We start from the raw sequence: 56,742 nt of genomic DNA on the forward strand, positions 1-56,742 counted from the left end.
TAAAAAACCTATATCTTTATGTAAAGGTATAGGTTTGTCAACAATCTGAAAGAGGTACATGATGTACCTCTTAATCATCAAGTATGAGCTTAATGATAAATCTTTTTATTTACTCATTGTATCTTTAATTCGTTGCATTGTCTCATCACTAATAACATGCTCAATGCGACATGCATCGTTAACAGCAGTTTCGTGACTTACACCTAAACTTTCAAAGAAAGCAGATAGAGTGTCATGACGATCATAAATACGAGATGCAACTTCAAGTCCTTTTTGAGTTAAGACAATGTATCCTTTACTATCGACATCAATATATTCATCTTTTTTTAAGATGCTCATGGCTCTTGAGACACTTGGCTTAGAATAGTTAAGTTCTCTTGCTATATCTATTGAACGAACATCTTTATTTCTATTTGCTAGAACGTAAATTGTTTCTAGATACATTTCTCCAGATTCTTGTAAATGCATGTTATCACCTCTTTTTATTATTGTATCATAAATAATTAATAAAAGACAACGGAGATACATTTTTATTGTATAGATAAGTTGAAAAGGTTTTCATTTTGTGTTTGTGTTTCATGTATGAAACAAAGTTAGTTAATGTTAACTTTTTTTATTGACAAAATATATCAAGAGGCATATATTATAGGTGAAGTTAGGAAGGACTAACTAATTTTTTTGGATATCAAGTTAGCCTTTACTAATCAAATTAGCATAGAGTAATCTTTGAGGAGGGAATAAAGATGCCTTTAACAATGTTAAACAATGGAGAAGTTGGAACAATTACGAGAATTGGCGGTAATGAAGAAACAAGAAGATTTTTAAATAATCTTGGTTTCATTGTTGGTGAACAAGTAACGGTTTTATCTACAATTGGTGGAAATGTTATTGTTAATGTCAAAGATTCTCGAATTGCGATTAATGAAGATATGGCAAAACATATCATGATTTAGCAAAGAGTGATAGAAAGGGGAATGGTTTGTGAAACTTAACGAAGTGGAAGTTGGGAGTACAGTCATTGTTACTAAAATCGAAGGTGACGGCGCTTATAAAAGACGTATCATGGATATGGGAATCACAAAGGGAGTTGAACTTTATATTAGAAAAGTAGCTCCATTAGGTGATCCAGTCGAACTTACTGTAAGAGGATATGAACTTACTGTAAGAAAAAATGATGCACAATGCGTTGAAGTGAAAGTAAAGTAATGAGGAGAGGATAGAACGATGAATATTAAATTCGCGCTAGCAGGTAATCCTAACTGCGGGAAAACAACAATGTTTAACGCTTTAACTGGTGCTAATCAATATGTTGGTAACTGGCCAGGGGTTACTGTAGAAAAGAAGGAAGGTAAAATTAAAGGGAATAAGGAAGATAACATTACTGTTGTTGACTTACCAGGTATTTATTCTCTTTCACCTTATACATTAGAAGAAGTTGTCAGTCGTGATTTTCTATTAAATGAAGATCCTGATGTTATCTTAGATATTGTTGATGCAACAAATATTGAAAGAAACTTATATTTAACTACACAATTAATTGAAACAGGAGTTCCTGTTGTTATTGCATTAAATATGGCTGATTTAATTGCTAAAAGAGGATTAAAGATTGATATTAAACGTTTATCTATGGTTCTTGGATGTCCAATTATTGAAACATCAGCATTAAAAGGTAAAGGTTTAAAAGAATTAATTAATGAAGCAGTTAAGGTTGCTAAAAAATCTGAACATGCTTTACCAGGTGCTGTTTTTGATGAAAAAATTGAAGCAGCTATTAATGAAGTAACACCTTTATTATCAAATAGAATTGCTGCTAATAAAAAAAGATGGTATGCAGTTAAAGTATTAGAAAATGACGAAAAAGTAATGAATCAAATTACTTTAGATAGTCAAGCTAATGAAAAAGTAGCAGCATTAAGAACATCATTAGAAAAAGAATTTGATGATGATATGGAAAGTGTTGTTACTGATGGACGTTATACTTACATTCAAAAGCTTATTTCAACAACAGTTGAAAAACCAAAAGAAAAATTAACTTTATCAGATAAAATTGATAAAATTGTTACAAATAGATTTTTAGGAATTCCTATTTTCTTAGTTATTATGTACGTTGTTTATCATATTTCAGTAACAACAGTTGGTACATTTGTTACTGATTGGACAAATGATGTCTTTGTTGTAGCTATTCAAGATGCAGTTGCTGGATTCTTATCATCTATTGGAGCAAGTGGTTTATTATCTGCTGTTATCGTAGATGGTATTATTGGTGGTGTTGGTGCTGTTATTGGATTTGCACCACAAATGGCAATCTTATTCTTATTCTTATCAATCTTAGAAGATTGTGGATATATGGTACGTATTGCATTCGTTATGGATAGAGTATTTAGATATTTTGGATTATCTGGAAAAAGCTTTATTCCATTATTAATTGGTTCTGGTTGTGGGGTTCCTGCTATTATGGCATCAAAAACAATCGAACAAGATAACGATCGTCGTTTAACTATTATGACAGCTACATTTATTCCTTGTGGAGCTAAATTACCTGTTATTGCTTTATTAGGTGGAGTTATGGCTGGTAAAGTTGCTGGATGGAAAGCTGGAGGATTTATTGCTCCTGCTATGTACTTCATGGGAATTGTTGCTGTATTAGTTGCTGCAATTATCTTAAAGAAAACAAAACCATTCTCAGGTAAACCTGCACCATTCGTTATGGAATTACCTCAATATCATATTCCTAGTGTTAAAACAGTATTATTACATGTATGGGAAAGATTAAAAGCATTCTTAATTAAAGCAGGTACAATTTTAGTTGTTGCTTGTATCGTTATTTGGTTCTTATCAACATTTGGATTTGAAAGTGGATCATTTGGTATTGTTAAAGATGCTGGAAACAGTTTAATCGCTGTTATTGGTGGATTTATTGCTCCAATCTTCGCTCCTCTTGGATTTGATAACTGGCAAGCAGTAGCTTCATCATTAACTGGATTCTCAGCAAAAGAAGCTATCGTTTCTACAATGGGTGTTTTAGCAAATGTTGCTGGAGATACTGAAGATGCAATTAATGTTGCTGGTGGTGTTGCTAAATGGTTCCCAACAGCTATGGCTGCATTATCATTCTTAATCTTCAACTTATTAGATTCACCATGTTTAGCAGCTATTTCAACAATGGCTAACGAATTAAATGATAGAAAATGGTTCTGGTTTGCTATCTTATTCCAAAATATATTTGCTTATGCTGTTTCATTAATGGTATATCAAATTGGATCATTAGTATTATACGGAACATTTGGATTCTGGACAGTTGTTGCCTTCGTTGTTCTTGCATTCATGTTGTATATGTTATTTAGACCTGATCCATATAAAGATCAAAAGGTTTACTCAAAGAGATCAGTAGAAGCATAATTCAATCCGGATATTAACCCGGATTTTTAACTAAAGGAGGAGAGTTTATGGTTAATGTCATTATTATATTATTAATCGGTGCCTATTGTGGATGGGTGATTTATACTCATTTCTTTAAAAAGAAAGATAGTCATAGTTGTAATGGAATATGTGCAGGATGTAGTCAATGTTCATCTCCTTTAGAAGATTATTATCGTGATCAAAAGAAGGAGAAACATCATGGGTGATTCGAGTGGATCAATGTTTTATATGTTTTTAGGTGTTATTGTTATTTATGTTATAGGTGTGATTATTTATAGTATTATTGAAAAAATAAGAAAAAAGAATAAATACAAATAACAAAAATAGAATCTGTTGTAACACTTATGTTGATAACCAATTCTATTTAGAATTGGTTTTTATCATTATTGGTTATTAAACCACTAGGAATTATTAAAAAAGTGGTATGATAATAAAAAATAGTCATGATTTTGACAAGATAAAAGGAGTGTATATTATGAAAGATTTATTAAAAAACAAAACATTATTATCATTTGTAGGAGGAGTTGTGGCTACAGTAGCAGGAACTCGCTTTGTTAAAAGTGATTGTGCTAGAAAAATGGCAGTTAAATCAATTGCTTCTGGTATGCAAGTAAAAGATAACGCTATGGCTACATATGATACAATCGTAGAAGATGCTAAAGATATCTACGAAGAAGCTAAAAATAAAAGAGCTGGTGAATAATCTATGCTAAAGTATCAGGTTGTTCATGATATTCCAGGGAGAATGAGAATTCGCTATGGAAGATACTTATTTTCACAAGATAAAGCTTTAGCTTTACGTTTTGCTTTATCTAAATGGGATGGAGTTAATAAAGTTGAAGTCAATGAACGAACTGGAAGTATATTATTTATTTATGATGTTAATCAAAAAGCAGCATTATTAGAAAATATTAAACAATTAGATATTAGAAGTTTTGATATTGAGCCTTATAAAAAAACAATATCTGATTATCATTATTTAGTTGTTCAAAGAAATGTGAATGATCAATACATTCAACAATTTGCTAAAATGCTAGCAACAAGATATGCATCTAAATTATTTTTACCTTTTCCAATTAGAAATGCTTTAACTTTATACCAAGCTATCCAATATCTTAAAGAAGGATTGAATTCTTTAAGACATAAAAGAGTAGATGTTCCTGTTTTAGATGCAACCAGTATTACAGTTTCATTGCTATCTAAACAATGGAATACAGCAAGAAACATTATGTTCTTGTTATCTATCTCTCAATTGTTGGAAGACTACACAAAAAAGAAAACAACATTACAATTAAAAGAAACTTTAGCTGTTAATGTTGATAAAGTTTGGGTCTTACAAGACGATGTAGAAAAACAAATTCCTACGGCTTCTTTACAAAAAGGAGATACTGTCATCGTCCAAATGGGTTCTATGGTTCCGGTAGATGGTGAAGTTGTTTTAGGTGAAGGAATGATCAATGAAGCAAGCTTTACAGGAGAACCATTAAGTAAAATGGTAAAGACTGGAAGTAGTGTTTTTGCTGGAACAGTGGTAGAAGAAGGAAAAATTTACGTTAAAGTTAGAAATTTACAATTTGAAAGTCGTATTAATAAAATTGTTGATTTAATTGATACGAATGAGTCATTAAAAGCAAGTATCCAATCTGATGCAGAGCATTTAGCTGATGCAATTGTGCCTTATAGCTTTATTGGGTTCTTTGGTTTATTGTTACTCACAAGAAATTTATCTCGTGCTACATCTATTTTATTGGTAGATTATTCCTGTGCGATTAAGCTATCTACTTCAATATCAGTGATCAGTGCCATGCAGGAAGCAAGCCGTCATTCTATTATGGTCAAAGGTGGAAAATACATGGAAATGATGGCACAAGCCGATACGATTGTTTTTGATAAAACAGGAACACTTACAAATGCTGAACCATTTGTTAAAAAAGTAACCCCTCTACAAAATTATAGTCGAGAAGAAATTTTAAAAATTGCAGCCTGTTTAGAAGAACATTTTCCTCATAGTGTAGCTAATGCTATTGTTAAACAAGCTGAAAGAGAAAATCTTCATCATGAAGAAGAACATGCTAAGGTAGAATATATTATTGCCCATGGTATTGCAACAATCTATCATGAACAAAGAGCAGTTATTGGTAGTGATCATTTTATTTTTGAAGATGAAGATATTGAAAAGACGCAAGAAATTGAACAATTGATTGATCAACTTCAAAGTGAGGGAGCAAGTTCTCTTATCTATCTTGCTATTGGTGGACAATTAGCGGGTATTATTAGTATTTATGATCCACTTAAAAAAGAAGCAAAACAAACAATACAAGACCTTAGAAAAAGTGGTTTTAGTCATATTGTGATGTTAACTGGTGATTGTGAAAACGCAGCCCGATTTATTGCTGATGAGCTAGATATAGATGAATATTTATCAGGAGTGCTTCCTGAAGATAAAGCTCAATTTGTTAAGAAACTAAAAGAAGAAGGGAGAACGGTAGTTATGGTCGGTGATGGTGTGAATGATACACCAGCATTATCATCAGCCGATGTTTCTATTTCGTTACAAGATAGTTCGGATATTGCAAGAGAACTTGCTGATGTGACGCTTACATCTTCTGATCTTGAACAAATTGTTGTCTTTAAACAAATATCAAAATTATTGATGAATCGTATTCATCGAAACTATACAAAAATAGTAGCGTTAAATAGTAGTTTGATTGTATTAGGGGCAATAGGTTTATTACCGGTGAGTACAACATCCTTTATTCATAATGCTTCGACATTTGTATTTTCGATTGGTTCATCTACATCTTTACTAAAAGATGAAGTATTGTCATGATAGGCAATACTTCTTTTTTTGTAATATTGACAAGAAATCATGTAGAGAGTAAAATAACATTAAGTTAGACGTCGCTAACCTATAATATTCCCTATACTATTTAAATGCTTGAAAAAGCATTTTCTTAAACACCTTCGGTTAGCGATTGATAACTATTGAGGAGGGGTAAGTATGTTTCTTAAGATACAAGACTTGAAAAAGAGTTTTGGACAAGGAGAAAATAGAACAGAAGTATTAAAAGGGATAGACTTTTCAATTGAAAAAGGTAACATTTGTGTATTATTAGGACCATCTGGTTCTGGAAAATCTACGTTACTTAATATTATTGGAGGAATAGATTCTCCTGATAGTGGTGTTGTCAGCATAGATGGTGATGCGATGAGTGATATGAAAGAAAAAGCATTAACATTATATAGAAGACAACATCTAGGATATGTATTTCAATCTTATAATTTAATTCCTAATTTAAATGTTAAAGAAAATATAGAAGTAGGGGCTTATTTAAGTAAAAGTCCTTTGGATATTGATGATTTAATGAAAACTTTGGGAATCTATGAACATCGTTATAAATTACCAAATCAATTATCTGGTGGGCAGCAACAAAGAACGGCAATTGGTAGAGCTATCGTTAAAAATCCTGATATTTTATTATGTGATGAACCAACGGGAGCGTTAGATTATCATACATCTAAAGAAATTTTAAAATTAATAGAAGATGTTAATTCAAAATATGGTAATACGATCATTATTGTTACTCATAATGACGCTATTAAATTAATGGCTGATCAAGTCATTTTATTTAAGGATGGACATATATTAAAAGAATATAAAAATGAAACTAAAGTGCCTGCTGCATCATTAGAATGGTAGGTGAAATCATGAAGAATCCTTTAAATAAAAGAATTTTGAGATTATTAAAAGAAGAATGGGGTAAATATTTAGCTATTTTTCTTTTTATGGTAGTAACCATTGGATTTGTTTCTGGCTTTTTAGTGGCTGATAACAGTATGCTAACAAGTTACAATCAAAGTTTTGAAAAATATAATATTGAAAATGGGCATTTTGAACTCTATCAACAAGCAAATCAACAGTTGCTTAATGAATTAAAAAAAGAAGATGTTAAAATATATCGTCATTATTTTGTAGAAGAAAAAACAAAAGAAGTCAAAAGCACTTTACGTATTTTTAAACAAAATAAAAAAATAAATAAAGTATGTGTTATGTCAGGAAAACTTCCGCAAAATGATCATCAAATCGCTATTGATAGAATGTATGCAACTAATAATCATCTTGAAATAGGTGATAATCTTACATTAAAAAATAAAAAATTTAAGATTACTGGATTAGTTGCTTTATCTGATTATAGTGCTTTATTTTCTAATAATGGAGATATGATGTTTGACGCTGTCAAGTTTGGGGTAGCTATTACCTCAAACAAGGCTTTTGATGATTTTGGTCAAAGTCATTTACATTATAGTTATGCTTGGCGTTATCAAAAGCAGCCTAAAAATGAAACGAAAGAAAAAAACTTATCAGATGACTTTTTAAAAGTATTAAATAGTAAAACAGTGATTAAAGAATATACACCACATTATTTAAATCAAGCCATCAAATTTACTGGTGATGATATGGGTAGTGATAAAGCGATGATTGTTGTTTTACTATACATTTTAATTGTCATTATGGCTTTTGTCTTTGCAGTAACAACAAACAATACTATTGTTAGTGAAGCATCAGTAATTGGAACACTAAGAGCTTCAGGTTATAGTCGTAAAGAATTGTTGAAATTTTATATTTGTTTGCCACTTATTGTAACCGTGATTGCTTGTATTGTTGGAAATATTTTAGGTTATACGTTGTTAAAAGATGTTTGTGCTGGTATGTACTATGGAAGTTACAGTTTACCTACCTTTAAAACTTTATTTAATAGTGAGGCATTTATCCTTACAACGATTATTCCTTTTATTTTGATGTTAGTGATTAATGTCATCATGATCAGTTATAAACTTCAACTTAGTCCATTAAAATTCTTAAGACACGATTTTAAAAGAAAACAAACCACAAAGACATTACCACTTAAAAGATTACGTTTTTTCCATCGCTTTAGATTACGTATTATTTTCCAAAATATACCAAGTTATTTAACTTTATTTGTTGGTATATTCTTTGCTAATGTGTTACTTATGTTTGGTATGATGATGACACCATTACTTAATCACTATCAAAGTGAAGTAGAAGATAATATGATTAGTCGTTATCAATATGTTTTAAAAGCACCAATGCCAACTGATACTCAAGGAGCAGAAGGTTATTATGCAACAACATTAAAGGCAATGCATAGTCAAAGTAATGATGAGATAAGTGTTTATGGTGTTAAAAAGAATAGTGATTATGTTGATATTAAATGGAAAAATAATGGAGTTATGATTAGTGATGGTTACAGTGATAAATATCAATTAAAGACAGGTGATACGATTACTTTAAAACAAAAATATGGAAGTAAAAAGTATAAATTTAAGGTTGCCGGTGTTTACCATTATCCAGCAGCATTATCAATCTGGATGAATGAAAAACAATATCAAGATACTTTTGATGTTTACGCTCCAAATGGTTATTTTTCAAATCATAAGATTAAAGATATTGATGATCGCTGTATCGCTACAACCATTACAAAAGATGATTTAACAAAATTATCAAGGCAATTAGATGTATCTATGGGACAAATGTTCTATTTAGTTGATGCTTTTGCTATTATCTTATTTGCTTTATTAATCTACTTGTTATCTAAGATTATTGTTGAAAAGAATAAAAATGCAATTTCAATGGTTAAAATTCTAGGTTATGAAAATAAAGAGATTAATCGTCTTTATTTAACAGCGACAACATGGGTTGTTGTCATTTCTACCCTTGCTTCATTATATTTGTCAAGAGTAGTGATAGATGCAATCTATCGAGCTATGTTAGCTGATTTTTCAGGCTGGTTAACATTCTATATGCCTTCTACTATTTATATTAAGATGTTTGTGATGACAATGATAACATACTTTGTGGTATCAATTACTCAAATGAGAAGAATTAAGAAGGTCCCTATGGATGAAGCCTTAAAGAATGTAAATGATTAAAAAAATCTGCTTACGTCAATTTTAAGTTTATGATATGATAAGACACGTAAAATTGAATATGAAATAAAATAACGACATTAAATATCGTATAGCTATTGTCTGGTGGCTATTTATTGATATTTGATGTCGTTTTTTTTAAGAACAAGGAGGAGACAGATGATGCCAAAAACAAAATTTCAAAGTTTCATTTTTACTATTTTTATGGTTTTTTTAATGGTGTTTTGTATGACAATTTATACGCTTTCGATTCAATTAGGAACGCTAAATAGCCAAGTCTTTTATATGGCAATAAAAGAGATGTGGCTAGAATATATCGTTGTTTTTTTATTAATCTTTTTTGTTATGACGAATAGATCAATAAAGACTGCAAGAAAGATGACAGATTTCAAAACAATATCACCTATTTTTATGACCTTATTAATACAATGTTTAACTGTATGCCAAATTGTCCCTGTGATAACTTTATTTGCGATATGATACATCATGGTATAGGGGCAGATTGTTTTTTTATATGGCTAAAACTGATGGTTGAATGCTTTCCTATGGCACTATGTTTACAATTATTTTTTGTATGACTTTTTGTAAGGACTGTTTTTAGAAAGATTTTTTAATTAAAAGAGGGGTTACTGTTAACAGTAACCCCTTTACATATGTTATTTCATTATCTTTATTTTTTTAATTGGTAAAAACCATCTAAACTACTATAAACGCTTTGTTTACCTAATTCATCTTCAATTCTAATTAATTGATTGTATTTAGCAATACGGTCTGTTCTAGAAGCAGAACCTGTTTTAATTTGTCCAGCATTTGTAGCAACGGCAATATCAGCAATCGTTGTATCTTCTGTTTCACCAGAACGATGTGAGATGACAGCAGTATAGTTTGCTTTTTGAGCCATTTGAATGGCTTCTAATGTTTCTGTTAATGTACCAATTTGATTAACTTTAATTAAGATAGAATTAGCGACACCACGTTCAATTCCTTTTTGTAGACGTTTTGTATTTGTAACAAAGAAATCATCACCAACTAATTGTACTTTTTTACCTAATTTTTCAGTTAAATAATCCCAACCTTCCCAATCATCTTGATCAAGACCATCTTCAATAGAAATAATTGGATATTTGTCACATAACTCTACATAGAAATCAACTAATTCTTTAGAAGTAAATGATTTATTGTTTTCACCAGGTAAAGTATAAACACCATCTTTATAGAATTCAGAAGAAGCAACATCCATAGCTAATTTAACATCTTCACCAGGTTTATATCCTGCTTTTTCAATCGCTTCTAAAATTGTTTTAATAGCGTCTTCGTTAGAAGCTAAATTTGGAGCAAACCCACCTTCATCACCAACAGCAGTATTTAATCCTTTTGCTTTTAATACGGCTTTTAATGAATGGAAAACTTCTGCTCCCATACGAATAGCTTCTTTAAACGATGGAGCATTAACTGGCATAATCATGAATTCTTGGAAATCAACGTTATTATCAGCATGAGCACCACCATTAATAATATTCATCATTGGTGTAGGAAGAACATGACTGTTTGTTCCACCAATATATTTATATAATGGAATATTTAAACTGTTAGCGGCACATTTAGCAACAGCTAAAGAAACACCTAAAATAGCGTTAGCTCCTAATTTTCCTTTATTTTCAGTTCCATCTAATTCAATCATGGCTTGATCAATAGCACGTTGATCAAAAACATCATATCCTACTAATGCAGGTGCAATGACATCGTTGACATTTTTAACAGCATTTAAAACACCTAAACCTAAATAACGATTTTTATCGTTATCTCTTAATTCTACGGCTTCATGAATTCCTGTTGAAGCACCACTAGGAACACTTGCACGTCCAAAAGCACCATTTTCTAATGTGACTTCAACTTCAACAGTTGGATTACCACGTGAATCTAAAATTTCACGAGCATAAATAGTTTTAATTTTACTCATTGTTTTCTCCTTTTCTTTTTAACAAATAATAAGTTGTTCAATCGTTTTACCTTGACTATATTCATCATTTATTTGTTTAATACACTGATCAAACTGACAAAATAGATGATAACTATCTTGAACATTCTTATATACTTTCCAATATCCACAGTATTGACATTTTTGATGGTGAATAAACCCTAAAACATCACATAATGGATAACCTAGAAAGAGACCAATTTCATGAGGGTACTCCTCATATTGGTTTAAACGGTACTCTAAGTGGTCTAAGGTATGATCAAGATGATCTAAAGGATAATCATACTGGCATAAAAAAGAATGAATTTGTGTGTGATTTAATAAAGAAGATAAATAGTCTTCTTGATATAGATAAATCGTTACTCTTTTTTTACCGGTATAAAATAAACGAATAGATAGATGAAAACGATGAAGTTTCTTATTATATAAATCAACTAATTCTTTGAGATTAGAAAACTTAAAGCAGGGAATATGAAACATATTCGCTACTTTTAAGTTTTGTAAGACACAAGCACAGTGTTTGACTAATAAAGTTTCAAACTCTTTTTGATGAGCTAACATTATTGAATTAATTTTTTAATTTCTTCAATATCGTCATCTGTTCCATCATTTTCTACTTTATATAAACATTCAACATGATATTCATCAGCAATCTTATCACCTGCTTGACAATATGCTTCCCCATATCCAGTATCTCCAGAAACAACAACACCTTTTAAGTGTTCACTATTTCCTTTTAAGAAATCTTCTACTTCCATAGGGACATCTCCATATCCATCAGTATAAGTAAAGATAATATAATCTTCATTGACTGTTTCACTACCATCTTGAATTTGTAAAGCGTCTACGCCTAAACGATCAACAATAGACTCAACGTTTCCAGTTCTTGATGCAAATACGACTTTCATTTTATTCCTCCTTTGGTTAGCAATGTCTAACTTCATATATAAGTTAGCACAAACTAACTTATAAAGTCAAGAATTATAACCAATCCTATTGACAATGAATACATATATGTATATATTTATATATGAAGATATGTTCATATGAGAAAGGGTGATTGAATGGCAGATAGTCAAAATGATTTTCTTGTAGCACATGAAGAACTTGTTAATCGTGTGTTAGAAAAACAACCTGATGACGAATATCTATACGATTTAGCTGAGTTATTTAAAGTATTTGGAGATTCTACACGTATTAAGATTCTTTATGCTTTATTTGAAAGTGAACTTTGTGTTGGGGATATCGCACAAATTCTAGGACTTTCTCAATCAGCAGTTAGTCATCAACTTAGAATCTTAAAAGATTCCAAATTAGTGAAGTTTAGAAGAGATGGAAAGATTATTTTCTATTCATTGGATGATGATCATGTCCGTAATATTATTTCCATGGGAATGGAACATGTTGAAGAATAAGGAGAAAATAAAAATGAAAAAAACATATAAAGTAGAAGTAGATTGTGCAAACTGTGCAGCAAAAATGGAAGAAGCAACAAAAAATACGAAAGGTGTTAAAGATGCTACTTTAAGTTTTATGACTTTAAAATTAAAAGTTGAATTTGAAGATGGTGTCGATGAAAAAGAAGTGATGAAAGAGGTTCTTAAAAACTGTAAAGTAGTTGAAGATGATTGTGAAATTTATTTATAAAGGGTGATTTTTAATGAATAAAAAACAAAAAAAGATATTACAAAGAATTATTATTTCAATTGTAATATTAATTGTAGTGACAATACTTTGCTATACAACAAAATTAAATCAATATGTAGAAATAGCATTGTATTTAGTGGCTTATTTTGTTATTGGGTATGATATTTTAAAGAAAGCCTTCAAGGGAATTTTAAATAAGCAAGTCTTTGATGAAAACTTTTTAATGGCTGTTGCAACAGTCGGAGCGATAGGCTTAGGTGATTTCAAAGAAGGCGTTGCGGTTATGCTTTTCTATCAAATTGGAGAATTATTCCAAAGTGTAGCCGTAGGTAAAAGTAGAAAGAATATTGCAGCATTAATGGATATTAGACCAGACTACGCTAATATGATGGTTGATGGTCAATTAGAAAAAGTAGATCCTGATGATGTTCAAATTGGAAGTGAAATCATTGTTCATCCCGGTGAAAAAGTACCTATTGATGGAATTGTAAAAGAAGGACATGCTTCTTTAAATACCAGTGCTTTAACAGGTGAAAGTGTACCACGTGATGTTAAAGTAGGTGATGAAGTGGTAAGTGGTTGTGTTAATATGACCGGTGTACTTACTATTAAAACAACTAAAGAGTTTGGTGAATCAACAGTATCTAAAATTCTTGATTTAGTTGAAAACTCAAGCATGAAAAAATCAAGATCAGAAAACTTTATTACTAAATTTGCTAAATACTATACCCCAGCTGTATGTTATAGTGCTTTGGCTTTAGCTATCATTCCACCTCTTGTATTACTGGTAATGAGTCAACCACCAAGAGTTCAAGATTGGATTATTCGTGCTTTAACATTCTTGGTTATTAGTTGTCCTTGCGCCCTTGTTATTTCTATTCCATTAAGTTTCTTTGGGGGAATAGGTTGTGCTTCAACAAATGGTATTCTTGTTAAAGGGTCAAATTATCTAGAAGCACTCGCAAGTACAAAATGTATTGTTTTTGATAAAACAGGAACACTTACTAAAGGTGTATTTGAAGTAACTGGAATTTATCCAAGTGCAGGATATGATCAAAATAGTTTATTATATTATGGAGCCTATGTAGAAAGTGGTTCTAATCATCCAATTAGTTTAAGTTTAAAGAAAGCATATGGACAAAAGATTGATAATGATTTAGTAAAAGATATTCAAGAAATTGCTGGTCATGGAGTACAAGCTACAGTTGATGGGCATGTTGTCTTTGGCGGTAACATGAAACTGATGAAACGTGAGAATATAGTAGTTGATCAAGTTCATGATGAAGGAACTGTGGTTTATATTGCTGTAAATCAAAAATATGCCGGATGTATTGTTATTTCTGATGTCATCAAAGAAACAACAAAAGAAGCTATTACAGGATTAAAACATCAAGGTATAAAGACTGTCATGTTGACAGGTGATAGTGAAAATGCAGCTCAACGTGTAGCTAATCAAGTTGGTTTGGATGAATATCATAGTGAATTATTACCTGGAGATAAGGTAGAACAAGTAGAACGATTACTTCAACAAAAAGGTGAAAAAGATAAATTAGCTTTTGTTGGAGATGGTATTAATGATGCACCCGTTTTATCAAGAGCAGACATTGGAATTGCCATGGGAGCCCTTGGTAGTGATGCGGCAATTGAAGCAGCGGATATTGTATTAATGGATGATGATCCAGCTAAAATCTCTCAAGCAATGAAAATATCTAGAAAAACATTAAAGATTGTAAAACAAAATATTGTTTTTGCATTAACTGTCAAAGCAGTATGTTTAGTGTTAGGGGCTTTAGGTATTGCTAATATGTGGATTGCGATATTTGCTGATGTAGGTGTCATGGTACTGGCTGTATTGAATGCCACAAGAGCTTTAAGAATTAAATAATAAATAACGCTTAGAATGATTTCTAAGCGTTATTCTTTTTTAAACCAATAAACAATCCCATTTTCATCATTTTCCCCAGTAAGAGGGTTAATAGCAATTTTGATAATATGTGAATTGGCTTTATACCAGGTTGGCTTCTTTTTGGTTGCGCTATGTTTCATCATATCAATAAAGATATTTTTAACAAGTTGTTTTTCTTGATCGTTAATGATTTTTTGATTATCGTCATAGCCAGACCATCCTGTAATTAAGATATCAGGAGTATAACCTACAATTAAGTTATCATAATCAGTGCTTCCGGTTTTACAGGCAACGGGAAAGTCAAGATGATATTGACCCATAGTGGCATTTAAATAAGTAGAAAACTGATTATTAAAAGTGCCAGTTAAAAGATGAGAGAGTAATAAACAGGTTGTTTGGTCTAGTTTTTGAATAGGTTTTTCTTTATTTTGATAGAGTATATGTCCTTGATGGTCTTTAATACATTTAATTGTATAGATAGGTTTATATTGACCACTATGAGCAATGGTATTATAAGCGTTAGATAAATCATAGATATTCGTTGATAATGTTCCTAGAGCTAAAGAAGCGTTGTTTTTAACAGGAAAATGAAAATCTTTGAGGAATTGATATAAAGTATTGGTTCCTAAAAATAAATGAGTCTTTAAGGCATAAATATTGTCGCTTACAGCAATGGCTTGGGCAAGAGTAATTTCTTTATAGGCATATTTATTATTAAAGTTAGCAGGTGCATAGGTTGTACCATCTTTTAATTTAAATGTTGTCGGTTCACACATAAATTTGGTTGTGGGATTAAACCCATTTTCTAAAGCAAGATAGTAAAGAAAGGGTTTCATGGTACTGCCAATTTGTCTTTTACATTTTAATACGCGATTATATTGGGAAAGATTGTAATCTTTACCACCAACTAATGCTTGGATTTGACTGGTTTTAGGTTGGGTAATAATAAAAGCTGTTTGAATGTTGGAAGTAATGTTTTGATCTTTAATACTTTGATTAAGGGCTTTTTGATAATCAGGATTAAGAGCGGTATAGATATTGAGTCCTTTATTTAAATACTTTTGATGATAGAAGCCAAGACTTTTAAGCTCTTGAATGACAGCATCTTTATAATAATAAGTAGACATATTTTCTTGAATCTGGTGACTTGAAGCAAGAGTAAGTTTACTTCCAGCAACTTGATGACTTTTCTTTTTAGAAATCATTTTTTGTTTAACCATGGCATTGAGTACTAATTTTTGTCTTTGTTTAGCGCTATTTGGATGTAATAAGGGTGAATAGTAACCTGGACCATTAATAACGCCAGCAAGGATGGTTGCTTCATTAAGGTTTAAATCTTTTGCTTTTTTGTTATAAAAATAATGGGCAGCATTTTCAATACCATAGATACCATGACCAAAATAGACATTATTAATATAACCCTCTAATATTTCATCTTTAGAAAGATGAGTTTCTAACTGCATAGTTAAAAAAGCTTCCTTGATCTTTCTTGTCCATGTCTTTTCATTTGTTAAATAGAGTAAACGAGCATACTGCTGAGAAATGGTACTGGCTCCTTGACTCTTTTTTTGATTCATAATGTTTGTTTTGATGGCTCTGGAGATCCCTTTGATATCAAAACCATGATGTTGATAAAATCTTTGATCTTCAATAGCGACAATACTTTTTTTAAAATAGGGGCTGACTTGATCTAATGATACGTATTGCCCACTATAATCATTAATATTTTGATAATAAAGTTTATTATTTTGATCATATAACTTTATATAACGATTCTTATTTAAATCAGGTTCCCCTTTTAAATAGGCAACACTATAAAGAATACCTAATGTCGCTACTATGCCAATACAACAATAAATAACAAATTTTCCTATTTTCCTCATTATGATCACCAATTTCATTCTTACCAATTTATGCTATAATATGCACGGTGATATAATGAAAAAACAAATAACAGTACAATACAAAAGTATTTTTAAGTATGAAGATCATCAAGAAACAATGAAATGTCAAGGAATAGGTGAAATAGAACAAACACCGCAACTGACAGTTATTTCGTTTCAAGATCAAGATCAAATTATACAAATTGAATTACATGAAGAACATGTTATTTTAAAACATGGTATGTCAAAATTAAAGTTAGTTAAAAATAAAAAAGTGATGAATCATTACGCTACAGATTATGGCATGATTGAACTGACATCTTTATTACATATGATTGATACAAAAAATGGTATTAAGATGAAGTATACAAACTATGATCATCAACATGTAATTAATGAAGCTTATGTTTTATTGACTTATAAGGAGTATCATGATGAAACAGAGTATGAAAATGAAACAGTCAAAGAAATTATTAACTAATAGACTTATTGTTTCTGCCTTTTTAATATTATTACAAGTCTGTTGGATTATTTTACTACTTGTATCAATGCGTAGAATATCGAGAATATTGACGTATTTGATGACTTTGCTTAGTTTTATTGCGGTACTTTATATTGTGAATAAAGATGATGAAAATGGCTATAAGATTGTCTGGATTATCTTGATTTTATCTTTTCCCGTATTTGGCGGTTCTTTATATTTATTATTTGGTAATAAAAAACCAGCGAAGAAAATGCGATTAGCGTTTGAAAAACAGTTATCTTATAGTAAACAATTTGTAGACAAAGAGTGTATAGGTGTCATTGAAGATCAAGATGTTAAAGGTCAAATGCGATATCTTGCAAGCCAAACTTTTCCAATGTATCAAAATAATGAAGTGACTTATTTTTCTTTAGGTGACCAAGCTTATCCCCAAATGTTAGAAGAATTAAAAAAAGCAAAACGTTTTATCTTTATGGAATACTTTATCGTTGATGAAGGAAAGATGTTTGATGGTATTTTAGAAATCTTAAAAGAAAAAGTAAAAGAAGGCGTAGAAGTAAGATTTATGTATGATGATGTGGGTTGTATTACGATGTTAGATCGTCATTATTATCAAAAATTAAGACAATATGGTATTAAAAGTGTTGCCTTTAATCCTTTTGTACCGCTTGTTTCTTTAGTAATGAATAATCGAGATCATCGTAAAATTACAGTTATTGATGGGAAAGTAGCTTTTTGTGGTGGTTATAATCTGGCTGATGAATATATTAATGTAAGAGATAAATATGGTCATTGGAAAGATAGTGGGATCATGATTAAAGGAAGTGCAGTTTGGCCATTATGTAAGATGTTTTTAGAAACATGGAATGTGGCTAATCATGGCCAAGAAGACTATACGGTATATAGAGTAGACAATCCGCTTCAATATCATCAAGATGGCTATATTATTCCTTATGGTGATTCACCATTAGATGAAGAACCGGTAGGAGAAATGGTTTATTTGAATATGATTAATCAGGCTCATGATTATCTTTATATTGATAGTCCTTATTTGATCTTAACGAATGCGTTACAAATGGCTTTAATCAATGCGGTAAAAAGAGGAGTCGATGTCCGTATTTGTACCCCAGGAATACCAGATAAAAAGATTGTCTTTAAGATGACAAGATCTTATTATCCAACATTAGTAAAAAATGGTATAAGAATTTATGAATATTCACCAGGATTTAATCACGCTAAAAACTTTGTATGTGATGATAAGGTGGCTACAGTAGGAACAATTAACTTAGATTATCGTAGTTTATATTTGCATTTTGAATGTGGTTTATATTTATATAAAAATCCTGTAATTATGAAAATGAAACAAGATTTTCTAGATTCTATTTCAAAAAGTCATGAAATTACTTTAAAAGAAGTGGAAACGGGGAGATTTAGAGGATTATTTGAAGTGATATTGAGAGTTTTTGCGCCATTAGTTTAAGTTAAAAAAGATTGACTTTATCAAGGGTTAATGGTAACGTAATAACGATTATAGCAAACTAAAGATAGGAGGGACACAATGGCAACAAATAAGATAGAAAATGCATTAAAAGAAGCATTTAAACAAGCAATTATTAAATGTGGTTTTGTTGAAGATTATGATTTATCAAAAATTGTAATTGAAATTCCAAAAGATAAAGCTCATGGTGATTATTCAACAAATATAGCAATGCAACTGACAAAGTTATTAAGAAAAAATCCAAGAGAAATTGCTTCAGCTATTATTGAAGCAGTGGATAAAGAAAGTGCAAACATTGAATCAATTGAAATTGCAGGTCCTGGATTTATTAATATGTTCATGAAAAAAGATGTCATGACAGCCATTATTAAAGAAGTATTAGATCAAAAAGATGATTATGGAAAAACGAATTATGGACAAGGAACAAAATATAATGTGGAATTTGTTTCAGCCAATCCAACTGGTGATTTACATTTAGGTCACGCTAAAGGAGCAGCCGTAGGAGATAGTATTTGTCGTATTATGGATGCAGCAGGATATGATGTAACAAGAGAATATTATATTAATGATGCTGGTAATCAAATTTATAATCTTGCTTTATCATTAAATGCACGTTATCGTGAAGCTTTTGGCTTAGAGTCTAATATGCCAAGTGATGGTTATCATGGTCAAGATATTAAAGATATTGCTTTAAAGATTAAAGAAAAATATGGTGATCAATATCTTCATACAAGTGAAGAAGAAACAATTGCTTTCTTTAGAAAAGAAGGAACTGAATTTGAATTACAAAAGATTAAAGATATTTTAAATGAATTTAGAGTATCTTTTGATGTTTGGTTTTCTGAAACAACTTTATATACTGAAAATAAAGTTGTCCCAACTATTGAAAAATTAAAAGCAGCTGGTTATACATACGAAAGTGAAGGGGCTTTATGGTTTAAATCAACTGAATTTGGTGATGATAAAGACCGTGTATTAATTAAAAGTGATGGAAGTTATACGTATTTAACACCTGATATTGCTTATCATTTAAATAAATTAGATAGAGGATATGAATATTTGGTTGATTTATTAGGAGCTGATCATCATGGATACATTAATCGTATGAAAGCAGCGATTCAAGCTTTAGGATATAATAGTGATCAACTAACAATTGATATTATTCAAATGGTAAGAATGGTTGAAAATGGTGAAGTTGTAAAGATGTCTAAACGTACAGGTAACGCTGTTACAATTAAAGACTTAATTGAAGACATTGGAGTAGATGCTACTCGTTATTTCTTTGTCGCAAAAGCAGCCAATACACCATATGATTTTGATATTGCTTTAGCTAAGTCTAAATCAAATGAAAACCCAGTTTATTATGCACAATATGCTCATGCAAGAATGTGTTCAATTTTAAGACAAGCAAAAGAAAATAACGTTCAAGTGACAGATCATTATGAATTATTAGTTAATGATAAAGAAATTGAACTTGTTAAGCATATTAATGAATTTAGAGATCAAATTATTGATAGTGCTAAATCTCGTAGTCCTCATAAGATTGCTAACTACATTCAAAAACTTGCACAATTATTCCATAGTTTCTATAATGATTGTTATGTTATTGATCAAGAAAACATGGAATTATCATCACAACGTTTATCTTTAGTACAAGCTACAAAAATAACTATGAAAAATGCACTTGAACTTATTGGTGTCAGTGCACCTGAAAAAATGTAAGGAGAAAGAAAATGGAAAAAAATATGTCTATGGTTGATGTTGCTTTTGAATTAATGTCTAAAAAGAAAAAAGCAATGAATTTCTATAAATTATGGCAAGAAGTAAGTGAAGTTAAAGGTTTTAGTGAAGAAGAAGCAGAAGAAAAAGAATCTTTATTTTATACAAATATTACTTTAGATGGTCGTTTCATTACAACTGGTGAAAATAACTGGGATTTAAGATCTCGTCATAAATTCAATGAAGTTCATATTGATATGAATGATATTTATAATGATGAAGAAGAATCTGAAGAAGTTGAAGATGATGACGATAGTACAATCGAAGATGATTACAATAACTAGGAACGATTTCGTTCCTTTTTTTTGTTATAATAAAGAAAAGAGTTGACTATAAAGTGACTCTATAGTCTATAACGGTGTTGAAGGGGGAAGTTAAAATGAAAACAAAAGAATTAGAACAAGTATTAGGCCTCAGTAAACACACTATTTTTTATTATGAAAAAGAAGGTTTTGTTCATCCTACAAGAGATGAAAATGGTTATCGTAATTATAGTGAACAGGATGTACAAACTTTACAGTTAGTTAAGTTTTTAAGAAACTTAAATATTTCTATTGATGACGTAAAAGGAATTATTGCGGGGACTGTTTCATTTGATGAATGTCTAAGAATTAATGAAATTCACTTAAATAAACAAATTGAAGGATTAAAAGAAATAGAAAAGCAGGTTAAAAAGTATAAAGATAAAAATTTACCAGTTTTACCAGCACTAGAAAACATTCATGAACAAAAGAAAACCTATCTAGGTTATCAAAAAACAACACCTACAGTATCTTTAGGAAGAAAACTTACGTCTTCATTAGCTTTAAGAGAATTACTTTATACTTTGCCAGGAATTATCATTGTTAGTTATATGACTCTTCAATGGTTTCCTATTGATAAAAAATATTTTTGGATAGTATTAGTTCTTGTTGTATTAGTATTTTTAATGCTTATTTTTGGTTTCAACTTTAAGCAAACTTCATCAATGATGCTTGATGAAGGACTAGATCAATCAGTAGAATTCTTACAAGACGGGATTACTTATTATCAAAGAAAAGGTTTTTATCAACATCTTTGTTATCACATTGCTGTTTTATTACATCATGAAGATAAATATGTTCATCACTGTGCTTATGAGAATATCAAAGAAGTTTCTATCATTGTTTCTAAAAGATATATGAAGATGGGAAGTCCATTAGCGTATGAAATCTATGTTCCCGATTTTAAGTTTATCTTTCATGATGGTAGTGAGTTCTATTTTTATTGGCCCATGATTTTAGATGATGATGAACGTTATATTGCAACAATCTTAGAAGAAAAGGTAAAAAACATTAAAGATCCTGATCATGTATTATATGCAATGAAACATGGTATTAATTTATATGATTATTTAAAAGCCCAATAAGGGCTTTTATTTATCAGTAATAATCATTGATATAATTTTTTATTATGATAAAATAACATAGAATCATTTATTATTATGATAAAAAAAGGAGGAGCCTATGTATAAATATTTGGAACCTTATGCTAAACTTGTAGATTTTTTAGGTAAAGCATTAGGAGATAACTGCGAAATTGCTTTACATGATTTAACAAGCAAGGAACAAGAAATTGTTGCTATTGCGAATAATCATATATCAGGTAGAGAAGTTGGCGCAAAACTTTCAAACTTGTCTTTGCATTATTTAGAAGAAAAACAATATTTAAATCATGAATATGTAATGAACTATAAAACAGTAGGGGCTGATGGAAAGTTAATGAGAGCAGCGACTTACTTTATTAAAGAAGGCAATAAAGAAATGCCAGTAGGAATGTTATGTATTAATGTTAATATTTCTGACTTAGAGTATTTAACATCAACAATTAAGAAAATCTTAGGAGTAAAAGAAGAAAAAGATATTGAATTTAAAATGGATAATCCAGTAGAAATCTTATCTTCTCCTTTAGATGAAATGATTGATATGTATATTAAAGAATGCTTAGAAAAGATGGGATTCCCAAGTTATTTCTTAGCAGAACGTTTAAATGTTGATGAAAAGATTAAAGTTGTTAAATATTTACAAGAAAAAGGAACATTTAAAGTTAAGGGAGCAATTGTGTTAGTTGCTGAAAAATTAGCTGTTTCTGAACCAACAGTATATCGTTATTTAAAGAAAATGGATAAATAAGGAGTAAAAAATGAGCGAATTAGTTTATGTAAGTGGACATCGTAACCCTGATACAGATAGTATCTGTTCAGCAATTGGTTATAGTTATTTATTAAATGCATTAAATCGTTATCAAGCTGTACCTGTTAGATTAGGTGATGTCAATCGTGAAACAGAATATGTATTAAAGTATTTTGGTATTGAAACACCTGCTTTATTAAAAACAGTAAAACAAAAAGTAGAAGATTTAAACTATGATAAAGTCACTGTTTTTTCAAAAGAATTAACATTAAAGACTGCTTGGTATTTATTAAAACAACAAAATTTAAAATCAGCACCAATCTTAGATGATCATGGTCAATTATTAGGTTTACTTTCAACAAGTAATATTATTGAAGGATATATGGATCGTTGGGATTCAAGTGTTTTAAAAGATGCTAAGACACCTATTGAAAATGTAATTGATACATTAGAAGCTAATGTAATCTACTTAAATGAAGATTTAAAAACAATTAATGGTAATATTCACATTGCTGCAATGCGTGGTGAAGAAGCTAAAAAACGTATTCAACAAGAAGATGTTGTTATTGTAGGTGGAGATCGTGATGAAGCAATTGAAAGTATTATTGATGCTCATCCTTCATTAATCATCCTTACAGGATCATTAACTGTAGAAAAGAAAATGTTAGAAGTCTTAAAAGAAAATAAAATTTCAGTTATTTCAACTGCTTTTAATACTTATCATACATCGCAACAAATTATTCAATCTATTCCAGTTGAATATGTTATGCAAAAAGGAGACATTAAATTATTCTCTACAGATGATACATTAGATTATGTAAAAGAAGTCATGTCAGAAACAAGATATCGTGCTTATCCTGTTGTTGACTTAAATAATCGTTGTGTAGGAAGTATTTCTCGTTTTGCTTTATTAAAAGGATTAAGAAAAAAAGTTGTTTTAGTTGATCATAACGAAAGAGGACAATCTATTCCAGGTATTGAAGAAGCAGATATTCTAGAAATCGTCGATCATCATCGTGTTGCTGATATTCAAACTGTAGGTCCTTTATTCTTTAGAGGAGAACCTTTAGGTTCAACAGCAACAATTGTTAATAAATGTTTTGAAGAAAATGATGTAGAAATGCCAAAAGAAATAGCTGGTATTTTACTTGGAGCTATTATCTCTGATACATTATTATTCAAATCACCTACATGTACTCCAGTTGATACAAAAACTGCTAAGAAACTTGCTAAAATTGCTGGTGTTGATATTGAAACATTTGCTATGGATATGTTTAAAGCAGGAACTTCTTTAGTAGGTAAGAGTGTTGAAGAAATCTTTAACTCTGATTTCAAGAAATTCAGTTTTGAAGATGCTACTGTAGGAGTAGGACAAGTGAACTCAATGGATATTGAAGGATTTATGCCTTATAAGGCTGATATGTTAGCTTATATGAATCAGTTTGCTAAGGATAATAACTTAGAATTTGCGTTATTATTATTAACAGATATTATTAATAGTAATAGTGAAATCTTTGTTGGAGGACCTCATCCAGAATTAGTAGAAAAAGCATTTAATGTGACTCTTAAAGATAGTCAAGGAACATTAAAAGGTGTCATTTCTCGTAAAAAACAAGTTGTGCCAGCAATTACTGCTGTTATGAGTGAATAAGATGAGATTAGATAAATTTTTAAAAGTCTCTAGAATTATTAAAAGACGTACTTTATCTAAAGAAATATCTCAAAGTGAACGTGTTAAAGTGAATGGTAAGATTGCTAAACCATCAACTAAATTGAAGGTGGGAGATCAAATTGAAATTGAATTTGGTCGTACACGTTTAACAGTACAAGTCAAATTACTGAAAGAACATGTTTTAAAAGATGAAAGTACGATGCTTTATGATATTATAAAAGAGGAAAGAATTGAACGAGAAACTGATTAGTTTCTCGTTTGTTGTCTTATATAAAATATAAATATTATCAAAATTAATAAGAGGATATCATGGCGAAATTACTTAAATTCATTACTTCAATTTTATTATTAGCTACCCTAAGTTTTATTTATTTATACCAAACTACACTAAATAAGATATTTCTAACATTAGCGATTACTTTTGGTACTTGTTTTTATCATTTTATCATGAGACTTATAGTAGGACTTATTTTTAGTGTGACTATGGAAAATAGAGTTGATTATCATAAACATTGGTTTCAAATACGTCAATTTGAAAAAAGAGTATATCGAAAGCTCAAAGTAAAGAAATGGAAAGATAGAATGCCTACTTATGATGTTGATCAATTTGATATGAAAAAGCATTCTTTAGATGAAATAGCACAAAGTATGACTCAAGCGGAATTGGTCCATGAAGTGATTGTTATTTTTAGTTTTGTGCCCATTATAGCGGGTTATTGGTTTGGGTCTTATCCTGTTTTTATCATCACTTCTATTATGGCAGCTTTGTTTGATTTAATATTTGTTATGATGCAAAGATATAATCGAGATCGAATAATTAAAATCATGATGCTAAGACATAAAAAGATGGTGTAGATACCATCTTTTTATATAAGCAGTTCATAAGGAGAAATATCTTTTGATTGATTGACAATATGAGCGACTTTTTCATGATAATGTCTACTTTCTTATTTTTTACATATAGTAGGATAGGAGGTAAAGTTATGGAAAATAGTATACATTTTGAACAAACACCTTTTCATCATATTTATTTAAAAGATCGAAAGACTTTAGAATTGACGGGTGTTAAGAATATTGAAAGTTTTGATTCGTTGGAGTTTTTAATTGAAACAACATTAGGATATTTAAATATTAAAGGATCTAATTTATCGTTGATTCGTTTAGATCAGGAAAAGTGTGAAGTGAGTATTAAAGGACAAATTGATTCACTTAATTATTTAGCTCAAAAAAAGGAAACAAAGAATAAAGAAAGTATGTTTGATAAGTTATTAAAATAATGGATTTGATTAGTCAAATCCAAGGATTGGGTTATTCTTTTGGATATGCTTTCGTTGCTTCTTTTATTTATCATTTTATTAATCGTGCTCTTATTAAAATTAAATTACGTGTGATAAGATGGGTATTTCAAATGATACTCGGTAGTAGTTTTGCCTTTTGTTATTACTATGGATTAGTTATGATTAATGAAGGTGTTATTAAACTGTATTTTATCGGTGTTTTAGTTTTTGGCTATCTTATTTATGAGCTTTATTTTAATCAGTATTTGATAGGTGTGATTGATAAAATGGTAAAGTTTGTTAAATATATTTTATTGCCGATACACTTTGTATTTAAGCGTTTTAATGCTATAATGAAAAATACAAAGAGGGTGATGAAATGGAAAAGAAAAGAAGAAAACCATTCTTAGGATTTATTTGTATATTTTTAAGTTTTGGCATGCTTTATGTTTTGCTTAATACCTCAATGCAAACTTTTTCCAAAAAAGAAGAAATTGCCCAATTAGAAAAAAGAAAAGCTGCAATTGAAAAAGAAAAAAAAGATTTAGAAAATGAAGTCGATTTACTTAATGATGATGGGTATGTGACACGTTATGCTAGAGAAAATTACATCTTTACTAAAGACGGAGAACAAGTAGCTATCTTACCTGATATTGACAAAAAATAAGCTCAATGCTTATTTTTTATTTTACAAATTAAGAAAAATAAACGATAGTATCATCACTTTATGATACTATACCAAATAAGGGGTGGTTTGATGTATAAAATCATGTATTCAGACTTAGATGAAACTTTACTTGTTAATCATCATGTTCCTGATTTTAATGTTGAAGCAATAAAAAAAGCACAAGAAAAAGGGTTGAAATTTGTTCCTTGTACTGGACGTGCTTATAATATGATTCCTGAGATTTTAAAAGAAATAGGAACATATGATCAAGAAAATGAATATGCTATTTGTTTTAATGGGGGATTGGTTGTTGAAAATAAGAATCAAAAGATTTTATATTTTAAAGGATTAGATTATGAAAATTGTTCAAAAATCTTTGATTATGGTAAAGAATTAGATGTGTGTGTTTTAGTTTTTACCATTGATTGTTGTTATATTTTCCATGCTGACAAACGAGAAGTAGAACGTAAGATTGAACAAAAAGCACCATTTAAAGTTATTGATACATATGATATGTCTTTTTTAAAGAATGAAAATATAGCAAAGATTTTATATGCTAAAAGAGACATGGATAGATTAAAAGACATTGTTGAAACAATGCCTGAAGTGATAAAAAAAGATGTTAATATTACTTATTCTAGCAATCGTTATATTGAGTTTAATACCAAAGGGGTTAATAAAGGTACTGGAATGAGGTTTTTAACTGATTACCTTGGCTTTAATATTAATCAAACAATTGGTATTGGTGATAATTATAATGACGTTGAAATGATTAAAATGGCAGGACTAGGATGTGTTGTAGCGTGTGCCAGTGATGATGTTAAAGCTTTAGCTCAATATGTTACAGTCCATGATTATGATCAGGGTGCTGTTAAAGAAGTAATAGAAAAATATATTTTGGAGGAAGAATAATGGGTTATAAATTAATCGCAAGTGATTTGGATGAAACTTTATTAAATGATGATCATGTTTGTCCACGAGCAAATATTGAATGGATTCAAAAGGCAAGAAAGGAATATGGGGTTAAATTTGTTCCAGCAACAGGAAGGGGTTATATGCAAATTCAACCTGAATTAAAAGCACTAGGATTATATGATCTACCAGAAGAATATACTTTATCTTTTAATGGGGGAGCTTTAACTGAAAATAAAGATAATCGCGTTATTGAATTTAATGGTTTGTCTTTTGAAAAAACAAAAGAAATTTTTGAATTCGGTTTAAAACAAGATGTATGTATTCATGTTTATACTCAAGATACTTTGTATGTTTATCGTTTATCTGAGTCTGAAAGACAAAGAATTGAACATCAAAAATTAGATGCTGTTTATCCTGAAGAAGATAGTATTGATTTTTTAAAGGATACCCCTATTTCAAAGATTCTATATCAAAATGTGGATGTTCCGTATTTAATGACTTTAGAACCACAGATGAAAGATATCACAGATGGATGTTGTGCAGTAAGTTATTCTAGTAATCGCTATATGGAATTTAATGCTTTAGGTGTTGATAAAGGGAAAGGACTTATTGATTTAGCTCATAAATTAGGTATTGATATTAAAGATACAATTGCGGTTGGTGATAACTATAATGATATGGCTATGTTAGAAGTAGCAGGTTTATCTGTAGCAGCAAATAATGCGGTTGATGATGTAAAAAAAGCATGTGATTATACAACAAAGGCTAACAACAATGAGGGTGTTGTGGCTGAATTAATTAGAAAGTTTATTTTTAATGAGGACATTTAATCAAATTGTTGAACATGAATTTCAACAAGATTATTATAAAAAGTTACATCAAGCAGTAGAACAAGCTTATCAAACCACAACCGTTTATCCACCTAAAGAAGAAATTTTTAGAGCTTTAAATCTTTGTCATTATGATGATGTTAAAGTTGTTATTTTAGGTCAAGACCCTTATCATGAACCTCATCAAGCTAATGGTTTAGCTTTTAGTGTGACTAAAGGAGTCAAAGTACCACCAAGTCTAGTAAATATTTATCAGGAGTTACACGATGATTTAGGTGTACCTATTCCTTATCATGGTGATTTAACATCTTGGGCTAAACAAGGTGTCTTACTTTTAAATAATGTATTGACAGTAGAACGTGGTAAAGCTAATTCTCATCGTCATTTAGGTTGGGAAACTTTTACTTTAAATGTTATCAAAGCTTTAAATGAAAGAGAAAAACCAATGGTTTTTATCCTATGGGGTAGAAATGCTATTGAAAAGAAAAAATGCATAGATGAAACAAAACATCTTGTATTAACGAGTCCCCATCCTTCACCATTATCAGCTTATCGTGGCTTTTTTGGTTCAAAACCATTTAGTAAAACAAATGAGTTTTTAATGAATCATGGAATGGAACCGATAGATTGGAGTATTAAAAATGTTTAATGATATAAAACAAGCGATATCCTATATAGAATCAAAACGTACGAAACGTACGTTTTTGATGTTTAAAGAAACAGTTGAAAAATATCATTTTAATATTCATCAAAAAAATATGATTCATATAGCCGGTACAAATGGTAAAGGGAGTACAACAACTTTTATTAGAGATTTATTAATGCAACATGGCTATCGAGTAGGAACTTTTACATCTCCTTATATTGTAAGTCATAATGAACGTATGTGTATTAATGGCAAAGCCATCAGTGATGAACGTTTATTAGAAATAATTAATGAATTTTATGAAATGATTGAAAAAGAACGTTTGTCTATGTTTGAAATTGATGTTTTAATCATGCTTAAATATTTTGATGAAGAAGATTTAGATTATCGTATTATTGAATGTGGTATAGGTGGTTTAAATGATAAGACAAATGTGATTGATAGTTGTGTGAGTGTTATTACGAACATTGGTTATGATCATCAATTTATGTTAGGTAATACTTTAAGTGAAATTGCTTTACAAAAAGCAGGAATTATTAAAGAGCATCAAATGTTTTATACTACTGAACAAAATCAGAATTTGCTTTCTATTTTTAAAGATCATTGTCATCAAAAAGAAACAAGTTTTCATGAAGTTAAGGTACCTGAAATCACTCATTTTCCTTACCAAATTCCTTTTTTGAATTATACTTATACTTTGAATCATGGAGGAAGTTATCAGGTAAAAAATGCTCTTTTGGCACTCTATGTGTGTCATGATTTAATTGAATTAGATACTGATAAAATTCAAACTGTTTTAAATCAATTTAACTGGCCTGGACGATTTGAAAGGTTTGGGAAATTTATTTTAGATGGTGCTCATAATCAAGATGGTATTCAAGCCTTGATTCAAACGATTCAAGATCAAAAATTAACAGATGTAGGTATTGTATTTAGTGCTTTAAATGATAAAGATATTGATCATATGTTAGCGATGTTAAAAGATTTTGATGTCATGATGGCTTCTTTTGATGATGATCGTAGTAATCATCAAGGAAGAGATTTTAAGGAGGCTCTTTCTTTGATGGCAGCTAAACATCAAACTGTAGTTGTTACAGGTTCCTTGCATTTTATTAGCACAGTAAGGAAATATGTAGAAAATCGTCCCTAAAGGACGGTTTTTTTATTGTGGTGTATTATATTGATGGTCTAATTCTTCATCAAATTCAGACCATACATAATAAATAAATGAAAGTAGATAACGTTTCTCGCTTTCAGGATCTTTGATAATAAAATAATCCATTCCGGCATCTTCTAAAATTCCAGTAAAGGTACGATCACGCCATTGGTTACTACTACTAAAGGTAAAATAGAAAGTACCTAATTTACCAATGTTTAATCTTAAAATATTTCCAAGATATATGTCTGGAATATTACCGGTATCAGAATTTTTAGCAGGCAAGGTTGTATCATCTTGTCTTACAAGGTAAGGGTTTAAATCATCAAAATATTCGATATTATCACGTCCTTTTAAAGTTCACAATTCAGGTTGCTTTGGGGGTTATAGAAACAATGGTTTTTATAACGACCAGATAAAGTACCGTAAAAAGTTGGTGGACAACTTACATTTGTACCCGGGTTTTTAAACCATAAGGCATTTTGGGCCGGTTGTTGTCTAAATGAGGTGATTGTACGTAATGCAAGTTCTTTTTCTTTATCATTGACCCCACTATTAAATAGCGGGGTACCAACACCAGCAAAGGCGTTTTTTTGATAAACGGCTTCAGTAATTGAAGTAACTTGCCTAAAAACATCACAAATGGCGACAACACGATTGATGACGACATTGCCAACCAATAACATTCCTAGATCACCCTCGCTTAAGGCTTCTGATTTAATGAGACGAGCTAATAAATCAACTTCTTTAGGGTTATAGGCAATACGTTGGGTCATTTATTCACCCCCCTATATGTATATATGTGTTTATGGTTAAAAAAATGTAAATAAAATTATTAATTACTAAATTAATTAAAATATAGATTAAATAGGTGTATGATAAATATAGAGAAAAGAAAAAATACGACATAAATTATTTGTTATATGTTTTATAATTGTCGTGAATTCTAACCCAATGTATGGTAGAATTAAAGTATAACAAAAGCGCTTACATTTTTTTATAGGAGGAGATAAAAATGGGAAAAGAGATTGTCGCAATGATATTAGCTGGAGGACGTGGAACACGTCTAAAAGAATTAACTGCTAAAGTGGCTAAGCCTGCAGTGCATTTCGGTGGGAAGTATCGTATTATTGATTTTCCACTTAGTAATTGCGCCAATTCGGGAATTGATGTTGTTGGGGTACTAACACAATATGAATCAGTTGTCTTAGGTACTTATGTTGGTGCAGGAACAAAATGGGGGTTAGATGGTGGTCAATCATTAGCTGCTATTTTACCAGCCCGTGAAAGAGATGAAGTTGGAGCAACATGGTATGAAGGTACAGCTGACGCTATATATCAAAATATTGGTTTCTTAGATCAATATGATCCTGAATATGTTTTAATTTTATCAGGAGATCATATCTATAAGATGGATTATGCTCAAATGCTAGAAGCTCATAAAGCAAGAGGAGCTGATGCTACGATTGCAGTTTTAAATGTTTCTTTAAAGGAAGCAAGTCGATTTGGTATTATGAATACAAATGAAGATGGAAGCATTTATGAATTCGAAGAAAAACCAGAAAAACCAAAATCTACTTTAGCTTCAATGGGAATTTATATTTTTACTTATAAACAATTACGTCGTTATTTAATTGCTGATGCGAAAAAGAAAGACAGTAAACATGATTTTGGTATGAATATTATTCCTGATATGTTGGCTGACAACAAAAAACTATATGCTTATGAATTTGATGGATATTGGAAAGATGTAGGAACAGTTGAAAGCTTATGGCAAGCAAATATGGATTTGATTCATGATAAAGAATTAGATTTATATAATATTAAAAAAGATTGGAAAATTTATACAGAAGATACTTTAGGTATTCCTCAAATTATCGGAGAAAAAGCTAATGTAAAGAATTCACTTATTACTCAAGGATGTCTTGTTAATGGTGAAGTAAGTGGCTCAGTATTATTCAATAATGTTAATGTTGGAGAAGGTGCAAAAGTCATTGATTCAGTATTAATGCCAGGAGTATTAGTAGAAGAAGGGGCTGAAATTTATAAAGCCATAATTGATGAAGGTGTTGTTGTCAAGGCAAAATCAATCATCAACAAAGAAGCAAAAGAAGTCGCATTAGTAAGCGATCATACTAGATAGGGAGGCAAACAAAGATGGCAAAAGTAATAGGTTTAGTTAATTTACATTCAGATGTCAATTTTACAGGTTTGACAGAAAGAAGACCGGTAGCGTCTGTAAGCTTCCTTGGTCGTTATGCAATTATTGATTTCGTATTATCAAATATGTCGAATTCATCAATTGATTCAGTTGGGGTTTTAATTCAACAAAAACCACGTTCTTTATTTAAACATTTAGGAAATGGTAATTCATGGAATTTTAACTCTAAAGCTGGGGGTGTTTCATTATTATATAATGAAAAATATGCTAATAACCCTAAATACAATCATGATATTAATAACTTAATTGAAAATATAGCATTTTTAGAAAATAATAAATCTGATTATGTAGTAATTGCACCAGCACATATTGTTACAACAATGGATTATCGTGATGTTGTTGCAGCACATGAAAAATCTGGTGCTGAAATTACCATGGTTTATCAAAAAATTAAAGATGCTGATAAAGCCTTTGTTGGAGGGGAATATTTAGATATTAAAGATGGCTATGTAGAAGGTGTAGGAGTGAATAAAGGATCACGTAAAACACGTGCTATTTCGCTTGAAACCTATGTTATTAATACTAAAGAATTATTAAGAATTATGAAGAAAGCATGTCGTGTAAGTTCATTTTTCTCTTTAAAAGATTCGCTTGCTTATTTATGTGATGAAAAACAAATTCATGCTTATGAATATAAAGGATATGCACGTTGTTTAGATTCTTTAGAAAGTTATTTTAAATATTCATTAGAGTTCTTAGATTTAGATGTTTCTTCTGCAGTATTTAAATCTAATTGGCCATTATATACGAACACAAATGATACACCACCTACAAAATATTTAGATCATGCTGATGTAAATAAATCGTTTATCGCAAATGGTGCCATTATTGATGGTACTGTTCAAAATAGTATTATTGGTCGTGAAGTGGTTATTGGTAAAGGTGCTAAGATCAAGAACTGTATTATTTTCTCAGGATCAAAGATTGCTCCAGGATCACAATTAGAAAATGTAATTATTGATAAACGAGCTCGTGTTGAAAAACAAACACATCTTGAAGGAAATGAAACAACACCTTTATATATTAAAGAAGGAGATGTTGTTTAATGAGAGTTCTTTTTGTTGCAAGTGAAGGGACACCTTTCATTAAATCAGGGGGTCTTGCAGATGTTATTGGCTCTTTGCCAAAAGAAATGGCAAAACAAGGGGTAGAAAGTATTGTTGTTTTACCTAAATATCAAGATATGAAATTTGCTGATAAGATTGAATATGTAACAAATTTTGATATCTTTATGGGATGGCGTAAATGCTATTGTGGTGTTTTTAAGTATGAATTAGATGGGGTAACTTATTATTTCATTGATAATGAACAATATTTTAAAAGACCGGGTTTATATGGCTATGATGATGATTATGAAAGATTTGCATTCTTTGATTTTGCAGTTCTTGAGCTAATTAGTCATTTAAATATTAGACCAGATGTCTTACACATGCATGATTGGCAAACAGCTATGATTGCTATGTTATATCGAGAAAGATATTGCTATTATGATTATTATCAAAATATTAAGTTAGTATTCACAATTCACAATATTGCTTTCCAAGGTAAAGCGGATCCACATTTATTAGAAGAATTCTTTGGTTTAGATAATTATTTGTACTATAACGGTAATTGTCGAAATGATGATTGTTTAAACATGATGAAAGCAGCTATTTTCTACAGTGATATTATTACTACAGTATCACCAACTTATGCCAAGGAGATATTAACTGATGAATATGGTGAAGGATTACAATCAATTTTACAAATGAGACAACATGACTTATATGGTATTTTAAATGGGGTTGATTATGATGTTATTAATCCTAATAAAGATCCTATGATTGTAAAAAAATATACACCAAGAACAGTGAAAAAAGGTAAATTAGAAAATAAACTTGCATTACAAAAAGAAGTAGGATTACCAGAAGATCCAGATGTAGCCTTAATTGGTATTGTTACAAGACTTACAAGACAAAAAGGTTTAGATTTGATTATTAATCAATTTGAGGCGCTTTGTGGACGTCGGGTACAGGTTGTTATTTTGGGTGCTGGAGATCGTGTTTATGAAGATGCTTTAAAAGGTGTAGCCTACTATCATCAAGATAAAGTGTCAATGCAATGTAAATATGACTTTGGATTATCGTGTCGTATTTATGCAGGATGTGATATGTTCTTAATGCCTTCGTTATTTGAACCATGTGGATTATCACAAATGATGTCTTTAAAATATGGAACTATTCCTATTGTTCGTGAAACAGGTGGTTTAAAAGATAGTGTTATTCCATACAATGAATTTGAACAAACAGGAACAGGATTTAGTTTTACAAACTATAACGCTCATGAAATGATGGATACAATAGATTATGCATTGCATACTTTCTATGATTATCCTGAAAATTGGGATCGTTTAGTCCAAAGAGCAATGAAAGAAAAATTAGACTGGGAAGTAAGCGCAAGCCGTTATATTGAATTATTCTCTTCCTTGTTGTAAGGTATGAAAGGTACTGAATTCAGTACCTTTCATACTATAAAGGAGATTATTATGATAAAAGCTATATTTTTTGATATCGATGGAACGTTGATATCATCCTCACGTCCTTATATAAGTGAAGCAGTCATATCAGGGTTAAATGAATTAAAAAATAAAGGGATAAAACTTTTTATTGCTTCAGGTAGACATTCTTTAGAATTAGAAGAATTAAAATTAAATAAACAATTTGAATTTGATGGTTATTTGTTATTGAATGGTGGTTATTGTACAGTTGGTGACAAAGTTATTTATGAAAATAAAATTAACCAAGATGATATTTGTTTGATGTATGAAAAGATTAAAGAAAAGGGTTATCCGACTTTATTTATTGAAAAAGATAAAATGTATATTAATCGTGTGGATCAAAGAGTGCGTGATGCTCAAGCTTCCATTTCTACTATGATTCCACCTATTAGCCAAGAGGTCAATGTTAATCAAATATATCAAGTTGACCCTTTTGTAAATCAACAAGAATTACAAGATATTGTAGATGGAACAAAGCATATTAAAGTTACAAAGTGGCATGACTATGCCTATGATATTGTTCCTATAGATGGAGGTAAAGGTGCTGCTATCGAGGCTATTATGCATTATTATGGCTTTAAAAAAGAAGAATTGATGGCTTTTGGTGATGGTCATAATGATATTGAGATGATGGAAAAAGTGGGTTACCCTGTGGTGATGGAAAATGGTGATAAAATACTCAAACAGTTAGCGACATATATCTGCAAAGATAGTGATCATGATGGTATTATTGATGGATTACGACATTTTGAATTAGTATCAAAATAGTAAGAAGTTACCTGAGGTTGTCAAATGTAATGAAGTTGTGTAAAATAGATAAGAGGTGGTTTGATGAAAACGATAGGGCACATTCTTGTTTGTGTAGTTCTTGTTTTTTCATTATTTGCGTGTGGAAAAAAAGTTGAGAAGGTTTCTGTGGATAAAGAAGGAAATGAATATAAAGTGGATGATGATGTTTCTTTTTATTATCCTAAAGAGTTTAAATTAGAGATGAATACGACAAACGATGAACAAGACCCAAGCACATTGCGTTTCATTCATCAAGAACAAGTTTTTTATTATACAGTTGAAAGAAGTAATTATGATAATGAACCTCAAGATATGAAAGAATTGTATTATGGTGAATTAGAACAAATGAATGCCTCATCTATTAAAGTAAAACAACCGGTTTTAGATAGTGGATTATCTTGTTATGAATTTAGTGGACAGTTTAAAGATACAGGAATTAAATTTACAAATTTAGTCTATTTTGAAAATCAGACAACTTATATATATGGTTATCAGGCAAAAACTGATGTATATAATAAAGAAATAAAGAAGATGCTTATCTTCTTAGAATCATTTTATAAATCTTCAGGTAAATTGAATGATTGAAAAATATCATAAATATGTTAGAATGTTACATATTATAAATTATAAATAAGAATAGTAAGTCAAGGGAATTTGATAGAGAGAACTTGGTGGTGGAAAGAGTTTAAAGGAAATTGACTGAATGCACTTATTTGAGTCTTTTGCAAAGAAAGAACGTTGATTGCGTTAAGATCATTTAAAAGCATCCTCTATTTGGTGGATAAACACATTTTGTGTCCAAATAGTGCATGCTTTTTTTAATAGGAGGAGCTATGAAATTATTTAATACACTAACAAACAAAAAAGAAGAATTTAAACCAATTAAAGAAGGGAAGGTCAGTATTTATGTATGTGGACCTACTGTTTATAATTATGTCCACATTGGTAATACAAGACCTATGATTGTATTTGATTTATTAAGAAGAACGTTTGAATACATGGGTTATAAAGTTACTTTTGTTTCTAACTTTACTGATGTTGATGATAAAATCATCAAAGCAGCTAAACAAGAAGGAATTACAGAAAAAGAATTAACAGATAAATATATTAAGGCCTATGAAGATATTCGTAGAGGATTAAATTTAGAGTTTCCAACTTATGCACCAAGAGTAACAGAAACAATGAGTCAAATTATTGATTTTATTAAACGTTTGATAGATTTAGATTATGCATATGTTGTTGATGGAGATGTTTATTTTAGAGTTTCTAAGGATAAAGACTATGGAGAATTATCAGGTATTAGAATTGAAGATTTAGTTGCTGGTGCGAGTGAAAGAGTTGAAGACAAAGGGGTAAAAGAAGAATCAACAGATTTTGCTTTATGGAAGAAAACAGACGAAGGTATTCAATTTGATAGCCCTTGGTCAAAAGGAAGACCAGGATGGCATACGGAATGTGTTGTGATGATTAATGATATTTTTGAAAATGGGGAAATTGATATTCATGGTGGCGGACAAGATTTAAAATTCCCTCATCATGAAAATGAAATTGCCCAATCACGTGCATGTAATGGACATCCTATTGCGCATACTTGGATGCATAATCAAATGATTAATATTAATAATGAAAAAATGTCTAAATCATTAGGAAATGTCATTTGGGCTAAAGATTTATTGGCGCAACTTGGATGTAATGTTTATAAATGGTTTATGCTTTCTTCTCATTATCGTAATCCATTAAATATGACTGATGAAATTGTTAATAATGTAAAAAAAGAAGTAGCTAAAGTTGAAAATGTTATTAAATCTGCATCATTGTATTTACAAGTTGAAGGTGTTAATGATGATATTTATGATAAAGAAAAAGTAGATCATATGGTAGAAGCGTTACAAGATGATTTAAATACTTCATTAGCGCTTACAGCTATCTTAAGTCAAGTTAAAGTTTTAAATCAATTAATGAGAACTAAAGATAAAGATAGTCAACTTATTTCTAAAGAATACCAGACTTTATTAAAAATGACATCCGTTATGGGATTTGTATTTGAACCAAAAAAATTAGATGAAGCTGATTTGAATTTATATAAAGAATGGTTAAATGCAAAAGCAGTGAAAGATTTTGAAAAAGCAGATGCCTATCGAGGACAATTAATTGAAAAGGGGATTATTTAATGAATCCAGACTTTGTTAATCCGATGGTTCTTGCTTATTTAGGAGATAGTATTATTGAATTAATGACTAGAGAATATTTGATTAGAGAGAGTGGTTTAGCTAAGCCTCATGAACTCTATCAAGCTGCTAGAAACTATGTGAGTAGTCAAGGACATGCAGGATTTATCTTTTATTGTTTAGAAAATAATTTACTAAGTGAACAAGAAATCAAAATTTATAAACGAGGGCGTAACGCTAAAAATAATAAAAATGAGACGAATGAACATCGTCATTCTACAGGCTTAGAAGCATTGTTTGGACATCTTTATTTAAATGATCAAAAAGATAGAATGAATGAGTTATTTGATTTGATGAAAGATTACGTTCATCATGAGATAAACATGAAACAAATTCGAGATGAAAGCGAGGAGAAAATATGAAACAATATATATATGGAAAAAATACAGTGATGGAAGCATTAAAGGGTTCTAATGTATATACTGTTTATATGCAAAATAACAATAAAGATAAAAAGGTAATAGATTTTTGTCGTAAAAGAAAGATTCCTCTTGAATTTGTAGATAAGACTTATTTTGATAAACATATAGGTAAAGTTGTTCACCAAGGGATTATGGCTAGTGTAGAAAGCTATCGTTACTATACGATTGATGAAATTTTAGATGCTATTCCAGAAGGAAAGATGCCATTATTATTGATGCTTGATGGACTAGAAGATCCTCATAATTTAGGAGCTATATTAAGAACATGTGATGCTGTTGGTGTTGATGGAGTCATTATTGGAAAAAATAGAAGTGTGAGTTTAAATGGAACAGTAGCTAAGGTATCAACAGGTGCCATCGATCATGTTAAGGTAGCTCAAGTAACAAATTTAACAAGAACATTAGAAGATTTAAAAACAAAATCATTCTGGGTTGTTGGTTGTGATTTGCATAATAGTCAAGATTATCGACAAATTGATTATAATATGCCAACTGTCATTGTTATTGGTTCTGAAGGAGCAGGTATATCTCGCTTAGTGAAAAAAAGTTGTGATATGGATGTTATTCTACCAATGGTAGGACATGTAACTTCGCTTAATGCTTCAGTAGCCACAGCGGTTATTTTGTATCAAGTATATAATTCACGTAATCCTTTATAATCTTAAAGGAGGAATTATATTGGGTGAGTATAACGAGGAAGAAATGTTGTACTTAAGCCGTCTAGGAAGTCAAAGTGCAAATGACTTATTCCATGATGAGTATTATAAGAAGATTAAATATTTAATTCAATTTACTTATTATTATTCATCTAATCAGTCCGAATGGATTCAAGAAGTAATGATGTCTTTAGATAAGGCGTGTTTAAATTTTAGAGATGATCGCCAAACATTAATGAAAACTTATTTTCAAATGATTATTAAAGATTCGGTAAAATCTTTATATTACTATGATAGAAAAGAGCGTTGTGTTTTATCGAGAACGTTATCTTTAAATCAAAGTTATCATGATAGTGATTGTTGCTTTGGAGAAGTTGTGGGTGATCAAAGTGATTACTATCAGCCAGCAAGACAACTTTTATTAAAAGATCAAATGACACAATACAATCGAACTATTGATCCAAGGTTGTCGCAGTTAGAAAAAGAAGTTTACCAATATCTCATGGTTGGTTATAATCATCAAGATATTTCTCTTTTATTAGACATTAATGTAAGAGCTTCTTATAATGCATGTTATCGTTTAAGAAGAAAAATAAAGAGAATACAAAGATAAAGAGTTTATCTTTGTATTTTTCGTTTTGAATTAGAATTGACTATCTCATTCTTTTGTGCTAGATTATAGTGGTATAGAAATGAGTTGATATAATGAAACAAAAAGTGATTTTGGTTTGTAGTGAATGTTTATCACGCAACTACACTGTATCAAAAAATAAACGTGTAAATGTAGAAAGATTAGAATTAAATAAGTATTGTAAAAGATGTGGAAAGCACACATTACATAAAGAAACGAAATAGGAGGATATCATGTTTAAAAAAACAGATTCTAAAGAAATGGAAATCCATGAGACATCTGATTTTAAATTAAAAGATTGGTGTCAATTAAAAGGAATTAGAGCTGAAATTAAAAATGTGAGTTGGTTAAGCAAGAAAGAACTTGCGAAAAACTCAGCAGTCGTTTTATTATTTACGTTTGTAATGGGGTTATTCTTCTTTGGTGGAGATGCCGTTATTGCATTTATTTTAAAAGCATTGGGGATGAATTAAGATGGCAGGAATGAATGATGAAGGAAGACAATGGTATGTAGTTAATACATATTCAGGTCATGAAAATAAAGTAAAAGAAAACTTAGAAAAACGTGTTGAATCAATGGGATTACAAGATTGTTTATTTAATATTGTTATTCCTGAACATGTTGAAACAATTATTAAAGATGGTAAAAAAATTAATAAAACAACAAATATGTTTCCAGGTTATGTCTTAGTTGAAATGATTATGACAGATGAAGCATGGTATGTTGTACGTAATACATCTGGGGTTACTGGATTTATTGGTTCATCTGGTGGTGGAGCAAAACCATTCCCACTTCAAAAACATGAATTAGATCCTATTTTAAAGAAAATGGGAATTAATACTCAATCTGTTGAAATTGATTATGGTGTTGGCGATGAAGTTAATGTTATTTCAGGATCATTTGCTGGTAAAAGCGGACGTGTTGAATCAATTGATATGGAAAAAGAAACAGCTAAAATACTTATTGATTTCTTAGGTAATTTAACACCTATGGAAATTGATTTAGTTCAATTAGAAAAAGCAGAATTATAATAAGACAAATGTTTTACATTTGTCTTTTATCTTTAGGAGGATATATGAGTAAATTATTGTTCTTTGATATAGATGGGACACTCATTGATTGTAATCAAGGGATTTATGGGATATCAAAAGTCAATCAACAGTCTTTAGATACTTTAAAACAAAATGGGCATGATGTTTTCTTGGCAACAGGACGTTGTAAATGTTTTATTACTGATGAAGTAATGAGTTATCCTTTTAGTGGCTATGTTACTTGTAATGGAGGATATGTAGAATATCAAAATAAGCCAGTATATAAAGCCGTTGTACCTAGTGAAGCGATTAAAGAAACGATGAAGTTATGTGATGAATATGATATGAATTTTTATTTTGAAGCTAATGATTATATTTATATTCGTGATCGTGAAAATATTCATCATCAAGAGTTTGCCCAAAGATGGGGTATGAAAGATGAAACTTTAGTTGATGAGTTTAATCCGGATGAAGTTGAAACCTATATTGGAATGATTGTAGTCAATAGTAAAGATGATATTCCTGTCATGGTTGAAAGATTATCACCTTACTTTGATGTGCAAAGACATCAAAATGATTTTTCATTTGATTTAACATTAAAAGGGGTTTCTAAAGCAGTAGGTATTCAAGAACTTGTAAAAAGAATTAATCGTGATATGCAAGATACAATTGCTTTTGGTGATGGACGTAATGATATTGAAATGTTAGAAACTGTTAATTGTGGTGTGGCTATGGGTAATGCTGTTGAAGAAGCTAAAGCAGTTGCTGATGAAATTTGTGGACGTATTGAACAAAATGGTATTACATCTTGGTTAAAAGAAAAAGAATTAATCTAGTTATATTCTAGATTAATTCTTTTTGTTATAATGATAATAAAGTAAATGATATAGGAGGGTATTATGATTTATACAATTACCTTTAATCCATCATTGGATTATATTATGAGAGTTAAAGAATTTGAAGAAGGGGAAACAAATCGTTCTTATCAAGAAGAAATGTATCCTGGAGGAAAGGGATTTAATGTATCTACAATTTTAAGTCGTTTATCTTTGCCCACAACAGCTTTAGGATTTATTGCAGGATTTACAGGTAAAGAGATAGAAAGTCAATTAAAGCAAAGAGGTTTTCAATGTGATTTATGTCAGTTAGATCAAGGTATATCAAGAATTAATGTTAAAATGAAATCACAAAAAGAAACAGAAATTAATGGTAGTGGTCCTGCAATACCACAAGATAAATTAGCAGAATTATATCAAAAATTAGCTCAATTAAAACCAGGCGATAGCCTTGTTTTAGCAGGAAGTATTCCTTCATCTTTACCAAATACTATTTACGAAGATATTATGAAAAAATTTGAAGGACAAGATATTCGTATTGTAGTAGATGCGACGAATGATTTATTAAAAAAGGTATTACCTTACCATCCATTTTTAATCAAACCTAATCATCGTGAATTAGAAGAATTATTTGATACGCAAATTGATAGTGAAGAATCATTAGTTTATTATGCTAAACAATTACAACAACAAGGTGCTATGAATGTTTTAGTTTCCTTAGGAAAAGATGGCGCTTTATTAGTGAGTGAAGATCAACATGTTTATTACTGTGCTGGGGCTAAAGGAAAACTCCTTAATAGTGTAGGTAGTGGTGATAGTATGGTAGCTGGTTTCTTGGCTGGATATTTAAAACATCATGATTATAGTGAAGCTTTAAAATTAGGAAGTGCTTGTGGAGGCGCAACAGCTTTTAGTGAAGATTTAGCACAAGCTGATTTAATTAACGAAGTTTACCAACAATTACAAGTAAAAAAACATAGCTAAGCTATGTTTTCAAGATGAACTCCTTCTAATTGAAGGAGTTTTATTTTTTTGTCAATGCCACCAGCATATCCAGTTAGGCTGCCGTTAGAACCAATAACACGATGACAAGGAATAATAATAGAAATAGGATTATGACCTACGGCTTGACCAACAGGTTGACCACCTAACTTTTTTCCTGTTTTTTGATTAATCATATCAGCAATCATTCCATATGTTAAGGTGGTACCATAAGGAATATGACAAAGAATGTGCCAAACTTCTTTTTGAAAGGGTGTTCCTATAGGGTCTAGAGGAAGTTCTTTTATAGAAGGTTTTTCTTGATTGAAATAACGATCTAACCAATTTATAGTTTGGTTTAAAATGGAATTGGGCATATCTTTGATTTCGCTATTATTTATTTTTGCTTGTTCATATTTTTGATTTTTAAACCACGCCCCTTTTAAGGATGCTTCATCACTGATCAGGATCATTGTTCCTAAAGGAGATGGATATAAAGTACGATATAACATGATTTCACCTTCTTGTATATATTCATTATAGATGGCTAAGAATATGAATGTAAAGGAGAATACAATGGACGATACAATAAAATTACTTAGGGAATGTGATGCTGGCTTAAAGATGGCTCAAGACTCTATAGATGAAGTTTTAGATGTAATTGAAGATGAAAAATTAAAGCATGAATTAATTGATGCAAAAAATGAACATTTTCAATTAAAAAGAAGAGTACAAAATTTACTCAATCAAAATCATGATGATGGTAAAGAACCACCTATGATGGCAAAAGGAATGTCTTGGTTAAAAATGAATATGAAAATAGCAATGCATGAATCAGATCAAACGATTGCGGAATTGATCAGTGATGGATGTCATATGGGAATTAAGTCTTTATATCGCTATTTAAACCAATATCAACAAGCAAGTCATGAAGTCAAAGAAATAACGAAACAAATTATTCATCTTGAAGAAAAAATGATGAAACAACTTAATCAATATTTATAGTTACTAAAAAGTGCCTACTTTTTTGTTTTTATAAATTCTTTTATAATGAATATGAGGTAAAAATAATGGAACAAGAAATGAAATTATTTTGTGAAAAATCATATCAAAAAGAATGTATAAAAATTAATGAAAGAATTTATTACTTTAAATCTTATGGACATAGTAATGCCACGGCTATTATAGGGGATACATCGGTTATCTTAATTGATACTTTAGATACGAATGAATATGCCCAAGATCTATTAAATGATTTAAAGAAAATAACAGATAAACCTGTAAAAACATTAATTTATACTCATGGTCATCCTGATCATCGAGGTGGAGCAGGTACTTTTAAAAATACAGTAACTGAGATTATTGCATTTACGCCAATAAAACAACCACTCAAGTATTATGATCGATTAAATGATATTTTAAATAAAAGAGGAAGTTATCAACATGGTTACAATCTTAATGATGAGGAGGCTATCTTTCAAGGAATAGGTATTCGTGAAGGAAAAACTACGGGTCATGGCTGTTATGAATTTATGCAACCAACAACAATATATCAAGAAAATAAAGTAGAAAGAGTTATTGATGGTGTTGCCTTAGCGATGTATCGTGCCCCAGGTGAAACAGATGATCAAATATGTATTTGGCTAAAAGATGATCAGGTCATTTGTACGGGAGATAATTATTATGGTGTTTTTCCAGCTTTATATGCAATTAGAGGAACTCAATATCGTAATCTAGCAACATGGATTGAATCTTTAGAATTAATTCTTTCTTTTCCATCAAAAGCACTTTTGCCTGGACATACCGATCCTATTATCGGTCATGATTTGATTGAAAAAAGAGTGGGCGATGAAAAAGAAGCAATTGAATATATTTTATTTCACACATTACAATGTATGAATCAGGGATTAACTTTACAAGAAACAGTAACAGAAGTGAAGTTGCCTGATAAACTTTCTCATTCACCCTACTTACAAGAATATTATGGAATGGTAGAATGGGCTGTAAAGAGTGTTTATGTTGGTTATGTAGGGTGGTTTGATGGCAATCCTGTTCACTTATTACCAGTTAAGCAATCGGATTATGATCATGAACTTTTGACTTTGATTGGTAAAGAAAAACTAAATCAGCGGATTAAAGAATTAATGACTTTAAAAAACTATCAAATGGCTTTACAGTTATTAGAGTTGGTTGATGAACCGGAATTAAAAAAAGAATGTTTACTTCAACGTGCTCGACAAGTTAAAAGTGTTAATGCAAGACATTATCTTATTTCTTGTGCAAAAGAAATAAATAAGGATTAAGCTCATGCATGATATTTATAACCCTTGGCATGGGTGTAAAAAGATCAGTGAGGGTTGCCAAAATTGTTATATGTATTATTTAGATCAAAAGCGTAACCAAGATGGTCATTATATTTATAAAACACAAAATTTTAATTATTTAATAGCTAGAGATAAAAATGGTGATTATAAAATTAAAAGTGGTGAGGTAATAAGAGTTTGTATGACATCTGATTTCTTTTTAGAGGAAGCAGATCAATGGCGAAAAGAAGTATGGCAGATGATAAGTCAAAGAAGAGATGTTATCTTTTATATTTTAACTAAGCGTCCTGAACGCATAAAAGAGTGCTTGCCGGATGATTGGGATGAAGGATATGATCATGTCATTTTAAATGTAACATGTGAAAATCAAAGACAAGCTGATATCAGAATTCCAATTTTACTTGATATTCCTGCTAAACATAAAGGAATCATGTGTGCACCGTTAATAGGGGCTATTGATGTAACAAAATATTTAAAGCAAGGACAAATTGAACAAATTTTCGTAGGTGGTGAAAACTATGGTGGTTGTCGTCCTTGTCATCATGAATGGGTAGAATCTTTGTTTTATCAAGCAAAAAAACAAGATATTAAGTTTTGTTTTATTGAAACAGGAACTTATTATATTAAAGATAATAAAAGATATCATATTCCATCTAAAAAACAACAAGCTTCTTTGGCTTTTAAGTCTAAGATGCAACATATTGGTAAACCAACAGTCTATCATTTAATTCAAGAAAATACTTTATTTGAACAAGAAACTTATCAACCCCATTACCGTCAACATTGTTTAAATTGTGGATCAAGACTGATTTGTGATGGATGCAGTGATTGTGGACGTTGTCAAGAATCAATTATTTTAAAAGAACAAATGGATCAAGTCGATCACTTCTCTTTTCTTTATTCTATTAAATGGAAATAATGATTGCATTTTCTAGATGAAGTTGTTAGAATGAGGTTGTATTAAAGGGGAGTAGTCGCGCATCAAGCGTATTTACATTCGTCATCTCGTTACATTGTAACCGGGTGTAAATCATCACAGAGTGATAGACAAGACCTTTATTTCATTTTTTTATAATGAAATAAAGTCTTGTCTTTTTTAGTAAGGAGGAAAGTTATGATTGGTGGAATGTTAGTACAAGTCGTGTTATTAATTGTTGGTTTTATATTGTTGATGAAAGGGGCAGATGTATTTGTAGAAGGAGCCAGTAAAGTTGCTTTGAAATTTCATATTCCCCAAATAGTTATTGGTCTTACGATTGTGGCATTTGGAACAAGTGCTCCTGAAGCTGCTATTTCTATTACATCAGCCATTAAAGGAAGTAGTGATTTAGCTGTAGGTAATGTAATTGGTAGTAACATTATGAATGTTTTATTGATTTTAGGTATTACAGGATGTATTACTTCGCTTAGGGTTAAAAAGAATACATATAAGTATGAAATACCTTTTGTAATTGTAATTACAGGATTATTGATTGTATTAGGAATGAATGGTAATAGTATTGATTTTGCTGATGGACTTATTTTATGGGCATGCTTTCTATTATTCTTATTCTATTTATATCGTTTAACAAAAAAAGGTGAAGAGACATCTTTAGATGAAGTAGAAGAATTAACGGAGAAAGATACAGCATTACGTTTGATTTTAATGCTTATTTTAGGAATGGCAGCGATTGTTATTGGAAGTCAAGTTACAATTGATGCAGCAACCAATATAGCAAAAGCATTAGGTATTTCACAAAGAATTATTGGTCTTACAATTGTCGCCTTTGGAACATCTTTACCAGAATTGATTACTTCAGTTACTGCCGGATTAAAGGGAAAAGATGATTTAAGTGTGGGTAATATTGTAGGAAGTAATATTTTTAATATTTTATTTGTATTAGGAACAACGGCTTTAGTTTCACCTACTCCAATTACTTTTAAAAGTTCTTTTATCATTGATGGTTTAGTTGCGATTGCAGCGATGGTTTTATTCTTTGTTTTTATCAATAAAAACTATCGTTTAAGAAAGATAGGAGCGATTGTGATGTTGGTAGGATATATGGCTTATTTCATTAGTATTTTATAGTTTTAAAACACTTTTCTTCGTAGTAAAATAAAGAACGAAGGAAGGTGTTTTTTTAATGTTACTTTTAGCTCATCGAGGATATAGTGATCAATATCCAGAAAATACAATGAAGGCTTTTTTAGAAGCAATAAAAAAGGGATTTAATGGCATTGAAACCGATGTTCATAAAACTAAAGATGGTCAACTTGTTTTATGCCATGATGAAAAAATCAATCGTACCAGTAATGGTCAAGGATATATTAAAGACTATACTTATGAAGAATTATGTCAATTTAGATTTAATTATAAATTTAAAGATTTTGATGAAAAAATTCCTTTATTAGAAGAACTCTTAGATTTAGCTAAGGGGAAAGATGTGATTTTAAATATTGAATTGAAAACCGATAAAATTCATTATCAAGGTATAGAGGAAGAAGTCTATCAAATGGTTAAAGATAAAGGAATGTTAAAACAAGTGATGTTTTCAAGCTTTTATTTACCCTCTTTGCTTAAATTAAAAGAAATAGATGAATCATTATATTTAGGTTATTTGTTTGAAGATGATTATCAAAAGAATAAGCAACTCTGTTTTCAATATCATCTAAACGGTCATCCTCGTGAAGATTTCTTAAATGAAGATGAAATTGCTGAATTTAAAATGCACAATTTAGATCTTAATACATGGACAGTGAAGAACCGTTTTCGTTTTGAATATTTCCTAGAACATCTGCTTCACGCTGCGATTGCTAATCGCTTTTTTCAAAGTGTTGATATTTTGTAAAAATAAAGTAAAAAAAAGGACTAAATTAAAAATTTCACAAACATGAATAATGGCGCAAGGGTTAGCGCTTTCATCACCGAATTTTAAGACGGTCTTAACGAAAAAAACTTACAAATATGCTTGTTTTTTTTAATGGTTTAAGGTAATATAAATCCGGAAACAAATTAAATATTTCACAAATATATGGAGGAAACAAAATGGCAGAAAAAAAACCTGTACAACAAGCTGCGCCAACTGAAGCAGAAACAGATGCTCATGTTGACGATCTTGTAAATAAAGCCTTGGTTGCTTTATCTAAATTTGAAGAATTCACTCAAGAACAAGTTGACTACATCGTAGCAAAATGTTCAGTAGCTGGATTAGATCACCATGGTATTTTAGCTGAAGCTGCAGTTAAAGAAACTGGACGTGGTGTATTTGAAGACAAAGCTGTTAAAAACTTATTCGCTTGTGAATATGTAACTAACAACTTACGTCATTTAAAAACTGTTGGTATCATCAATGAAGATCCTTTAACAGGAATTACTGAAATTGCTGAACCAGTAGGTGTTGTTTGTGGTATCGTTCCAACAACTAACCCAACTTCAACAGTTATTTTCAAATCTTTAATCGCATTAAAGACTAGAAACCCAATTATCTTCTCATTCCATCCAAGTGCACATGAATGTTCTAAACAAGCTGCTATCGTAATTAGAGATGCTGCTGTTGCTGCTGGTGCACCTGAAAACTGTATCCAATGGTTAGATATTAAATCAATGTATGCAACAAGTGCATTAATGAAACATCCAGGTGTTGCTACTATCTTAGCTACTGGTGGTAACGCAATGGTTAACGCTGCATACTCATGTGGAAAACCTGCATTAGGTGTAGGTGCTGGTAACGTTCCAGCTTATGTTGAAAAAACTTGTGTTTTAAACAGAGCTGTTAACGATATCGTATTATCAAAATCATTCGATAATGGTATGATCTGTGCTTCAGAACAAGCTGCTATCGTTGATCATGAAATCTATAATGACTTCATGAAAGAAATCAAAAGATTCCATGTTTATTTTGTAAATAAAGAAGAAAAAGCTAAACTTGAAAAATTCATGTTTGGTGCAGAAGCATACAGTGATCAAGTAAACACTGCTAAATTAAATCCAAACGTTGTTGGTAAACCTGCAACTTGGATTGCAGAACAAGCTGGAATCAATGTTCCTGCTGAAACACAAATCATTTGTGCTGAATGTAAAGAAGTTGGACCTAATGAACCATTAACTAGAGAAAAATTATCTCCAGTATTAGCTATCTTAAAAGCTTCATCAACTGATGATGGTATTGAAAAAGCTGCTCAAATGGTAGAATTCAACGGTTTAGGTCACTCTGCTGCAATTCATACTCAAGATCATGAATTAACTAAAAGATTTGGACATAGATGTAAAGCTATCCGTATTATCGAAAATGCACCATCAACATTCGGTGGAATCGGTTCAGTTTATAACGCATTCTTACCTTCATTAACTTTAGGTTGCGGTTCTTACGGACACAACTCAGTATCAAACAACGTAAGTGCTGTAAACTTAATCAATATTAAGAGAATAGGGAGACGTAATAACAATATGCAATGGGTTAAACTTCCTCCAAAAATCTACTTTGAAAGAAATTCAATTAGATATTTAAGAGATATGAAAAAAATGGAAAAAGCCATGATTATTACAGACAGAGGTATGTATAGTCTTGGTTATGTTGAAAAGATTGAAGACGTTATCAGAAGAAGACGTAACAAAGTTGATATCGAATTATTCTTCGATGTTGAACCAGATCCATCTTTCGACACAGTTCAAGCTGGTTTAGCTTTAATGAACAAATTCCAACCAGATACAATCATCGCTTTAGGTGGTGGATCTTCAATGGATGCTGCTAAAGTAATGTGGTTATTATACGAACATCCAGAAGTATGTTTCGATGATATTAAACAAAAATTCATGGATATTAGAAAACGTGCATTCAAATTCCCTGAATTAGGTAAAAAAGCAAAAATGATCTGTATTCCAACTACTTCAGGAACAGGTTCAGAAGTTACTCCATTCGCAGTAATTACTGATACTTCATGCAATAAAAAATATCCATTAACTGACTACGCTTTAACTCCAACAGTTGCAATCGTAGACCCAGAATTCGTTATGTCATTACCTGCTTCAGTTGCTGCTGATACTGGTATCGACGTATTAACTCATGCTGTTGAAGCTTATGTTTCATTATTAGCTTCTGATTATACTGATGGATGGGCTAAACAAGCTGTTAAATTAGTATTTGATTACTTAGAAGAATCAGTTACTAAAGGAACTCCATTAGCTAGAGAAAAAATGCACAATGCTGCATGTATCGCAGGTATGGCATTCGCTAACGCATTCTTAGGAATGAACCACTCATTAGCTCATAAGATCGGTGGAGAATGGCATGTACCTCATGGTAGAACAAACGGTATCTTATTACCACACGTAATTAGATATAACGGAACTATCCCAACTAAATTAGCTATCTGGCCAAAAATCGATAACTATAAAGCAGATGTTAAATTCATGGAATTAGCTCAATTAATCGGATTAAATCCAAAAACTCCTGCTGAAGGTGTTGAAATGTTCGCTGATGCTTGTGAAGAATTATGTCATAAAGTTCATTTAGCTTCTAACATTCAATCACAAGGTATTGATAAAGCTGCTTGGGAAGAATCAATTCACAGAATTGCTATGAATGCATATGAAGATCAATGTACTCCTGCAAACCCAAGAATGCCAATGGTTAAAGATATGGAAGATATCTTACGCAAAATCTATGATTATAAAAACAAATTTGATAAATAATCATTGTTTATAATGAAAAGTCGGCAATGCCGACTTTTTCTTTTCTCTTTTAAAAGGAAATGGCATAATATAGGAAAGGAGGCATCATCATGGAAAGACGTTTATATAAAGGACTGATTGACGTGTTATTAGGACTGGCATTGATATCATTAGGATTATTAGCGATGATTAAACAAACTCTTTTTTTAAAATGGCTATTTATTTTTCTGGGGATTGTTTTAATTGAAAATGGGATTCATTTAATAAATAAAATGTTTGATAAAGGATTAAACAAGATTGAAATAATGCAATGTATTTTATTTATCCTAATTGGGATGATCTTTATTTTTATTCAAGCATTACCAATGATGATCGTTTCAATTGCTTTTTCATTCTATTTTATTATTTTGGGAATTATATATTTTATTTCTTATTTAAATTATCGTCGTAATCGTGTTAAAAGAAGGTTATTTATTTGTTTGTTGGCAATATTTTTTATTTATGGTGGGATAGTGTTAATTGATAAGCAGTATTTTGATGCCCAATTAGCGATGTTTTTAATTGGAGGATATGCATTTCTTTTAGGCGTTAATTATTTGTTAGATGGGATTTTTACAGTTATTCCGACATCAAAAAAAGACAGTTTAAAAAGACGTATTCGGATCCCTTTACCTATATTTCTTGCTGCTATTGTACCAATGCAAATGTTAAAGTTAGTCAATGATCATTTAATTGTTGATCAAGTTAAGAAATATGAAGATTCAAAAAAAATCAATATGGAAATCTTCATACATGTGACGCCTGATGGTTTTGGTACAATGGGTCATGTTGATTTATGCTTTGAAGGAACAGTTTATTCTTATGGTAATTATGATTTTCTTTCACAAAGATTATTTGAAGCGATAGGGGATGGTGTTTTATTTACAGTTAATAAAAAAGAGGATTATTTAAAGTTTTGTATGGAAGAAAGTCATAAGACAATATTCGGTTATGGACTTTGTTTAACTGAAAAGCAATTACAAAATGTTAAAAGTAAAATAAATGATTTAATGAATAATACTTATCAATGGTATCCTTTATCCTACAAAGATCCAAATAAAAAAGAAGATTACGCCAGTAGGTTGTATTTGAAAACAGGAGCGCAGTTTTACAAATTCAAATCGGGCAAGTTTAAAACTTATTTTGTGATGGGAACAAATTGTGTGTTGCTTGCTGATGAGATTATTGGTAAAACCGGGAGTGATGTGATTGATATGAATGGAATTATTGCACCTGGAACTTACCAAGATTATTTGGAAAAGGAATATCAAAAAGAAAGTGGTCTTGTTGTTAATAAAAAAATTTATAAGTTAACATAAGTTCATATATAATTCATATAAATTGAGTATTATAAACATGTCAGATAAAGACAATATAATATTGAGTATAGATACCCCTCTCCCAAAAAATTAGTCTATACTCGAAAAAAATGAAAGCTAAAAAAGCTTTCTTTTTTTTACAAATAAGGGTTGCATAGACATGCTAATTATGATAATATACTAGAGGTTCATAAAGAGTTCACAAATGTACTTTATTATGAACAATGTCGTTTAAGACAAGATAATATAATAATAAAAGCATAGATCACCCCCTCTTCCCCAAGAAATGATCTATGCATGAAAGAGAGTATTCCCCGTACTCTCTTTTGTTTTAAAAAAATTCTCAAAATAATATATTCTTATTGCAATTATAAAATAAAATTGATAGAATAAGAAAGGGCAAATAGATGTCTTCCGTAGGAAGGCGTTTTTTATTTTATAGATATAAAGGAGAGAGAACATGGCAAAGTATATTTTTGTTACTGGTGGTGTTGTTTCGGGCCTTGGTAAAGGATTAACAGCAGCATCTTTAGGTCGTATTTTAAAACAACGTGGATTAAAAGTATTTATGCAAAAGTTAGATCCTTATATTAATGTTGATCCGGGAACAATGTCTCCTTATCAACATGGTGAAGTTTTTGTTACCAGTGATGGTGCAGAAACTGATTTGGATTTAGGACACTATGAACGTTTTATTGATGAACAATTAAACAGAAATTCTTCCATTACTACAGGAAGAATTTACAGTAATGTTATTTCTAAAGAAAGACATGGTGATTATTTAGGAGCTACTGTACAGGTTGTACCTCATATCACTAATGAAATTAAAGCTAAAATTTATGCAGCAGCTTCAAGTAGTAATGCTGATATTATTATTACTGAAATTGGCGGAACAACTGGGGATATTGAAAGTTTACCTTTTATTGAAGCTATTAGACAAGTACGCTTAGATTTAGGATATGAAAATACATTATATATTCATACAACATTACTTCCTTATATTGGAGCAAGTCATGAAGTTAAAACAAAACCTACACAACATAGTGTTAAAGAATTAAGAGGTTTAGGTATCCAACCGGATTTTATTGTTTGTCGTAGTCAAAAACATATTGGTAAAGATTTAAAAGATAAAATTTCATTATTCTGTAATGTACCAACACAACATGTTATTTCTAACTATGATGTAGAAAACTTATATGAATTACCTACAATGTTATTAGAACAACATATGGATGATTTAGTTTTAAAACATTTACAAATTGAAGCACCACAAGCTGATATGAAAGAATGGAATGAACTTATTCATCGTGTTAAGAACTTAAATCAAGAAATTACAATTGCTTTAGTTGGTAAATATGTCCAATTACCAGATGCTTATTTATCAGTAAATGAAGCTTTAAGACATGCAGGATATTATGAAAATAGTGTCGTTAATATTGATTTTATTAATTCAGAAGAATTAAATAAAGATAATGTAGCAGAAAGATTAAAAGATGCTGATGGTATTATTGTTCCTGGTGGATTTGGAACACGTGGTATCCCAGGTATGATTGACGCTATAGAATATGCAAGAGTGAATAAAGTACCATTATTAGGAATTTGTTTAGGAATGCAGCTTATTTCTTTAGAATATGCAAGAAATGTATGTGGTATTAAAGATGCAGATTCATTAGAATTTAATGAAATTGCTGAAAATCCAGTTATTAATTTAATGTCTGATCAATCATTAGAAGATATGGGTGGTACACAAAGATTAGGTGATTATGATTGTAAGTTAATTGCAGGTACAAAAGCTTATCAATTATATGGTAAAGAAATGATTAAAGAAAGACATCGTCATCGTTATGAATTTAATAACGAATATCGTGATGTTTTAGAAAATCATGGTTTAAAAGTAGCTGGTGTTAATCCAGAAAGAAACCTAGTTGAAATCGTTGAAATTGAAGATCATCCTTTCTATGTTGGATGTCAATTCCATCCTGAATTCACATCAAGACCAAATCGTAGTCAACCATTATTCCAAGGATTAATTAGTGCAGCACATAAACGTAAATATCAAGGATAGATAGATTTCTATCCTTTTTTTTGTATAAAAAAAGGAATCAAAATTGATTCCTTGTTACCCTTATTTTTTAGGTAATTTAAATGAACTTTTTAATGATACGATACGATTGAATACAAGATGATCTTCAGTTGTATCTTTTGTATCAATACAGAAGTAACCGTTTCTTACAAATTGGAATGAATCACCAGGTTTGTATTTTTCAATAGCTGGTTCAACATAACAGTCTTCAATAACAGTTAATGAATTAGGATTTAAATTAAGAGATCCATCTTCATTATAAACACCTTTTTCCTCGTCAACTAAGTTTTCATATAAACGAGCTGTGACTTTCTTGCAATGATGAACAGGAACCCAATGAATTGTTCCTTTTACTTTTCTACCTGTAAATCCAGTACCATTTTTAGTTTCTGGATCATAAGTACAATGAACAACAGTGACTTTACCATTTTCATCTTTTTCATAACTTACACATTTAACAAAATAAGCATTCATTAAACGTACTTCATTACCTGGGAATAATCTAAAGTATTTCTTTGGTGGTTCTTCCATGAAATCTTCTCTTTCAATCCAAAGTTCTCTTTCAAAAGGAACTTTTTCATATCCTAAGTCAGGGTTTTCCATGTTAACCATTGCATCTAAATATTCAACTTCTCCTTCAGGATAATTATCAATCACTAATTTAATAGGATCTAAAACAGCCATCACACGAGGTGCTTTAGGTTTTAAGTCATTACGAATACAATATTCTAACATAGCATAATCATTTGAAGAATTACTTTTAGTTACACCAATTAATTCCATAAAATCTTTGATTGATTCTGGTGTAAATCCTCTTCTTCTAAGAGCGGCAATAGTGACTAATCTTGGATCATCCCAACCATCAACAATACCTTCATCAACTAAACGCTTAATATAACGTTTACCAGTAATGACATTTGTTAAATATAATTTAGCAAACTCAATTTGTTTAGGTGGATGTTCATAACCCACTTCTTGAACAACCCAATCATATAAAGGACGATGATCTTCAAATTCAAGTGTACAAATAGAATGGGTAATGCCTTCAATTGCATCTTCGATAGGATGAGCAAAATCATACATTGGATAAATACACCATTTATCACCAGTATTATGATGTGTCATTCTCGCAACACGATAAATAATTGGATCACGCATATTAATATTTGAAGAAGCCATATCGATTTTAGCTCTTAATACTTTAGAACCATCTTCAAATTCACCGTTTTTCATTCTTTCAAATAAATCTAAGTTTTCTTCAACTGAACGATTACGATATGGTGAATCTTTACCAGGCTCAGTTAATGTTCCACGATATTCCTTAATTTGTTCAGGACTTAAATCACAAACATAAGCTTTTCCTTTTTTAATCAAAAGGACTGCTGCTTCATACATTTGATCAAAATAATTAGAAGCAAATTTGATATCACCATCATATTGAGCTCCTAACCATTCTACGTCTGATACAATACTTTCTACAAATTCCGTTTTTTCTTTCATTGGGTTTGTATCATCAAAACGTAAATTAAAAGTACCATTATATTTTTTGGCTAGACCATAATTTAATAAGATTGATTTAGCATGCCCTATATGTAAATAACCATTAGGTTCAGGTGGAAAACGAGTGGCAATTTTTGTATATTTCCCTTGGGCTAAATCTTCATCTATAATTTTTTCAATAAAATTTTTACTTACTACATTTTCTTTATCCATAGGTTATACCTCTTTCAATTATATATGAATTAGTTTACCATATTTTCTATTATTATAAAACAACCAACTCTTCAATAATTTAATTATTTATGCTAGAATGTTTGCGGAAGGTGATAACATGTTTAGAATAGGTCAATCTATAGATATTCATCAATTAGTAGAGGGTCGAGATTTAATTATTGGCGGTGTTAAAATTGACCATGATAAAGGTTTATTAGGTCATAGTGATGCTGATGTATTATTGCATGCGATTATTGAAAGTATTATCGGTGCATTAGGTTTAGGAGATATTGGAAAACATTTTCCTGACACTGATCCTCAATATAAAGGAATATCATCTATGGTTTTATTAGAGCATTGTTATCAGTTAATGGATCAAGAGGGATATGAAATTAATAATCTTGATAGCATTATTATGTGTGAACAACCTAAAATGGCACCACATATTAAACAAATGAGAGAAAATGTTGCAAGTCAGTTACATTGCGATATATCACAAATTAACATTAAAGCAACGCGTGGAGAAAAGTTAGGATTTGTTGGTAGACAAGAAGGAATGGTTGCCCAGGCAGTTGTTTTATTAAAGAAAAAAGGAGTATAGAAATGGCAAAAGTAAGAACAAGATTTGCACCTAGTCCAACAGGATATATGCATATCGGTAACTTAAGAACAGCGTTATATGAATATTTAATCGCTAAACATGATGATGGAGATTTTATTTTAAGAATTGAAGATACGGATCAAGAAAGAGAAGTTGAAGGTGCTGTTGATATGATCTATAAAGTGATGGATCAAACAGGATTAGGTTATGATGAAGGACCTAATAAGCCAGGAGACGTAGGACCTTATGTTCAATCAGAAAGATTAGCGATTTATAAAGAATATGCTGATAAATTAGTTGAACTTGGTGGGGCTCATTATTGTTTTTGTGATGAAGAAACAATTAATGCAGCTAAAGAAGAATCTCATAATGAAGAACAAGGATACATTGACCCTTGTAAAAATATTTCTTTAGAAGAAGCTAAAAAAAGAATTGCTAGTGGTGAAAAATATGTTGTCAGACAAACAATTCCAAGCACTGGTGTAACTTCTTTTGAAGATGAAGTATATGGACATATTGAAGTAGAAAATGCCGGACTTGCTGAAGGTGTTTTATTAAAAAGTGATGGTTATCCTACATATAACTTTGCTAATATCGTAGATGATCATTTAATGAATATTACCCATGTAGTAAGAGGAAATGAATATTTATCATCAACACCTAAATACAATTTAATTTATCAAGCATTTGGGTGGGATGTACCAACCTATATTCATTGTCCACCAGTTATGAAAGATGAACAACATAAATTATCTAAACGTAATGGTGATGCTAGTTATCAAGATTTAATTAATAAAGGATTCTTAAATGAAGCAATTTTAAAT

The 56,742-nt window shown here is 30.4% G+C and carries 61 protein-coding genes; 52 read left to right on the forward strand and 9 right to left on the reverse strand.

All coding sequences use genetic code 11. From position 1 onward, the window contains the following. Positions 1 to 105 precede the first annotated feature (105 nt). Positions 106 to 468: a metal-dependent transcriptional regulator gene (locus tag DW911_RS05200; RefSeq protein WP_118432605.1), complete on the reverse strand. Its 363-nt coding sequence runs from the start codon at positions 466 to 468 to the stop codon at positions 106 to 108. 275 nt (positions 469 to 743) lie between these two features. Here DW911_RS05200 and DW911_RS05205 point away from each other — a divergent pair, with 275 nt between their 5' ends. From DW911_RS05205 to DW911_RS05245, 9 genes are all read left to right on the forward strand, one after another. Beyond that, positions 744 to 953 carry a FeoA family protein gene (locus DW911_RS05205; RefSeq protein WP_118432604.1) on the forward strand — a complete coding sequence of 70 codons (210 nt, stop codon included), beginning with the start codon at positions 744 to 746 and terminating at the stop codon, positions 951 to 953. 28 nt (positions 954 to 981) lie between these two features. Beyond that, positions 982 to 1,206, forward strand: a complete 225-nt coding sequence (locus DW911_RS05210; RefSeq protein ID WP_118432603.1) for a FeoA family protein — start codon at positions 982 to 984, stop codon at positions 1,204 to 1,206. A gap of 18 nt (positions 1,207 to 1,224) precedes the next feature. Then, positions 1,225 to 3,399, forward strand: a complete 2,175-nt coding sequence (gene feoB / locus DW911_RS05215; protein WP_118432602.1) for a ferrous iron transport protein B — start codon at positions 1,225 to 1,227, stop codon at positions 3,397 to 3,399. A gap of 47 nt (positions 3,400 to 3,446) precedes the next feature. Continuing rightward, positions 3,447 to 3,626: a FeoB-associated Cys-rich membrane protein gene (locus DW911_RS05220; RefSeq protein WP_118432601.1), complete on the forward strand. Its 180-nt coding sequence runs from the start codon at positions 3,447 to 3,449 to the stop codon at positions 3,624 to 3,626. A 269-nt stretch (positions 3,627 to 3,895) separates the two neighbouring features. Then, positions 3,896 to 4,123 carry a DUF6110 family protein gene (locus tag DW911_RS05225; protein ID WP_118432600.1) on the forward strand — a complete coding sequence of 76 codons (228 nt, stop codon included), beginning with the start codon at positions 3,896 to 3,898 and terminating at the stop codon, positions 4,121 to 4,123. A 3-nt stretch (positions 4,124 to 4,126) separates the two neighbouring features. Continuing rightward, positions 4,127 to 6,250: a heavy metal translocating P-type ATPase gene (locus tag DW911_RS05230; RefSeq protein ID WP_118432599.1), complete on the forward strand. Its 2,124-nt coding sequence runs from the start codon at positions 4,127 to 4,129 to the stop codon at positions 6,248 to 6,250. Between the two features lie 171 nt (positions 6,251 to 6,421). Continuing rightward, on the forward strand, positions 6,422 to 7,120 hold the full coding sequence (locus DW911_RS05235) for an ABC transporter ATP-binding protein (protein ID WP_118432598.1): 699 nt from the start codon (positions 6,422 to 6,424) through the stop codon (positions 7,118 to 7,120). A gap of 8 nt (positions 7,121 to 7,128) precedes the next feature. Further along, entirely contained in the window at positions 7,129 to 9,372 is a 2,244-nt protein-coding gene (locus DW911_RS05240; RefSeq protein WP_118432597.1) for an ABC transporter permease, read from the forward strand. 156 nt (positions 9,373 to 9,528) lie between these two features. Beyond that, a complete protein-coding gene (locus DW911_RS05245; RefSeq protein WP_118432596.1) occupies positions 9,529 to 9,849 on the forward strand; it encodes a hypothetical protein in 321 nt (106 codons plus the stop codon). A 190-nt stretch (positions 9,850 to 10,039) separates the two neighbouring features. Here DW911_RS05245 and eno read toward each other — a convergent pair whose 3' ends face one another. Genes eno through nrdI form a run of 3 tightly spaced genes read right to left on the reverse strand, consistent with a single transcriptional unit; the run spans position 10,040 to position 12,255 of the window. Continuing rightward, positions 10,040 to 11,329, reverse strand: coding sequence for a phosphopyruvate hydratase (gene eno, locus DW911_RS05250; RefSeq protein WP_118432595.1), 1,290 nt, complete (start codon positions 11,327 to 11,329; stop codon positions 10,040 to 10,042). A gap of 18 nt (positions 11,330 to 11,347) precedes the next feature. After that, the gene (locus DW911_RS05255) at positions 11,348 to 11,908 is read right to left on the reverse strand and encodes a DUF3793 family protein (RefSeq protein WP_118432593.1); all 561 of its coding nucleotides are present in this window, start codon (positions 11,906 to 11,908) and stop codon (positions 11,348 to 11,350) included. Then, a complete protein-coding gene (gene nrdI / locus DW911_RS05260; protein WP_118432591.1) occupies positions 11,908 to 12,255 on the reverse strand; it encodes a class Ib ribonucleoside-diphosphate reductase assembly flavoprotein NrdI in 348 nt (115 codons plus the stop codon). Before nrdI ends, DW911_RS05255 begins: the two co-directional genes overlap by 1 nt. Before the next feature lie 156 nt (positions 12,256 to 12,411). Here nrdI and DW911_RS05265 point away from each other — a divergent pair, with 156 nt between their 5' ends. From DW911_RS05265 to DW911_RS05275, 3 genes are read left to right on the forward strand one after another with little or no spacing between them, the layout of a single operon-like run. Beyond that, positions 12,412 to 12,762, forward strand: a complete 351-nt coding sequence (locus tag DW911_RS05265; RefSeq protein ID WP_118432589.1) for an ArsR/SmtB family transcription factor — start codon at positions 12,412 to 12,414, stop codon at positions 12,760 to 12,762. 13 nt (positions 12,763 to 12,775) lie between these two features. Continuing rightward, on the forward strand, positions 12,776 to 12,994 hold the full coding sequence (locus DW911_RS05270; protein WP_118432587.1) for a cation transporter: 219 nt from the start codon (positions 12,776 to 12,778) through the stop codon (positions 12,992 to 12,994). Between the two features lie 13 nt (positions 12,995 to 13,007). Then, complete coding sequence (locus DW911_RS05275; protein ID WP_118607548.1) at positions 13,008 to 14,879, forward strand: heavy metal translocating P-type ATPase; 1,872 nt, start codon at positions 13,008 to 13,010, stop codon at positions 14,877 to 14,879. 29 nt (positions 14,880 to 14,908) lie between these two features. Here the strand turns inward: DW911_RS05275 and DW911_RS05280 are convergent, their stop codons facing one another. After that, positions 14,909 to 16,783, reverse strand: a complete 1,875-nt coding sequence (locus DW911_RS05280; RefSeq protein WP_118432583.1) for a transglycosylase domain-containing protein — start codon at positions 16,781 to 16,783, stop codon at positions 14,909 to 14,911. A 55-nt stretch (positions 16,784 to 16,838) separates the two neighbouring features. On the opposite strand from DW911_RS05280, the gene DW911_RS05285 reads away from it, so the two are divergent. From DW911_RS05285 to DW911_RS05360, 16 genes are all read left to right on the forward strand, one after another. After that, positions 16,839 to 17,264 (forward strand): DUF1934 domain-containing protein, encoded by a 426-nt coding sequence (locus DW911_RS05285; RefSeq protein WP_118432582.1) that lies wholly within the window; start codon positions 16,839 to 16,841, stop codon positions 17,262 to 17,264. Beyond that, entirely contained in the window at positions 17,218 to 18,747 is a 1,530-nt protein-coding gene (cls, locus tag DW911_RS05290; RefSeq protein ID WP_233541843.1) for a cardiolipin synthase, read from the forward strand. Before DW911_RS05285 ends, cls begins: the two co-directional genes overlap by 47 nt. A 78-nt stretch (positions 18,748 to 18,825) precedes the next feature. Then, a complete protein-coding gene (gene argS / locus DW911_RS05295) occupies positions 18,826 to 20,487 on the forward strand; it encodes an arginine--tRNA ligase (protein ID WP_118432580.1) in 1,662 nt (553 codons plus the stop codon). Between the two features lie 11 nt (positions 20,488 to 20,498). Continuing rightward, the gene (rpoE, locus tag DW911_RS05300) at positions 20,499 to 20,828 is read left to right on the forward strand and encodes a DNA-directed RNA polymerase subunit delta (protein ID WP_118432578.1); all 330 of its coding nucleotides are present in this window, start codon (positions 20,499 to 20,501) and stop codon (positions 20,826 to 20,828) included. Positions 20,829 to 20,923: 95 nt separating this feature from the next. Continuing rightward, positions 20,924 to 21,931 carry a MerR family transcriptional regulator gene (locus DW911_RS05305; RefSeq protein ID WP_118432577.1) on the forward strand — a complete coding sequence of 336 codons (1,008 nt, stop codon included), beginning with the start codon at positions 20,924 to 20,926 and terminating at the stop codon, positions 21,929 to 21,931. 97 nt (positions 21,932 to 22,028) lie between these two features. Then, on the forward strand, positions 22,029 to 22,694 hold the full coding sequence (locus tag DW911_RS05310) for a helix-turn-helix transcriptional regulator (RefSeq protein WP_118432575.1): 666 nt from the start codon (positions 22,029 to 22,031) through the stop codon (positions 22,692 to 22,694). A 10-nt stretch (positions 22,695 to 22,704) separates the two neighbouring features. Next, the gene (locus DW911_RS05315) at positions 22,705 to 24,345 is read left to right on the forward strand and encodes a putative manganese-dependent inorganic diphosphatase (RefSeq protein WP_118432573.1); all 1,641 of its coding nucleotides are present in this window, start codon (positions 22,705 to 22,707) and stop codon (positions 24,343 to 24,345) included. A 1-nt stretch (position 24,346) separates the two neighbouring features. Next, on the forward strand, positions 24,347 to 24,616 hold the full coding sequence (locus tag DW911_RS05320) for an RNA-binding S4 domain-containing protein (RefSeq protein ID WP_118432571.1): 270 nt from the start codon (positions 24,347 to 24,349) through the stop codon (positions 24,614 to 24,616). Positions 24,617 to 24,675: 59 nt separating this feature from the next. Next, positions 24,676 to 25,221 (forward strand): hypothetical protein, encoded by a 546-nt coding sequence (locus tag DW911_RS05325; RefSeq protein WP_118432569.1) that lies wholly within the window; start codon positions 24,676 to 24,678, stop codon positions 25,219 to 25,221. Between the two features lie 128 nt (positions 25,222 to 25,349). Continuing rightward, complete coding sequence (yabP, locus tag DW911_RS05330; RefSeq protein WP_118432567.1) at positions 25,350 to 25,643, forward strand: sporulation protein YabP; 294 nt, start codon at positions 25,350 to 25,352, stop codon at positions 25,641 to 25,643. Next, positions 25,643 to 26,053 carry a spore cortex biosynthesis protein YabQ gene (yabQ, locus tag DW911_RS05335; RefSeq protein ID WP_118432565.1) on the forward strand — a complete coding sequence of 137 codons (411 nt, stop codon included), beginning with the start codon at positions 25,643 to 25,645 and terminating at the stop codon, positions 26,051 to 26,053. Before yabP ends, yabQ begins: the two co-directional genes overlap by 1 nt. Next, positions 26,023 to 26,310 carry an FtsB family cell division protein gene (locus DW911_RS05340; RefSeq protein WP_118432563.1) on the forward strand — a complete coding sequence of 96 codons (288 nt, stop codon included), beginning with the start codon at positions 26,023 to 26,025 and terminating at the stop codon, positions 26,308 to 26,310. The genes yabQ and DW911_RS05340 overlap by 31 nt, the downstream gene beginning before the upstream one ends. A 90-nt stretch (positions 26,311 to 26,400) precedes the next feature. Continuing rightward, positions 26,401 to 27,222 (forward strand): Cof-type HAD-IIB family hydrolase, encoded by an 822-nt coding sequence (locus DW911_RS05345; RefSeq protein WP_118607549.1) that lies wholly within the window; start codon positions 26,401 to 26,403, stop codon positions 27,220 to 27,222. Then, entirely contained in the window at positions 27,222 to 28,055 is an 834-nt protein-coding gene (locus DW911_RS05350; RefSeq protein WP_118432559.1) for a Cof-type HAD-IIB family hydrolase, read from the forward strand. Before DW911_RS05345 ends, DW911_RS05350 begins: the two co-directional genes overlap by 1 nt. Beyond that, the gene (locus DW911_RS05355) at positions 28,042 to 28,704 is read left to right on the forward strand and encodes a uracil-DNA glycosylase (RefSeq protein WP_118432557.1); all 663 of its coding nucleotides are present in this window, start codon (positions 28,042 to 28,044) and stop codon (positions 28,702 to 28,704) included. Before DW911_RS05350 ends, DW911_RS05355 begins: the two co-directional genes overlap by 14 nt. Continuing rightward, the gene (locus tag DW911_RS05360) at positions 28,697 to 29,851 is read left to right on the forward strand and encodes a bifunctional folylpolyglutamate synthase/dihydrofolate synthase (RefSeq protein ID WP_118432556.1); all 1,155 of its coding nucleotides are present in this window, start codon (positions 28,697 to 28,699) and stop codon (positions 29,849 to 29,851) included. Before DW911_RS05355 ends, DW911_RS05360 begins: the two co-directional genes overlap by 8 nt. A gap of 12 nt (positions 29,852 to 29,863) precedes the next feature. Here DW911_RS05360 and DW911_RS05365 read toward each other — a convergent pair whose 3' ends face one another. Together DW911_RS05365 and DW911_RS05370 are read right to left on the reverse strand one after the other, a co-directional pair. Then, entirely contained in the window at positions 29,864 to 30,142 is a 279-nt protein-coding gene (locus DW911_RS05365) for a spore coat protein GerQ (RefSeq protein ID WP_233543012.1), read from the reverse strand. A 68-nt stretch (positions 30,143 to 30,210) separates the two neighbouring features. After that, positions 30,211 to 30,633 carry a cell wall hydrolase gene (locus tag DW911_RS05370; RefSeq protein ID WP_118432552.1) on the reverse strand — a complete coding sequence of 141 codons (423 nt, stop codon included), beginning with the start codon at positions 30,631 to 30,633 and terminating at the stop codon, positions 30,211 to 30,213. 239 nt (positions 30,634 to 30,872) lie between these two features. Here DW911_RS05370 and DW911_RS05375 point away from each other — a divergent pair, with 239 nt between their 5' ends. The 14 genes from DW911_RS05375 (at position 30,873) to pfkB (ending at position 42,192) form a co-directional block, all read left to right on the forward strand. After that, a complete protein-coding gene (locus DW911_RS05375; protein ID WP_118432550.1) occupies positions 30,873 to 32,000 on the forward strand; it encodes a glucose-1-phosphate adenylyltransferase in 1,128 nt (375 codons plus the stop codon). A gap of 14 nt (positions 32,001 to 32,014) precedes the next feature. Continuing rightward, positions 32,015 to 33,124 carry a glucose-1-phosphate adenylyltransferase subunit GlgD gene (gene glgD / locus DW911_RS05380; RefSeq protein ID WP_118432548.1) on the forward strand — a complete coding sequence of 370 codons (1,110 nt, stop codon included), beginning with the start codon at positions 32,015 to 32,017 and terminating at the stop codon, positions 33,122 to 33,124. Continuing rightward, entirely contained in the window at positions 33,124 to 34,551 is a 1,428-nt protein-coding gene (gene glgA, locus DW911_RS05385; RefSeq protein ID WP_118432546.1) for a glycogen synthase GlgA, read from the forward strand. The genes glgD and glgA overlap by 1 nt, the downstream gene beginning before the upstream one ends. A 51-nt stretch (positions 34,552 to 34,602) precedes the next feature. Beyond that, entirely contained in the window at positions 34,603 to 35,382 is a 780-nt protein-coding gene (locus DW911_RS05390; protein ID WP_118432544.1) for a Cof-type HAD-IIB family hydrolase, read from the forward strand. Between the two features lie 63 nt (positions 35,383 to 35,445). After that, positions 35,446 to 35,988: a hypothetical protein gene (locus DW911_RS05395; protein WP_118432542.1), complete on the forward strand. Its 543-nt coding sequence runs from the start codon at positions 35,446 to 35,448 to the stop codon at positions 35,986 to 35,988. A gap of 248 nt (positions 35,989 to 36,236) precedes the next feature. Next, positions 36,237 to 37,574, forward strand: a complete 1,338-nt coding sequence (cysS, locus tag DW911_RS05400; RefSeq protein ID WP_118607551.1) for a cysteine--tRNA ligase — start codon at positions 36,237 to 36,239, stop codon at positions 37,572 to 37,574. Continuing rightward, complete coding sequence (locus tag DW911_RS05405) at positions 37,574 to 37,993, forward strand: ribonuclease III domain-containing protein (protein WP_118432538.1); 420 nt, start codon at positions 37,574 to 37,576, stop codon at positions 37,991 to 37,993. Before cysS ends, DW911_RS05405 begins: the two co-directional genes overlap by 1 nt. Further along, positions 37,990 to 38,712, forward strand: a complete 723-nt coding sequence (gene rlmB, locus DW911_RS05410) for a 23S rRNA (guanosine(2251)-2'-O)-methyltransferase RlmB (protein WP_118607552.1) — start codon at positions 37,990 to 37,992, stop codon at positions 38,710 to 38,712. Before DW911_RS05405 ends, rlmB begins: the two co-directional genes overlap by 4 nt. A gap of 19 nt (positions 38,713 to 38,731) precedes the next feature. After that, positions 38,732 to 39,322: a hypothetical protein gene (locus tag DW911_RS05415; RefSeq protein WP_118432534.1), complete on the forward strand. Its 591-nt coding sequence runs from the start codon at positions 38,732 to 38,734 to the stop codon at positions 39,320 to 39,322. Between the two features lie 92 nt (positions 39,323 to 39,414). Beyond that, a complete protein-coding gene (gene rpmG, locus DW911_RS05420) occupies positions 39,415 to 39,564 on the forward strand; it encodes a 50S ribosomal protein L33 (protein WP_118432532.1) in 150 nt (49 codons plus the stop codon). Between the two features lie 9 nt (positions 39,565 to 39,573). Then, positions 39,574 to 39,813, forward strand: a complete 240-nt coding sequence (secE, locus tag DW911_RS05425) for a preprotein translocase subunit SecE (protein WP_233541842.1) — start codon at positions 39,574 to 39,576, stop codon at positions 39,811 to 39,813. Between the two features lies 1 nt (position 39,814). Then, a complete protein-coding gene (nusG, locus tag DW911_RS05430; RefSeq protein ID WP_118432530.1) occupies positions 39,815 to 40,372 on the forward strand; it encodes a transcription termination/antitermination protein NusG in 558 nt (185 codons plus the stop codon). A 44-nt stretch (positions 40,373 to 40,416) separates the two neighbouring features. Continuing rightward, on the forward strand, positions 40,417 to 41,208 hold the full coding sequence (locus DW911_RS05435) for a Cof-type HAD-IIB family hydrolase (RefSeq protein WP_118432528.1): 792 nt from the start codon (positions 40,417 to 40,419) through the stop codon (positions 41,206 to 41,208). A 63-nt stretch (positions 41,209 to 41,271) separates the two neighbouring features. Then, positions 41,272 to 42,192 (forward strand): 1-phosphofructokinase, encoded by a 921-nt coding sequence (gene pfkB, locus DW911_RS05440; protein WP_118432526.1) that lies wholly within the window; start codon positions 41,272 to 41,274, stop codon positions 42,190 to 42,192. On the opposite strand, the gene DW911_RS05445 is transcribed toward pfkB, so the two are convergent. Continuing rightward, on the reverse strand, positions 42,189 to 42,701 hold the full coding sequence (locus tag DW911_RS05445; protein WP_118432524.1) for a methylated-DNA--[protein]-cysteine S-methyltransferase: 513 nt from the start codon (positions 42,699 to 42,701) through the stop codon (positions 42,189 to 42,191). The two genes, pfkB and DW911_RS05445, sit on opposite strands and share 4 nt — an antisense overlap. Positions 42,702 to 42,765: 64 nt before the next feature. Between DW911_RS05445 and DW911_RS05450 the strand changes: the two genes are divergently transcribed. From DW911_RS05450 to DW911_RS05485, 8 genes are all read left to right on the forward strand, one after another. Further along, positions 42,766 to 43,194, forward strand: coding sequence for a hypothetical protein (locus DW911_RS05450; protein ID WP_118432522.1), 429 nt, complete (start codon positions 42,766 to 42,768; stop codon positions 43,192 to 43,194). Between the two features lie 65 nt (positions 43,195 to 43,259). Beyond that, positions 43,260 to 44,492, forward strand: a complete 1,233-nt coding sequence (locus DW911_RS05455) for an alkyl sulfatase dimerization domain-containing protein (RefSeq protein ID WP_118607553.1) — start codon at positions 43,260 to 43,262, stop codon at positions 44,490 to 44,492. A gap of 4 nt (positions 44,493 to 44,496) precedes the next feature. Then, entirely contained in the window at positions 44,497 to 45,432 is a 936-nt protein-coding gene (locus DW911_RS05460) for a DUF5131 family protein (RefSeq protein ID WP_118432518.1), read from the forward strand. Between the two features lie 195 nt (positions 45,433 to 45,627). Next, complete coding sequence (locus tag DW911_RS05465) at positions 45,628 to 46,581, forward strand: calcium/sodium antiporter (RefSeq protein WP_233541841.1); 954 nt, start codon at positions 45,628 to 45,630, stop codon at positions 46,579 to 46,581. A 55-nt stretch (positions 46,582 to 46,636) separates the two neighbouring features. After that, positions 46,637 to 47,341 (forward strand): glycerophosphodiester phosphodiesterase, encoded by a 705-nt coding sequence (locus DW911_RS05470; protein ID WP_118432516.1) that lies wholly within the window; start codon positions 46,637 to 46,639, stop codon positions 47,339 to 47,341. Positions 47,342 to 47,538: 197 nt separating this feature from the next. Continuing rightward, on the forward strand, positions 47,539 to 50,184 hold the full coding sequence (gene adhE, locus DW911_RS05475; RefSeq protein ID WP_118432514.1) for a bifunctional acetaldehyde-CoA/alcohol dehydrogenase: 2,646 nt from the start codon (positions 47,539 to 47,541) through the stop codon (positions 50,182 to 50,184). A gap of 89 nt (positions 50,185 to 50,273) precedes the next feature. Beyond that, positions 50,274 to 51,521 (forward strand): HdeD family acid-resistance protein, encoded by a 1,248-nt coding sequence (locus DW911_RS05480; RefSeq protein ID WP_118432512.1) that lies wholly within the window; start codon positions 50,274 to 50,276, stop codon positions 51,519 to 51,521. A gap of 460 nt (positions 51,522 to 51,981) precedes the next feature. Then, positions 51,982 to 53,586 carry a CTP synthase gene (locus DW911_RS05485; RefSeq protein ID WP_118432510.1) on the forward strand — a complete coding sequence of 535 codons (1,605 nt, stop codon included), beginning with the start codon at positions 51,982 to 51,984 and terminating at the stop codon, positions 53,584 to 53,586. Positions 53,587 to 53,646: 60 nt separating this feature from the next. On the opposite strand, the gene DW911_RS05490 is transcribed toward DW911_RS05485, so the two are convergent. Further along, positions 53,647 to 55,317 (reverse strand): glutamine--tRNA ligase/YqeY domain fusion protein, encoded by a 1,671-nt coding sequence (locus DW911_RS05490; RefSeq protein WP_118432508.1) that lies wholly within the window; start codon positions 55,315 to 55,317, stop codon positions 53,647 to 53,649. 118 nt (positions 55,318 to 55,435) lie between these two features. On the opposite strand from DW911_RS05490, the gene ispF reads away from it, so the two are divergent. Next, positions 55,436 to 55,918 carry a 2-C-methyl-D-erythritol 2,4-cyclodiphosphate synthase gene (gene ispF / locus DW911_RS05495; RefSeq protein ID WP_118432506.1) on the forward strand — a complete coding sequence of 161 codons (483 nt, stop codon included), beginning with the start codon at positions 55,436 to 55,438 and terminating at the stop codon, positions 55,916 to 55,918. 2 nt (positions 55,919 to 55,920) lie between these two features. Beyond that, positions 55,921 to 56,742, forward strand: an 822-nt coding sequence (gene gltX / locus DW911_RS11120) for a glutamate--tRNA ligase (RefSeq protein WP_233543013.1), incomplete at its 3' end; no start/stop codon positions are given.

It is taken from the genome of Erysipelatoclostridium sp. AM42-17 (assembly GCF_003480255.1).
Lineage (GTDB): Bacteria > Bacillota_I > Bacilli_A > Erysipelotrichales > Coprobacillaceae > Faecalibacillus.

Excerpts from the sequence above, each read along its gene's own strand:
- DW911_RS05490 (WP_118432508.1), bottom strand. The coding sequence starts at position 55,317 with ATGGATAAAGAAAATGTAGTAAGTAAAAATTTTATTGAAAAAATTATA.
- rpmG (WP_118432532.1), top strand. The coding sequence starts at position 39,415 with ATGAAACAAAAAGTGATTTTGGTTTGTAGTGAATGTTTATCACGCAAC.
- nusG (WP_118432530.1), top strand. The coding sequence starts at position 39,815 with ATGGCAGGAATGAATGATGAAGGAAGACAATGGTATGTAGTTAATACA.
- glgA (WP_118432546.1), top strand. The coding sequence starts at position 33,124 with ATGAGAGTTCTTTTTGTTGCAAGTGAAGGGACACCTTTCATTAAATCA.
- DW911_RS05320 (WP_118432571.1), top strand. The coding sequence starts at position 24,347 with ATGAGATTAGATAAATTTTTAAAAGTCTCTAGAATTATTAAAAGACGT.
- pfkB (WP_118432526.1), top strand. The coding sequence starts at position 41,272 with ATGATTTATACAATTACCTTTAATCCATCATTGGATTATATTATGAGA.
- eno (WP_118432595.1), bottom strand. The coding sequence starts at position 11,329 with ATGAGTAAAATTAAAACTATTTATGCTCGTGAAATTTTAGATTCACGT.
- DW911_RS05345 (WP_118607549.1), top strand. The coding sequence starts at position 26,401 with ATGTATAAAATCATGTATTCAGACTTAGATGAAACTTTACTTGTTAAT.
- argS (WP_118432580.1), top strand. The coding sequence starts at position 18,826 with ATGGCAACAAATAAGATAGAAAATGCATTAAAAGAAGCATTTAAACAA.
- DW911_RS05315 (WP_118432573.1), top strand. The coding sequence starts at position 22,705 with ATGAGCGAATTAGTTTATGTAAGTGGACATCGTAACCCTGATACAGAT.
- DW911_RS05445 (WP_118432524.1), bottom strand. The coding sequence starts at position 42,701 with ATGTTATATCGTACTTTATATCCATCTCCTTTAGGAACAATGATCCTG.
- DW911_RS05370 (WP_118432552.1), bottom strand. The coding sequence starts at position 30,633 with ATGACCCAACGTATTGCCTATAACCCTAAAGAAGTTGATTTATTAGCT.
- secE (WP_233541842.1), top strand. The coding sequence starts at position 39,574 with ATGTTTAAAAAAACAGATTCTAAAGAAATGGAAATCCATGAGACATCT.
- DW911_RS05235 (WP_118432598.1), top strand. The coding sequence starts at position 6,422 with ATGTTTCTTAAGATACAAGACTTGAAAAAGAGTTTTGGACAAGGAGAA.
- cls (WP_233541843.1), top strand. The coding sequence starts at position 17,218 with ATGAAACAGAGTATGAAAATGAAACAGTCAAAGAAATTATTAACTAAT.
- DW911_RS05375 (WP_118432550.1), top strand. The coding sequence starts at position 30,873 with ATGGGAAAAGAGATTGTCGCAATGATATTAGCTGGAGGACGTGGAACA.
- glgD (WP_118432548.1), top strand. The coding sequence starts at position 32,015 with ATGGCAAAAGTAATAGGTTTAGTTAATTTACATTCAGATGTCAATTTT.
- DW911_RS05275 (WP_118607548.1), top strand. The coding sequence starts at position 13,008 with ATGAATAAAAAACAAAAAAAGATATTACAAAGAATTATTATTTCAATT.
- DW911_RS05205 (WP_118432604.1), top strand. The coding sequence starts at position 744 with ATGCCTTTAACAATGTTAAACAATGGAGAAGTTGGAACAATTACGAGA.
- DW911_RS05405 (WP_118432538.1), top strand. The coding sequence starts at position 37,574 with ATGAATCCAGACTTTGTTAATCCGATGGTTCTTGCTTATTTAGGAGAT.
- DW911_RS05265 (WP_118432589.1), top strand. The coding sequence starts at position 12,412 with ATGGCAGATAGTCAAAATGATTTTCTTGTAGCACATGAAGAACTTGTT.
- DW911_RS05355 (WP_118432557.1), top strand. The coding sequence starts at position 28,042 with ATGAGGACATTTAATCAAATTGTTGAACATGAATTTCAACAAGATTAT.
- DW911_RS05350 (WP_118432559.1), top strand. The coding sequence starts at position 27,222 with ATGGGTTATAAATTAATCGCAAGTGATTTGGATGAAACTTTATTAAAT.
- DW911_RS05465 (WP_233541841.1), top strand. The coding sequence starts at position 45,628 with ATGATTGGTGGAATGTTAGTACAAGTCGTGTTATTAATTGTTGGTTTT.
- DW911_RS05395 (WP_118432542.1), top strand. The coding sequence starts at position 35,446 with ATGAAAACGATAGGGCACATTCTTGTTTGTGTAGTTCTTGTTTTTTCA.
- DW911_RS05200 (WP_118432605.1), bottom strand. The coding sequence starts at position 468 with ATGCATTTACAAGAATCTGGAGAAATGTATCTAGAAACAATTTACGTT.
- ispF (WP_118432506.1), top strand. The coding sequence starts at position 55,436 with ATGTTTAGAATAGGTCAATCTATAGATATTCATCAATTAGTAGAGGGT.
- adhE (WP_118432514.1), top strand. The coding sequence starts at position 47,539 with ATGGCAGAAAAAAAACCTGTACAACAAGCTGCGCCAACTGAAGCAGAA.
- DW911_RS05270 (WP_118432587.1), top strand. The coding sequence starts at position 12,776 with ATGAAAAAAACATATAAAGTAGAAGTAGATTGTGCAAACTGTGCAGCA.
- DW911_RS05325 (WP_118432569.1), top strand. The coding sequence starts at position 24,676 with ATGGCGAAATTACTTAAATTCATTACTTCAATTTTATTATTAGCTACC.
- DW911_RS05450 (WP_118432522.1), top strand. The coding sequence starts at position 42,766 with ATGGACGATACAATAAAATTACTTAGGGAATGTGATGCTGGCTTAAAG.
- cysS (WP_118607551.1), top strand. The coding sequence starts at position 36,237 with ATGAAATTATTTAATACACTAACAAACAAAAAAGAAGAATTTAAACCA.
- DW911_RS05485 (WP_118432510.1), top strand. The coding sequence starts at position 51,982 with ATGGCAAAGTATATTTTTGTTACTGGTGGTGTTGTTTCGGGCCTTGGT.
- nrdI (WP_118432591.1), bottom strand. The coding sequence starts at position 12,255 with ATGAAAGTCGTATTTGCATCAAGAACTGGAAACGTTGAGTCTATTGTT.
- DW911_RS05435 (WP_118432528.1), top strand. The coding sequence starts at position 40,417 with ATGAGTAAATTATTGTTCTTTGATATAGATGGGACACTCATTGATTGT.
- DW911_RS05455 (WP_118607553.1), top strand. The coding sequence starts at position 43,260 with ATGGAACAAGAAATGAAATTATTTTGTGAAAAATCATATCAAAAAGAA.
- DW911_RS05310 (WP_118432575.1), top strand. The coding sequence starts at position 22,029 with ATGTATAAATATTTGGAACCTTATGCTAAACTTGTAGATTTTTTAGGT.
- DW911_RS05220 (WP_118432601.1), top strand. The coding sequence starts at position 3,447 with ATGGTTAATGTCATTATTATATTATTAATCGGTGCCTATTGTGGATGG.
- DW911_RS05285 (WP_118432582.1), top strand. The coding sequence starts at position 16,839 with ATGAAAAAACAAATAACAGTACAATACAAAAGTATTTTTAAGTATGAA.
- DW911_RS05245 (WP_118432596.1), top strand. The coding sequence starts at position 9,529 with ATGATGCCAAAAACAAAATTTCAAAGTTTCATTTTTACTATTTTTATG.
- DW911_RS05230 (WP_118432599.1), top strand. The coding sequence starts at position 4,127 with ATGCTAAAGTATCAGGTTGTTCATGATATTCCAGGGAGAATGAGAATT.
- rlmB (WP_118607552.1), top strand. The coding sequence starts at position 37,990 with ATGAAACAATATATATATGGAAAAAATACAGTGATGGAAGCATTAAAG.
- yabP (WP_118432567.1), top strand. The coding sequence starts at position 25,350 with ATGGAAAATAGTATACATTTTGAACAAACACCTTTTCATCATATTTAT.
- DW911_RS05280 (WP_118432583.1), bottom strand. The coding sequence starts at position 16,783 with ATGAGGAAAATAGGAAAATTTGTTATTTATTGTTGTATTGGCATAGTA.
- DW911_RS05470 (WP_118432516.1), top strand. The coding sequence starts at position 46,637 with ATGTTACTTTTAGCTCATCGAGGATATAGTGATCAATATCCAGAAAAT.
- rpoE (WP_118432578.1), top strand. The coding sequence starts at position 20,499 with ATGGAAAAAAATATGTCTATGGTTGATGTTGCTTTTGAATTAATGTCT.
- DW911_RS05255 (WP_118432593.1), bottom strand. The coding sequence starts at position 11,908 with ATGTTAGCTCATCAAAAAGAGTTTGAAACTTTATTAGTCAAACACTGT.
- DW911_RS05240 (WP_118432597.1), top strand. The coding sequence starts at position 7,129 with ATGAAGAATCCTTTAAATAAAAGAATTTTGAGATTATTAAAAGAAGAA.
- DW911_RS05360 (WP_118432556.1), top strand. The coding sequence starts at position 28,697 with ATGTTTAATGATATAAAACAAGCGATATCCTATATAGAATCAAAACGT.
- DW911_RS05340 (WP_118432563.1), top strand. The coding sequence starts at position 26,023 with ATGGAAAAGAAAAGAAGAAAACCATTCTTAGGATTTATTTGTATATTT.
- yabQ (WP_118432565.1), top strand. The coding sequence starts at position 25,643 with ATGGATTTGATTAGTCAAATCCAAGGATTGGGTTATTCTTTTGGATAT.
- feoB (WP_118432602.1), top strand. The coding sequence starts at position 1,225 with ATGAATATTAAATTCGCGCTAGCAGGTAATCCTAACTGCGGGAAAACA.
- DW911_RS05390 (WP_118432544.1), top strand. The coding sequence starts at position 34,603 with ATGATAAAAGCTATATTTTTTGATATCGATGGAACGTTGATATCATCC.
- DW911_RS05460 (WP_118432518.1), top strand. The coding sequence starts at position 44,497 with ATGCATGATATTTATAACCCTTGGCATGGGTGTAAAAAGATCAGTGAG.
- DW911_RS05480 (WP_118432512.1), top strand. The coding sequence starts at position 50,274 with ATGGAAAGACGTTTATATAAAGGACTGATTGACGTGTTATTAGGACTG.
- DW911_RS05305 (WP_118432577.1), top strand. The coding sequence starts at position 20,924 with ATGAAAACAAAAGAATTAGAACAAGTATTAGGCCTCAGTAAACACACT.
- DW911_RS05225 (WP_118432600.1), top strand. The coding sequence starts at position 3,896 with ATGAAAGATTTATTAAAAAACAAAACATTATTATCATTTGTAGGAGGA.